Source organism: Exiguobacterium sp. s34, from assembly GCF_018617435.1.
Taxonomy (GTDB): Bacteria; Bacillota; Bacilli; order Exiguobacteriales; family Exiguobacteriaceae; genus Exiguobacterium; species Exiguobacterium aestuarii.
Genome location: NZ_JACSKE010000003.1, coordinates 342,812 through 395,994, shown reverse-complemented (window position 1 = coordinate 395,994; position 53,183 = coordinate 342,812). Strand labels below are relative to the sequence as shown.

At 49.9% G+C, this 53,183-nt stretch carries 80 protein-coding genes and 1 tRNA gene (2 of these 81 running past the window's edge); 71 read left to right on the top strand and 10 right to left on the bottom strand.

All coding sequences use genetic code 11. The features are described from left to right. Positions 1–202, bottom strand: the 5' portion of a protein-coding gene (locus KNO87_RS09110) for a hypothetical protein (protein WP_214795243.1). Its footprint begins 941 nt before the window's first position; only the first 202 of its 1,143 coding nucleotides appear in the window; the start codon lies at positions 200–202; its stop codon lies beyond the left edge, outside the window. A gap of 349 nt (positions 203–551) precedes the next feature. Between KNO87_RS09110 and KNO87_RS09105 the strand changes: the two genes are divergently transcribed. After that, positions 552–719 (top strand): hypothetical protein, encoded by a 168-nt coding sequence (locus KNO87_RS09105; protein WP_214795241.1) that lies wholly within the window; start codon positions 552–554, stop codon positions 717–719. A 9-nt stretch (positions 720–728) separates the two neighbouring features. Here the strand turns inward: KNO87_RS09105 and KNO87_RS09100 are convergent, their stop codons facing one another. Next, positions 729–1,133, bottom strand: coding sequence for a helix-turn-helix domain-containing protein (locus KNO87_RS09100; protein WP_214795239.1), 405 nt, complete (start codon positions 1,131–1,133; stop codon positions 729–731). Positions 1,134–1,282: 149 nt separating this feature from the next. On the opposite strand from KNO87_RS09100, the gene KNO87_RS09095 reads away from it, so the two are divergent. From KNO87_RS09095 to KNO87_RS08805, 59 genes are all read left to right on the top strand, one after another. Beyond that, a complete protein-coding gene (locus KNO87_RS09095) occupies positions 1,283–1,489 on the top strand; it encodes a helix-turn-helix domain-containing protein (RefSeq protein ID WP_214795237.1) in 207 nt (68 codons plus the stop codon). Positions 1,490–1,567: 78 nt separating this feature from the next. Beyond that, a complete protein-coding gene (locus KNO87_RS09090) occupies positions 1,568–2,335 on the top strand; it encodes a phage antirepressor (RefSeq protein WP_214795235.1) in 768 nt (255 codons plus the stop codon). 120 nt (positions 2,336–2,455) lie between these two features. After that, positions 2,456–2,698 (top strand): helix-turn-helix domain-containing protein, encoded by a 243-nt coding sequence (locus KNO87_RS09085; protein ID WP_214795233.1) that lies wholly within the window; start codon positions 2,456–2,458, stop codon positions 2,696–2,698. A 91-nt stretch (positions 2,699–2,789) separates the two neighbouring features. Continuing rightward, positions 2,790–2,975 carry a hypothetical protein gene (locus KNO87_RS09080; protein WP_214795231.1) on the top strand — a complete coding sequence of 62 codons (186 nt, stop codon included), beginning with the start codon at positions 2,790–2,792 and terminating at the stop codon, positions 2,973–2,975. After that, positions 2,972–3,181, top strand: a complete 210-nt coding sequence (locus KNO87_RS09075) for a hypothetical protein (protein ID WP_214795229.1) — start codon at positions 2,972–2,974, stop codon at positions 3,179–3,181. The genes KNO87_RS09080 and KNO87_RS09075 overlap by 4 nt, the downstream gene beginning before the upstream one ends. Before the next feature lies 1 nt (position 3,182). Further along, complete coding sequence (locus KNO87_RS09070; RefSeq protein WP_214795227.1) at positions 3,183–3,479, top strand: hypothetical protein; 297 nt, start codon at positions 3,183–3,185, stop codon at positions 3,477–3,479. Then, the gene (locus tag KNO87_RS09065) at positions 3,476–4,444 is read left to right on the top strand and encodes a YqaJ viral recombinase family nuclease (RefSeq protein WP_251126790.1); all 969 of its coding nucleotides are present in this window, start codon (positions 3,476–3,478) and stop codon (positions 4,442–4,444) included. The genes KNO87_RS09070 and KNO87_RS09065 overlap by 4 nt, the downstream gene beginning before the upstream one ends. A gap of 12 nt (positions 4,445–4,456) precedes the next feature. Beyond that, on the top strand, positions 4,457–5,362 hold the full coding sequence (locus KNO87_RS09060; RefSeq protein ID WP_214795225.1) for a recombinase RecT: 906 nt from the start codon (positions 4,457–4,459) through the stop codon (positions 5,360–5,362). Then, entirely contained in the window at positions 5,359–5,529 is a 171-nt protein-coding gene (locus tag KNO87_RS09055) for a hypothetical protein (RefSeq protein WP_214795223.1), read from the top strand. Before KNO87_RS09060 ends, KNO87_RS09055 begins: the two co-directional genes overlap by 4 nt. Further along, positions 5,522–5,944: a single-stranded DNA-binding protein gene (locus KNO87_RS09050; protein ID WP_214795221.1), complete on the top strand. Its 423-nt coding sequence runs from the start codon at positions 5,522–5,524 to the stop codon at positions 5,942–5,944. The genes KNO87_RS09055 and KNO87_RS09050 overlap by 8 nt, the downstream gene beginning before the upstream one ends. Continuing rightward, positions 5,941–6,576, top strand: a complete 636-nt coding sequence (locus KNO87_RS09045) for a hypothetical protein (RefSeq protein WP_214795219.1) — start codon at positions 5,941–5,943, stop codon at positions 6,574–6,576. The genes KNO87_RS09050 and KNO87_RS09045 overlap by 4 nt, the downstream gene beginning before the upstream one ends. A 1-nt stretch (position 6,577) precedes the next feature. After that, positions 6,578–7,555 (top strand): DnaD domain-containing protein, encoded by a 978-nt coding sequence (locus KNO87_RS09040; protein ID WP_214795216.1) that lies wholly within the window; start codon positions 6,578–6,580, stop codon positions 7,553–7,555. After that, on the top strand, positions 7,552–7,932 hold the full coding sequence (locus KNO87_RS09035; protein WP_214795214.1) for a hypothetical protein: 381 nt from the start codon (positions 7,552–7,554) through the stop codon (positions 7,930–7,932). The genes KNO87_RS09040 and KNO87_RS09035 overlap by 4 nt, the downstream gene beginning before the upstream one ends. A 1-nt stretch (position 7,933) precedes the next feature. Next, positions 7,934–8,338: a hypothetical protein gene (locus KNO87_RS09030; protein ID WP_214795212.1), complete on the top strand. Its 405-nt coding sequence runs from the start codon at positions 7,934–7,936 to the stop codon at positions 8,336–8,338. 39 nt (positions 8,339–8,377) lie between these two features. Next, entirely contained in the window at positions 8,378–8,536 is a 159-nt protein-coding gene (locus tag KNO87_RS09025) for a hypothetical protein (protein WP_214795210.1), read from the top strand. A gap of 160 nt (positions 8,537–8,696) precedes the next feature. Next, positions 8,697–9,191 carry a hypothetical protein gene (locus KNO87_RS09020; RefSeq protein WP_214795208.1) on the top strand — a complete coding sequence of 165 codons (495 nt, stop codon included), beginning with the start codon at positions 8,697–8,699 and terminating at the stop codon, positions 9,189–9,191. Continuing rightward, complete coding sequence (locus tag KNO87_RS09015) at positions 9,181–9,648, top strand: hypothetical protein (protein ID WP_214795206.1); 468 nt, start codon at positions 9,181–9,183, stop codon at positions 9,646–9,648. Before KNO87_RS09020 ends, KNO87_RS09015 begins: the two co-directional genes overlap by 11 nt. 46 nt (positions 9,649–9,694) lie before the next feature. Next, positions 9,695–10,141 carry a helix-turn-helix domain-containing protein gene (locus KNO87_RS15580; RefSeq protein ID WP_214795204.1) on the top strand — a complete coding sequence of 149 codons (447 nt, stop codon included), beginning with the start codon at positions 9,695–9,697 and terminating at the stop codon, positions 10,139–10,141. Positions 10,142–10,203: 62 nt separating this feature from the next. Next, positions 10,204–11,019: a helix-turn-helix domain-containing protein gene (locus KNO87_RS09005; protein ID WP_214795202.1), complete on the top strand. Its 816-nt coding sequence runs from the start codon at positions 10,204–10,206 to the stop codon at positions 11,017–11,019. Next, complete coding sequence (locus KNO87_RS09000; RefSeq protein WP_251126789.1) at positions 11,016–11,510, top strand: DUF3310 domain-containing protein; 495 nt, start codon at positions 11,016–11,018, stop codon at positions 11,508–11,510. The genes KNO87_RS09005 and KNO87_RS09000 overlap by 4 nt, the downstream gene beginning before the upstream one ends. Next, positions 11,507–11,653 carry a hypothetical protein gene (locus tag KNO87_RS08995; protein ID WP_214795200.1) on the top strand — a complete coding sequence of 49 codons (147 nt, stop codon included), beginning with the start codon at positions 11,507–11,509 and terminating at the stop codon, positions 11,651–11,653. Before KNO87_RS09000 ends, KNO87_RS08995 begins: the two co-directional genes overlap by 4 nt. After that, a complete protein-coding gene (locus tag KNO87_RS08990; RefSeq protein ID WP_214795198.1) occupies positions 11,650–12,021 on the top strand; it encodes a YopX family protein in 372 nt (123 codons plus the stop codon). Before KNO87_RS08995 ends, KNO87_RS08990 begins: the two co-directional genes overlap by 4 nt. Further along, positions 12,018–12,533 carry a Holliday junction resolvase RecU gene (locus KNO87_RS08985; protein WP_214795197.1) on the top strand — a complete coding sequence of 172 codons (516 nt, stop codon included), beginning with the start codon at positions 12,018–12,020 and terminating at the stop codon, positions 12,531–12,533. Before KNO87_RS08990 ends, KNO87_RS08985 begins: the two co-directional genes overlap by 4 nt. Before the next feature lie 84 nt (positions 12,534–12,617). Then, a complete protein-coding gene (locus tag KNO87_RS08980; protein WP_214795194.1) occupies positions 12,618–12,833 on the top strand; it encodes a hypothetical protein in 216 nt (71 codons plus the stop codon). Between the two features lie 22 nt (positions 12,834–12,855). Next, the gene (locus KNO87_RS08975; RefSeq protein WP_214795192.1) at positions 12,856–13,035 is read left to right on the top strand and encodes a hypothetical protein; all 180 of its coding nucleotides are present in this window, start codon (positions 12,856–12,858) and stop codon (positions 13,033–13,035) included. 74 nt (positions 13,036–13,109) lie between these two features. Continuing rightward, the gene (locus KNO87_RS08970) at positions 13,110–13,469 is read left to right on the top strand and encodes a hypothetical protein (RefSeq protein ID WP_214795190.1); all 360 of its coding nucleotides are present in this window, start codon (positions 13,110–13,112) and stop codon (positions 13,467–13,469) included. A gap of 13 nt (positions 13,470–13,482) precedes the next feature. Further along, positions 13,483–13,728, top strand: a complete 246-nt coding sequence (locus KNO87_RS08965; protein WP_214795188.1) for a hypothetical protein — start codon at positions 13,483–13,485, stop codon at positions 13,726–13,728. Then, complete coding sequence (locus KNO87_RS08960; protein WP_214795186.1) at positions 13,725–14,267, top strand: dUTP diphosphatase; 543 nt, start codon at positions 13,725–13,727, stop codon at positions 14,265–14,267. The genes KNO87_RS08965 and KNO87_RS08960 overlap by 4 nt, the downstream gene beginning before the upstream one ends. Before the next feature lie 175 nt (positions 14,268–14,442). Next, positions 14,443–14,628, top strand: a complete 186-nt coding sequence (locus KNO87_RS08955) for a hypothetical protein (protein ID WP_214795184.1) — start codon at positions 14,443–14,445, stop codon at positions 14,626–14,628. A 287-nt stretch (positions 14,629–14,915) separates the two neighbouring features. After that, a complete protein-coding gene (locus KNO87_RS08950) occupies positions 14,916–15,404 on the top strand; it encodes a terminase small subunit (protein ID WP_214795182.1) in 489 nt (162 codons plus the stop codon). Next, positions 15,397–16,659: a PBSX family phage terminase large subunit gene (locus KNO87_RS08945; protein WP_214795180.1), complete on the top strand. Its 1,263-nt coding sequence runs from the start codon at positions 15,397–15,399 to the stop codon at positions 16,657–16,659. The genes KNO87_RS08950 and KNO87_RS08945 overlap by 8 nt, the downstream gene beginning before the upstream one ends. Before the next feature lie 15 nt (positions 16,660–16,674). After that, a complete protein-coding gene (locus KNO87_RS08940) occupies positions 16,675–18,093 on the top strand; it encodes a phage portal protein (protein WP_214795178.1) in 1,419 nt (472 codons plus the stop codon). Continuing rightward, a complete protein-coding gene (locus tag KNO87_RS08935) occupies positions 18,093–18,986 on the top strand; it encodes a phage minor head protein (RefSeq protein WP_214795176.1) in 894 nt (297 codons plus the stop codon). Before KNO87_RS08940 ends, KNO87_RS08935 begins: the two co-directional genes overlap by 1 nt. Before the next feature lie 20 nt (positions 18,987–19,006). Beyond that, on the top strand, positions 19,007–20,032 hold the full coding sequence (locus KNO87_RS08930; RefSeq protein WP_214795174.1) for an XkdF-like putative serine protease domain-containing protein: 1,026 nt from the start codon (positions 19,007–19,009) through the stop codon (positions 20,030–20,032). A 16-nt stretch (positions 20,033–20,048) separates the two neighbouring features. Further along, positions 20,049–20,969: a phage major capsid family protein gene (locus KNO87_RS08925; protein WP_214795172.1), complete on the top strand. Its 921-nt coding sequence runs from the start codon at positions 20,049–20,051 to the stop codon at positions 20,967–20,969. A 67-nt stretch (positions 20,970–21,036) separates the two neighbouring features. Beyond that, on the top strand, positions 21,037–21,150 hold the full coding sequence (locus KNO87_RS08920) for a Rho termination factor N-terminal domain-containing protein (protein WP_214795169.1): 114 nt from the start codon (positions 21,037–21,039) through the stop codon (positions 21,148–21,150). Continuing rightward, positions 21,151–21,522: a protein YqbG gene (yqbG, locus tag KNO87_RS08915; RefSeq protein WP_214795167.1), complete on the top strand. Its 372-nt coding sequence runs from the start codon at positions 21,151–21,153 to the stop codon at positions 21,520–21,522. Next, a complete protein-coding gene (locus tag KNO87_RS08910; protein WP_214795165.1) occupies positions 21,519–21,857 on the top strand; it encodes a DUF3599 family protein in 339 nt (112 codons plus the stop codon). The genes yqbG and KNO87_RS08910 overlap by 4 nt, the downstream gene beginning before the upstream one ends. Continuing rightward, positions 21,854–22,249, top strand: coding sequence for a hypothetical protein (locus KNO87_RS08905; RefSeq protein WP_214795163.1), 396 nt, complete (start codon positions 21,854–21,856; stop codon positions 22,247–22,249). The genes KNO87_RS08910 and KNO87_RS08905 overlap by 4 nt, the downstream gene beginning before the upstream one ends. Continuing rightward, positions 22,249–22,719 (top strand): hypothetical protein, encoded by a 471-nt coding sequence (locus KNO87_RS08900; protein WP_214795161.1) that lies wholly within the window; start codon positions 22,249–22,251, stop codon positions 22,717–22,719. The genes KNO87_RS08905 and KNO87_RS08900 overlap by 1 nt, the downstream gene beginning before the upstream one ends. 13 nt (positions 22,720–22,732) lie before the next feature. Further along, a complete protein-coding gene (locus tag KNO87_RS08895; protein WP_214795159.1) occupies positions 22,733–23,797 on the top strand; it encodes a phage tail sheath subtilisin-like domain-containing protein in 1,065 nt (354 codons plus the stop codon). Then, positions 23,797–24,231 carry a phage tail tube protein gene (locus KNO87_RS08890; RefSeq protein ID WP_214795157.1) on the top strand — a complete coding sequence of 145 codons (435 nt, stop codon included), beginning with the start codon at positions 23,797–23,799 and terminating at the stop codon, positions 24,229–24,231. The genes KNO87_RS08895 and KNO87_RS08890 overlap by 1 nt, the downstream gene beginning before the upstream one ends. A 44-nt stretch (positions 24,232–24,275) precedes the next feature. Continuing rightward, positions 24,276–24,668, top strand: coding sequence for a hypothetical protein (locus tag KNO87_RS08885; protein ID WP_214795154.1), 393 nt, complete (start codon positions 24,276–24,278; stop codon positions 24,666–24,668). Continuing rightward, complete coding sequence (locus tag KNO87_RS08880) at positions 24,668–24,874, top strand: hypothetical protein (protein WP_214795152.1); 207 nt, start codon at positions 24,668–24,670, stop codon at positions 24,872–24,874. Before KNO87_RS08885 ends, KNO87_RS08880 begins: the two co-directional genes overlap by 1 nt. Further along, positions 24,875–26,548 (top strand): hypothetical protein, encoded by a 1,674-nt coding sequence (locus tag KNO87_RS08875; RefSeq protein ID WP_214795150.1) that lies wholly within the window; start codon positions 24,875–24,877, stop codon positions 26,546–26,548. It abuts the gene before it with no gap. Beyond that, positions 26,549–27,094: a hypothetical protein gene (locus KNO87_RS08870; protein ID WP_214795148.1), complete on the top strand. Its 546-nt coding sequence runs from the start codon at positions 26,549–26,551 to the stop codon at positions 27,092–27,094. A gap of 13 nt (positions 27,095–27,107) precedes the next feature. Further along, positions 27,108–27,350 carry a hypothetical protein gene (locus KNO87_RS08865; RefSeq protein ID WP_214783218.1) on the top strand — a complete coding sequence of 81 codons (243 nt, stop codon included), beginning with the start codon at positions 27,108–27,110 and terminating at the stop codon, positions 27,348–27,350. After that, a complete protein-coding gene (locus KNO87_RS08860) occupies positions 27,350–29,401 on the top strand; it encodes a M23 family metallopeptidase (RefSeq protein ID WP_214795146.1) in 2,052 nt (683 codons plus the stop codon). The genes KNO87_RS08865 and KNO87_RS08860 overlap by 1 nt, the downstream gene beginning before the upstream one ends. A gap of 11 nt (positions 29,402–29,412) precedes the next feature. Beyond that, positions 29,413–29,880 (top strand): hypothetical protein, encoded by a 468-nt coding sequence (locus tag KNO87_RS08855; RefSeq protein WP_214795144.1) that lies wholly within the window; start codon positions 29,413–29,415, stop codon positions 29,878–29,880. Then, positions 29,858–30,973 (top strand): baseplate J/gp47 family protein, encoded by a 1,116-nt coding sequence (locus KNO87_RS08850; protein WP_214795142.1) that lies wholly within the window; start codon positions 29,858–29,860, stop codon positions 30,971–30,973. Before KNO87_RS08855 ends, KNO87_RS08850 begins: the two co-directional genes overlap by 23 nt. Beyond that, complete coding sequence (locus tag KNO87_RS08845; protein ID WP_214795140.1) at positions 30,970–31,554, top strand: putative phage tail protein; 585 nt, start codon at positions 30,970–30,972, stop codon at positions 31,552–31,554. The genes KNO87_RS08850 and KNO87_RS08845 overlap by 4 nt, the downstream gene beginning before the upstream one ends. A 1-nt stretch (position 31,555) precedes the next feature. Continuing rightward, a complete protein-coding gene (locus KNO87_RS08840; RefSeq protein WP_214795138.1) occupies positions 31,556–31,861 on the top strand; it encodes a hypothetical protein in 306 nt (101 codons plus the stop codon). Next, positions 31,858–33,288: an SGNH/GDSL hydrolase family protein gene (locus tag KNO87_RS08835; protein ID WP_214795136.1), complete on the top strand. Its 1,431-nt coding sequence runs from the start codon at positions 31,858–31,860 to the stop codon at positions 33,286–33,288. Before KNO87_RS08840 ends, KNO87_RS08835 begins: the two co-directional genes overlap by 4 nt. A 138-nt stretch (positions 33,289–33,426) precedes the next feature. Continuing rightward, positions 33,427–33,957 carry a hypothetical protein gene (locus KNO87_RS08830; RefSeq protein ID WP_214795134.1) on the top strand — a complete coding sequence of 177 codons (531 nt, stop codon included), beginning with the start codon at positions 33,427–33,429 and terminating at the stop codon, positions 33,955–33,957. A 31-nt stretch (positions 33,958–33,988) separates the two neighbouring features. Further along, on the top strand, positions 33,989–34,132 hold the full coding sequence (locus KNO87_RS08825; RefSeq protein WP_214795132.1) for a ribbon-helix-helix domain-containing protein: 144 nt from the start codon (positions 33,989–33,991) through the stop codon (positions 34,130–34,132). Between the two features lie 133 nt (positions 34,133–34,265). After that, positions 34,266–34,796, top strand: a complete 531-nt coding sequence (locus KNO87_RS08820; RefSeq protein ID WP_214795130.1) for a phage holin family protein — start codon at positions 34,266–34,268, stop codon at positions 34,794–34,796. Further along, on the top strand, positions 34,793–35,425 hold the full coding sequence (locus KNO87_RS08815) for a M23 family metallopeptidase (protein WP_214795128.1): 633 nt from the start codon (positions 34,793–34,795) through the stop codon (positions 35,423–35,425). Before KNO87_RS08820 ends, KNO87_RS08815 begins: the two co-directional genes overlap by 4 nt. Positions 35,426–35,557: 132 nt before the next feature. Continuing rightward, entirely contained in the window at positions 35,558–36,058 is a 501-nt protein-coding gene (locus tag KNO87_RS08810) for a hypothetical protein (RefSeq protein ID WP_214795126.1), read from the top strand. A gap of 30 nt (positions 36,059–36,088) precedes the next feature. Beyond that, positions 36,089–36,496: a hypothetical protein gene (locus KNO87_RS08805; RefSeq protein ID WP_214795124.1), complete on the top strand. Its 408-nt coding sequence runs from the start codon at positions 36,089–36,091 to the stop codon at positions 36,494–36,496. Positions 36,497–36,503: 7 nt separating this feature from the next. Here the strand turns inward: KNO87_RS08805 and KNO87_RS08800 are convergent, their stop codons facing one another. The 3 genes from KNO87_RS08800 to KNO87_RS08790 all read right to left on the bottom strand — a co-directional run bounded on the left by KNO87_RS08800 (position 36,504) and on the right by KNO87_RS08790 (position 37,304). Continuing rightward, positions 36,504–36,761 (bottom strand): hypothetical protein, encoded by a 258-nt coding sequence (locus tag KNO87_RS08800; protein WP_214795122.1) that lies wholly within the window; start codon positions 36,759–36,761, stop codon positions 36,504–36,506. Between the two features lie 65 nt (positions 36,762–36,826). After that, the gene (locus KNO87_RS08795) at positions 36,827–37,105 is read right to left on the bottom strand and encodes a hypothetical protein (RefSeq protein WP_214795120.1); all 279 of its coding nucleotides are present in this window, start codon (positions 37,103–37,105) and stop codon (positions 36,827–36,829) included. 37 nt (positions 37,106–37,142) lie between these two features. Further along, on the bottom strand, positions 37,143–37,304 hold the full coding sequence (locus tag KNO87_RS08790; protein ID WP_214795118.1) for a hypothetical protein: 162 nt from the start codon (positions 37,302–37,304) through the stop codon (positions 37,143–37,145). Positions 37,305–37,496: 192 nt separating this feature from the next. Here KNO87_RS08790 and KNO87_RS08785 point away from each other — a divergent pair, with 192 nt between their 5' ends. Further along, positions 37,497–38,663 carry a tyrosine-type recombinase/integrase gene (locus tag KNO87_RS08785; RefSeq protein ID WP_214814652.1) on the top strand — a complete coding sequence of 389 codons (1,167 nt, stop codon included), beginning with the start codon at positions 37,497–37,499 and terminating at the stop codon, positions 38,661–38,663. A 154-nt stretch (positions 38,664–38,817) separates the two neighbouring features. Here KNO87_RS08785 and KNO87_RS08780 read toward each other — a convergent pair. The 4 genes from KNO87_RS08780 to KNO87_RS08765 all read right to left on the bottom strand — a co-directional run bounded on the left by KNO87_RS08780 (position 38,818) and on the right by KNO87_RS08765 (position 42,671). Continuing rightward, a tRNA-Thr gene (locus KNO87_RS08780) sits at positions 38,818–38,888 on the bottom strand. Between the two features lie 108 nt (positions 38,889–38,996). Further along, positions 38,997–41,390, bottom strand: coding sequence for an immune inhibitor A domain-containing protein (locus KNO87_RS08775; RefSeq protein ID WP_214795114.1), 2,394 nt, complete (start codon positions 41,388–41,390; stop codon positions 38,997–38,999). Positions 41,391–41,528: 138 nt separating this feature from the next. Beyond that, on the bottom strand, positions 41,529–42,320 hold the full coding sequence (locus KNO87_RS08770; protein ID WP_214795112.1) for a class I SAM-dependent methyltransferase: 792 nt from the start codon (positions 42,318–42,320) through the stop codon (positions 41,529–41,531). 39 nt (positions 42,321–42,359) lie between these two features. Beyond that, positions 42,360–42,671 carry a hypothetical protein gene (locus tag KNO87_RS08765; protein WP_026826028.1) on the bottom strand — a complete coding sequence of 104 codons (312 nt, stop codon included), beginning with the start codon at positions 42,669–42,671 and terminating at the stop codon, positions 42,360–42,362. Positions 42,672–42,852: 181 nt separating this feature from the next. Between KNO87_RS08765 and KNO87_RS08760 the strand changes: the two genes are divergently transcribed. From KNO87_RS08760 to KNO87_RS08730, 7 genes are all read left to right on the top strand, one after another. Continuing rightward, a complete protein-coding gene (locus KNO87_RS08760) occupies positions 42,853–43,716 on the top strand; it encodes a cation diffusion facilitator family transporter (protein ID WP_214795110.1) in 864 nt (287 codons plus the stop codon). Positions 43,717–43,803: 87 nt separating this feature from the next. Continuing rightward, positions 43,804–44,280, top strand: coding sequence for an N-acetyltransferase (locus KNO87_RS08755; protein ID WP_214788246.1), 477 nt, complete (start codon positions 43,804–43,806; stop codon positions 44,278–44,280). Positions 44,281–44,327: 47 nt separating this feature from the next. Next, complete coding sequence (locus KNO87_RS08750) at positions 44,328–45,317, top strand: LacI family DNA-binding transcriptional regulator (protein ID WP_214795108.1); 990 nt, start codon at positions 44,328–44,330, stop codon at positions 45,315–45,317. Between the two features lie 108 nt (positions 45,318–45,425). Then, positions 45,426–46,364, top strand: a complete 939-nt coding sequence (locus KNO87_RS08745) for a carbohydrate kinase family protein (protein WP_214795106.1) — start codon at positions 45,426–45,428, stop codon at positions 46,362–46,364. Between the two features lie 2 nt (positions 46,365–46,366). After that, positions 46,367–47,797, top strand: coding sequence for a sucrose-specific PTS transporter subunit IIBC (locus KNO87_RS08740; RefSeq protein ID WP_214788236.1), 1,431 nt, complete (start codon positions 46,367–46,369; stop codon positions 47,795–47,797). Between the two features lie 19 nt (positions 47,798–47,816). Beyond that, on the top strand, positions 47,817–49,235 hold the full coding sequence (locus KNO87_RS08735) for a glycoside hydrolase family 32 protein (protein ID WP_214795104.1): 1,419 nt from the start codon (positions 47,817–47,819) through the stop codon (positions 49,233–49,235). Between the two features lie 97 nt (positions 49,236–49,332). Beyond that, complete coding sequence (locus KNO87_RS08730; protein WP_214795102.1) at positions 49,333–49,746, top strand: YhfM domain-containing protein; 414 nt, start codon at positions 49,333–49,335, stop codon at positions 49,744–49,746. A 24-nt stretch (positions 49,747–49,770) separates the two neighbouring features. Here KNO87_RS08730 and KNO87_RS08725 read toward each other — a convergent pair whose 3' ends face one another. Continuing rightward, on the bottom strand, positions 49,771–50,616 hold the full coding sequence (locus tag KNO87_RS08725) for an alpha/beta fold hydrolase (RefSeq protein ID WP_214795100.1): 846 nt from the start codon (positions 50,614–50,616) through the stop codon (positions 49,771–49,773). Between the two features lie 116 nt (positions 50,617–50,732). On the opposite strand from KNO87_RS08725, the gene KNO87_RS08720 reads away from it, so the two are divergent. The 3 genes from KNO87_RS08720 to KNO87_RS08710 all read left to right on the top strand — a co-directional run. Then, the gene (locus KNO87_RS08720) at positions 50,733–51,740 is read left to right on the top strand and encodes a helix-turn-helix transcriptional regulator (RefSeq protein WP_214795098.1); all 1,008 of its coding nucleotides are present in this window, start codon (positions 50,733–50,735) and stop codon (positions 51,738–51,740) included. 200 nt (positions 51,741–51,940) lie between these two features. Further along, the gene (locus tag KNO87_RS08715; protein ID WP_214795096.1) at positions 51,941–52,801 is read left to right on the top strand and encodes a metal-dependent hydrolase; all 861 of its coding nucleotides are present in this window, start codon (positions 51,941–51,943) and stop codon (positions 52,799–52,801) included. A 9-nt stretch (positions 52,802–52,810) separates the two neighbouring features. Next, positions 52,811–53,183, top strand: partial view of a DUF817 domain-containing protein gene (locus KNO87_RS08710; protein ID WP_214795094.1) — the beginning only. 392 nt of this gene lie beyond the right edge of the window; 373 of the gene's 765 nt are visible here — the first part of the coding sequence; its start codon is at positions 52,811–52,813; its stop codon lies beyond the right edge, outside the window.

The following is a 53,183-nucleotide window of genomic DNA, read 5'->3' as shown; positions in this document are numbered from 1 at the left end:
TGAGCGCTTTTTTTAATGTATGCAAGTCCTGGGCTGTTCGTGCCATCTCCGAGTAGTCTACTTTTTCGCTTTCCTTTTCAACATTTTCAGTGGCAGTTGCGACAGGGTCTTCTTCCCTTGGCGGTAAAGCTGAAACGATAGCAAATAGAATCAATAAACCAGCGCCAGATATACCCATCAACTGTCTAGTCGTGCGTTGCATTTTTAGCATCTTCCTAGTGGGTTGTATGTTCATCCCATAATCCTTCTTCATTTCACCTTTAGCTGCCGAATGAAGCAAAAACGAAATTGCGAGGACGAGAAAACATACGATGAACAAAAAGTCTAACACTTTCTCCACTCCCTTCGAATTGTCGCATCCAGTATACCATCTATAGTACATATACCCATATTTGTTAAATAAAGTTTCAAATTGTAAGATTCGACATCGAAAACGTTTTTGTCGAATAAATATTCTTGTTGTTTATGGGAATATTATTGAAAATTGAAAAAGGATGACTCATACTTAAGTCATGAAATAAGAACGTGCGTTCGTAATCGGAGGGGTTTTTTTGAATCAATTCACTTTGCCAGAAAAAGTAGCAATTGTGTCAGAAGGTAAGGTTCAGAAAGCGGCGGGATGGTTCTGGGATAGTGAGAAAAATATTCTGTATGTCTATCTGAATAATGAAATCAAAAATTCTATCAATAAAGCAAAAGAACCCGCACTCCGAGTGTAGGTTCTTTTTTTAATCCTTATTTTCTTTAGAATCCATTTCATTTAAGCGATATTGATCTCGGGCGAATTTAAGCAATGCTTCAAAACGTTCTTGCGACAATTCTTCTAGCATTTCTTGCGAGAACATTTCACCGCCTAAATGATGTTTTGATTTAATGCCCTCAATATACTCTGCATGAGTCATTTTCGGATCATCAACTCTTCCCAATAAATAATCAACTGAACAATTAAAGTAATTTGCAATTTTAACTAACATGCTCGCATCAGGTTGACGAGCACCAGTTTCGAATCGAGAGAAAGTAGCGCCTGTAATTCCTAAAATGTCAGCGACATCTTGTTGGAGCAAACCACGACTCTCTCTCAAATCCCGAAGGCGATCCCCCCGAAATACACCATCCAACATCATCAACTCCATCATTCATTCTCCTTTCAAGAATAGCATGTTTACCATATCAGAAAATAAAACTTACCTAATCGGAAAATAAATGTTGACATTTACCGTAATGGAAAATAAGATAAAGGTACAAACTTACCTAATCGGTAAATTGAGAGGGGGTGTTTATAATGCCTGAATCTAAAATCAACTTAGCAAAATTAAAGAATGCTCGTGAAGAAGCTAATTTAACATTGAAAGAAGTAGCTGATATGACTGGATTTAAAGCGGCTGGTACGATTTCTAGGTTTGAAAGTGGGTCACGTAGTATTAGAGCGGAATATTTAATGAAAGTATCAAGAATATATCGTAAACCAGTAGAATATTTTTTTGATTAACAATTACCGAAGTGGTAAATGAAGGTTGCTAATTATTATTTACCCGATTGAATCAATTTTATACAAGGAGAGAACTTTATGAATCAACTTACAAAAACATTCGAAGGTCACGACATTCGCGTTGTCGGCGAAGGAGAAAAAGTTTTGTTCGTCGCCAGCGACGTTGCAAAGGCGTTGGGTTACAAAGAACCTCATAAAGCTGTGGCACGCCATTGCAAAGGTGACGGGATGTTCCGTCCCGTCATCGACAAGTTAGGAAGAACGCAAGACACACGTGTAATTCGTGAATCAGATGTTTATCGACTAGTAACAAACTCACAACTACCTGCAGCGGAAGAATTTGAAATGTGGGTCATGGAAGACGTACTCCCGTCGATCCGCAAACATGGCGGCTATCTCACACCCGAGAAAGTCGAGGAGGCGTTGCTCAATCCCGACACACTGATCCGTCTCGCTACCGACTTGAAAGAAGAACGGCAGAAACGAATCGACGCCGAACGGATGGTCGAAACGCAGAAGCCGAAAGTCCTGTTCGCTGACGCCGTCTCTACGAGCGATACCAGCATCCTTATCGGTCAACTCGCCAAGCTCATCACGCAGAACGGACACAACATCGGGCAGAACCGACTCTTCGAGTGGATGCGTCAGAACGGCTATCTCGGTAAGTCAGGTCAACACTACAACGAGCCAACGCAGTATGCGATGGAGCGGGGCTGGTTCGAAGTGAAGGAACGGACCGTCAACAACCCAGATGGAAGCGTCCGCATCACACGGACGACAAAGGTGACCGGCAAGGGTCAGGTCTACTTCATCAACAAGTTCTTGGATCAACAGGAAATCATTTAACCGAACCAAGTTTGGATGGGTTGATGTCATTCCCCAAATGTGGGGGCTGATATCAAAATCCAAGATTGGATTCTGACTATCAAAACGCAAAATTGCTTTTTGACTGAAAGGAGTCATCCCATGTTCGACACGCAAGCCATGTCCCAACTGATCGAGTCAGCCGTCGCCAAGGTCATGCAAGAGTACGCCAAGCCGCACCGTGAGTACATGACCATCAACGAGGTGTGCGAGGAGCTCAAACTAAGCCGCTGGACGGTTGATAAACACATCCGCGTCAACGGCATGCCTCACGTCAAGGTGGAGAAGCGGGTCCTAATCGAGCGCTCGGCACTCTACGAATGGCTCGACCAACTCAACAAATGAACGCAAAAAAAGCGAACGAGGAAATAACCCCGTCCACTCATGATTCGACACCTTGAGTATACCACGGGGCGCCTCAGAAATGGAGGATAACATGCTCACCGAACGCCAAATCGACATCCTGTTCCAGACGACAGGCTACGCCGCACTCGCATCACTCTTACTCACGATGGTACTCGGTCAATCCGACTACTACCTCGTCGGTGCCGCCGTCACACTCACCCTCGCGACAGTCTTCGCAGGGATCAGCTACCTCAGCACAAAGGGGGAAGACGCATGAACATCCAAGCACACGACCAACTCCAAGCGCTCGAGACGAAGATTCAGCGCTTTGACCAACAGCTCTCGCAGTTACGCCACGATTACAGCCAAGCCATCGAACGCCTCGTCGTCAGCGGTTACGACTACGAACTCGAACAGGGTTACTACAACGCCATCAAGCAAGTGCAGAACCTACTGGAAGCCACATTGAAGGAGGACGAATAACATGGACGCTTACGACAAAATCAACGGCTTAAACGAAGTCGTCGCTGATCTGAACGACGCCATCAAAGCCATCGAGAAACTAGGCAACCTCAACGCTAATATCACGGGGCCAATCCACCAAGCCTTGTATCAAATCGAAATCGCCTTGGAGTTCCAACAAGATATCGTTCGCCAGATGCCAAAAAGTGAGGTCGAGCTTCGTTACGAACGACTCGCCGCGAAATACGGTGCCAAGCGTGTCAAACGTGTCTGCTACGAAACGATGCTCAAAGAAATGAATGGAGGAACAGCGGTATGAACCCTCAATTGAAAATGAATGCCATTCCAATTGCCGACACGAAAAATATGAGCCGAGAAGAATGGCTCGAACTTCGTCGAAACGGCATTGGTGGTTCAGACATCGCGGGAATTCTTGGGTTAAACAAGTACAAATCTCCGATGGGTGTGTACCTCGATAAAGTAGGCGAGTCACCACATGAAGATGAGACAAGCGAGGCGGCTTATTGGGGCAACATGCTCGAAGAAGTGGTGGCACAAGAATTTGGTACTCGTACCGGTTTAGAAGTCGGTAACGACACACGGATGCTCAGTCATCCTGATTATCCGTTTCTAATCGCTAACCTCGACCGGGTTGTTGTAGGAAAACCCGAAATCATCGAGTGCAAAACCTCGTCGGCATATCGAGCCAAAGAATGGGAAGGCGAACAGGTGCCGATGGAATACCTCATCCAAGTGATGCACTACTTGGCTGTCACTGGATACGAGCGAGCGCACATCGCGGTCCTCATCGGGGGGCAACGTTTCGTTCACAAGACTGTCGAGCGAGACGACGAGCTCATCGAACTAATGATCGACGCCGCTAGTAACTTTTGGAACAATCACGTACTGCCGAAAGTGCCGCCGCCGTTCGATGGTTCTAACGCTTCGGTCACATTGATTGGTGCCATGTTCCCACAGGCAGAGAACGAATCAGAAACAGAGTTGCCGGACGAAGCAGAGGCGCTCATTGAGCAATACCGCGAAGCAACTGAACGTATGGACGCCGCCAAAACAGACAAGCTCGACGCAGAGAACAAGCTCAAAGCGCTCATCGGTAACGCCGAGATCGGACTCGGGCGTAACCACATCGTCGAATGGAAAAACGTCAAAGTACGAGAAACGGTCGATGCACGTCAACTGCTCATCGATCATCCCGATATCGTCGAGAAGTATCGCAAGGTAGGCAATCCGACACGTCGCTTTTCAATTAAAGAAGTCAAATAAGGAGGAACCATCATGGCCAACACAGCAGATGCAAAAACAGCACTCGCAAATCGGACCCAACAACAGGCGCAAACACCAGCCCTGACACCTGAAAAAGGACTCGAGCGGATGCTCGCCGCTAACTATAAGGCGATTCAATCACTCGTACCGAAACACGTCACACCCGAACGTCTCACACGACTCGGACTTAACGCCGCGAGTCGAAACCCAAAATTGTTCGAATGTGAACCAATGACTCTCGTTGGTGCCATCGTCAACTGTGCGGCACTAGGTGTCGAACCAAACCTCATCGGTCATGCCTACATCCTTCCTTTCTGGAATGGGAAGACGAAGCGGATGGAGGCACAGTTCCAACTCGGATTTAAGGGAGCGATTGACCTCGCTCGTCGCTCAGGTGAGCTCAAGCAGTTATATGCACATGAAGTGTACGAAGGAGACGATTTCCATTACTCGTACGGACTGAACAAAGATCTTCACCATATACCGAACGGCGAAGATGACCCCGATAAAGTGACTCACTTCTACGCAGTTTATCACTTGAAAGATGGCGGTTCAGATTTTGTCGTCATGAGTCGTAATCAGGTCGAGAAGCACCGTGACCGTTTCACGAAGTCAAAGGACAAGACGGGCAACGTATTCGGTCCTTGGAAGGATCACTTCATCGAGATGTCACGTAAAACAGTCATCCTCAAGTTACTCAAAACTGCTCCGTTGTCAATCGAACGAGAGGACGGTCACTTGCAACCAGTCGGGGAACTTATCGCAGCCGATAACAGCGTCTCGACTATCCGCCAATCATCAGTCACTCAAGAAGGTGTCATCGATAGTTCATATGTAGATACGAAACACGACGCGGAAGTGGGGCCGGAAGTCATCGAGGCACAGCAAGAAATGCCATTCGAGGTGAATGGACAATGACCCCATTTGAAGAGCAAGAAACTGTAGAAGAAGTCATCGAGTTTGATACGCAGGCATCGGAACACTGGGGCTTGGAGCAAGAACAAGCCCTGATGCGTGACATTGACCGACGCAAGAACGTATTTTATCCAACCAAAGGTGAGAGGGAGACGATTAAACATGATTAACCGAGTTCTATTAGTAGGCAGACTGACACGAGATCCAGAGATGCGATATACCCAGAGCGGCATCGCCGTCGCACGATTCACATTAGCGTGTGACCGTCCGTTCGGCGGACAGGACGGCAAGAAAGAGACGGACTTTATCGACTGTACGGTATGGCGCAAGCAAGCCGAGAACGTCGCCCAGTATTTGAAGAAGGGCAACATGGCAGGTGTTGACGGACGCTTGCAAATCAGCAGCTATGAAGGACAGGACGGACAGAAACGACAGCGTGCCGAGGTGGTCGCTGATAGTGTCCGCTTCCTCGAACCGAAAGGACAGGGGCAATCGTCAGCACCGAGTCAGTCAAAGACGGCAAATGATCATGATGCTTTCTCGAGTGACGGAGCGATTGATTTCGAAGGGGAGCTTCCGTTTTGACTAAGAGAAGACTTGGCTCGAAAAAGTATTGGACCGACGAACGGATAGAGAAAGCAATCACGGAAGTGATGTGTTCGTTGCAAATTGGCCATATGCCGAGCTCGGAGCAAGTGAAGCAAGTAACTCAAGATGATTCCTTGCACAACGCGATTTGCAAACACGGCTCGTACAGAGGTTGGGCTAAGAAATTAAACATCAAAACTAAGTCTTCGGATACGAATAAAGGTAACGACTTCGAGGATTTTATCGGAGATAAGTTAACTGATTTAGGATTTGAGGTTTCTAAGACAACCACGAAACATCCTTACGATTTGCTAGTCAACGGGACGACAAAAGTTGATGTGAAAGTAGGTTCTTCATATCTTCTTCGCGGCGAAAGTCGAGTCGTCACCTTTGCGACGAACAAGAAACAGCCAACTTGCGATTTCTACATCTGTGTCCGCCTCGATGAAGATGAACAGATTGAGAAAATCCATGTGATCCCATCTCACGAAGCAAGAGTTGTATCAATTTGTATGGGTGAGAAAAGTAAATACGACGCGTACTTGGACCGTTACGATCTGCTAGGTAAACACCATGAAATGGTTAGTACGCTAACGCTTAACAGTATTTATGAGCAAGGAGTGAAATGAAATGGGCGTATACCGACCCGTCCAAACGGAGTTTTGGACAGACCCGAAAGTGGTCGAGGAGTTCACACCGGAAGACAGACTGTTCTACCTGTACCTCCTCACGAACCCGAGCACGACACAGATTGGCATCTACCAGATCACGAAGAAGACGATGGCCTTCGAACTTGGATATTCCATCGAAAGCATCAACGCCTTGATGGACCGGTTCATCCGCCATCACAAACTCATCGACTACAATCCCGAGACTCGTGAGGTCGTCATCCTCAATTGGGGTAAGCACAACTTCAAACGAGCGGGGAAACCGATTGTCGACCTGGTGACCAAGGAACTGCGTAACGTCAAGCATCGCCCATACATTCAACTGGTCGCGCCACATGTTCCGGTCGACTCGATACGGGAAATTTACGAATCGTGGTACGAATCGTCGACGAATCGTGGTACGAATCGGGGGCAAACAAAAGAAGAAGAAGAAACAAAAGAAGAAACAAAAGAAGAAACAAAAGAAGAAGAAAAAGAAAAAGGTGCAAATGACGAATCGTCAACATCGCCTCGGAACGAATTGGCTGACTTGGTTTCTTTCTTTCAAACCGAAGGATTCGGCAATGCGACGACTTTCATCATCGACGAGATGCGATACGAACTCGAAGATTCTTCTTACGATGTCGTTCGCTACGCACTGGAACAGAGTGTGACCAATGGGGTCCGCAACTGGAACTATGCCAAGAAGATCATCAAGGACAAACGAGAGAAAAACTTGTTGACGCGTGAAGCCATCGAGGCATTTGAAGCGAAACGAATGCAGCCGAAACGGGGTTACGGACAACAGGAGACGGCAATGAAAGACGCTCCCGCTTGGCTCGAAGAAGAGGCTACCAAACAACGGGAGCACGACAAGCGCCGACAAGACGAATTAGCCGCCAGTGTGCCGGACGACGAGGAGATGCAAAAGATGTTCGCCGAGTTGCGAGGTGGCTCATGAACAAGCTGGAGATTGAGCCGCATATCGTGCAATCCTTCGGTCACGACTATCGGACGAGCCGAGAGCGTGTCAATGACATCGCCAAGCGTCACCACGTCGACCGAAAGACCATCTACAAATACGCCAAGCTGCATGGGTGGGTCCGCCCCACTCATGTGTACGCTGGCAACGGTGTACAGGCGAGAATCCTTCCGTTCCGTGACCTCTATCATGCGTATTACGAAGAGGTGCTCTCGATGAAGGAGATTGCCAAACGCTATGGCTGCCATGAACGGGTCGTGAAGCGTTCGATGGACCACCACGAGTTGAAGCAAATGCCCAAGAGCGAACGGATCCAGATGAAACGACACTTTGAACAGGCAAAGGGAGGACGTTGAGATGATGGAGTATTATTCCAAAACAGATAGTTGGACTGAAGCGATGCGACTCTTGAAAGAACATCTCGCTGACTGCGCACCGCACAATAACGTTTACTTCGTTTACAGCGAACATGAAGAACGCTACATGATCACACATCACGAAGACGAAATATCTGATTGGATTCATGAATCTTGGATGGACGGAGCTTGCGAGTTGTCACCTGAGGAAGAAGCTAGTTCATTTCATGTCTATTGTTACGTCCACGAAGATGCAACGAATAGACACCCGAGTCTTTATAAGGGATATAAAGCAACCTTGTTGAACACCGAAAATCCAATCTACCGAAGACGAATAACTGTCAACCCTGAACATTCCGTAAGTTTTGAGATAGATGTCCACAATTTAGGCGGGATTGGTATATAACCGCTGCCAAATGACTTTACTAGATAGGAGGACGCTGACATGCACTACGAACGGACAGAAGGCACGACACGCTATCTACTCTTTCCAGACAGGCTGACGCTCCACGTCATCGTCGACAACCGTATCAAGGACGTGAAGGACGTCTCCGAAGACGAACTGTACACCCTGCTCGACTCGAGCGTGTGGGTGCTCAAATGAACCGCCGCAAGAAGAAGCCGCAAACTTTTGTCCGGTATCGGGGAACGCGCGAAGTGTTCCTCATCCGGTACGAGGGAGACACGCGGATCACCCTATATCACGACATGAGCCAGCAAGAGTTGCAACGTCACCTGAAAGAGGGCTGGGAGGTACAACGTACATGGACAAACGCATGAAGCGGAAGATACTGACACTTTACTCGAACGGCATGAACGCACACGACATCACGATCCAACATAACTTAGACCCACGTGCCGAATACACGGTCACGACGATGGAAGTCGCTGACGTACTTAGGGAGATGGGCGCGGTCGACCCGACGAAGCGCATCCCACAGAAACCCGAGATTCAACCCGACATGCCGAAACGCTTCATCTCGATCAGTGAGAGCAAGAAACAGCGCTCGAAGCACAAGATGAAGAAGAAGCGGGAGCTAACGGAAGACGCCAAGCATTGGCACTCGCTCGCCTGCGGTTTCGTGAGAAGCGGCTATAAGGCGTTGCGGTGCCGTGACATCTACAAATTAGAACGACTCATCAAACAATACGAGGCGATGGGCTATACGCAGGTCGGGGAGATCACCTCGGACTTCGCTTTCGACGGCGACACATACCTCGCTGTCATGAAGAAAGGAGACACACCGGATGCAAGATGAACTATTGAGCACGAGACTCAGCAAGAAGGAGCGCAAGCGCATCGAGCGTCTCCTCTTCGACTACCACCGCATGCCATCGAAAATCGAGTCGGCCAAGATGCGCGCCGAGCAAGCGACGACCACGACGGCAAGTTACAGCCTACGGGAGGGGAGCGGCTCGTCCGCTCCGTCTGACCCGACGTTCAACGCCGTTCACAAGCGTTCAGAGGTCGAACAGATGGAACGCCTACGGCAATTGCTCGAAGACCAATACGACCTCATTACGGACGACGAGCGCTATATCTGGAACCATGTATACCATCCCCGTCACCGCTTCACACCAGAGCGGACGGCGGCGGCATTATCCATCTCACGGCAGCATTACTTCAATTTACGCAACCGCCTCATCTCGCAAGTGGCGAGCGTGCTCGAAGGGAAATACGATGTGACTTTTTGGGAGAGTGAACGACATGATTGACGAAGAACTCGGCGCATTGGTCGAGGACAAGGACATCCCGTACAGCGTGCAGCTACAACTCATCAAAAAACGCACGGAACGGGGCATGTCACCTCTCCAGATTGCCCGACTCATGGGATTGAAGAAGAAGGACATCCAAGCCGTTGTGAAGGAGCACGGATGGACGGCGAAACGGGAGATCGAGAAGGTCGGCAACGGCAGACCGCCCCGACCGTCCGAGAAGACCGAATGGCGCATGCAGGAGATGAAACAACTCGCTCGTGAGGGCTACAACCGCAAGCAGATCGGCGCCCTCCTCGGCATCGACCGAAGCTATGTCGACACGCTCTGCCGTCGCTACGGCATCAAGACAGTGAGTCAGCTCGAACAGATCGAGAAACTATATGCCAAAGGCTGGAGCCAAGTGAAGATTGCCGAAGAGCTCGGCGTCTCGAAACAACGCATCAGCGAGATGATTAAACGCCACGACTTGAAGAAGGGAGCCAAACCATGACGACGGAAATCGACCATAACCCTATCATCCCGAGTGTTGTCCGCAAGCAGTATCAGCGGGGCATGAGCCTGCCTGAACTGTGCCGACTCTACGACACGGTGGAGACAACGATCCGCCCACTTATCGAAGGTGTCAAGCAGGATTCGAGAGACGGCGAATCACTAGAGGAACAAGAAGACATGGAGTTTGTGGCGCAAGTCCGTGAACTCGTCGAAGAGGAAAAGATGTCAGCACGCGCCACGGCAGAAGTGCTCGGTGTCTCCGCTTCGAAAATCAAACGCATTATCCAAGAGAACGGGATTCAGTTAGACGCAAGAAGTCGAGTCAGCAAACAGGGAGAAAAGCTTAAACGGGAAGTGATCGGCAATCGTATGAAAGAACTCTTTGACAAGGGTTTGAACATTAATGACATCTGTAAGGAAATCGGTATCACCAACCCGACCTATTACGTCATCAACAAGGAACTGGGATTAGGACTCACACGAGGCAGGGGACGTCGTCGTGGTTCGACACGAGAGAATGTGCACCAGAAGAAACAGGCGAACAAGAAGCCGAAAGCCCCGAACCTCATCCACCCACTCGACCAAAAGGAGGAACCACCCGTGAAAGAGACGACAGCCAGCCTAGAAAGCGCCGTCACGGCGTTCAAGCCCGAAGAGGTGCCAGAGGTAATCGGCACCGTCCAAAAGCATATCGAGCACAAGAAGCCGTCCACACGCGTCATCAACCGCGACAAGGACGTCTGGGCGGAGTATCTGACGGCACGCTCGCAGGAGATTCACGACGTGACGCACGATGTCGAGGTGGTCGTGGAGGACGGCAAGCTGATCGAGCGCACGGTGATTCAATACACGTTGGAAAGGGAGTTGAAGAAATGAAGATGATTAAAGGTGGAACGTATCTCATAAAGCACAACACTTATTCACACCAAGGAAAGTTGATTTGCAAAGGAGATGCGGTAGTCCTCAGAGATTATAACTCCTCAGCGGAGAGAGTGATGATTGAATTTGATGGTTCGTTATGCTGGTTGGATCCAGAGTTTTTAGAACCGATTGATGGTGACGCGCCGGTTGAATCCGAAAACGGACCACAAGATGAAATACTAGTTAGCGGAGTGTTGATTGAACCGATTGAAAAAGCAACATTCGAGTTCGTCGCTTCTGCTTCCAAACCCGCGCACTACGACACGGGCATCGACACGATCGACTTCCTACGCGCCAACTGCCCACCCGAACAGGTGGAGGGCTTCCTGCGGGGGAACGCGCTGAAATACCTCCAGCGGTATGACAAGAAGAATGGCGTGGATGACCTACGCAAGGCGAAACATTACGTTGAGATGCTGATTGAAGAACTGGAGGGGCGAGAATGACGATGCTCTACGGACTGACTGCCATCGCGATCGGCATCTACGCCATCATGCTCCAGAATCGCATCGACGAGTTGAAGGGCGAGAACGAGCGGTTGATGGACTGCATCATCGAGATTGAGAAGGAAACGGGGGAGCGGGAATGAGGGAGATTAAATATCGCTACATCGTGACAGAACCAGCCAAAAACATCACGCATCGTTTGTATCACACGCTAGAAGGAATCGAAAGGCTAGACCCGAATCATCAAATTTTCAAACCGAGTTACGAGATTGTGTCTAGGGATTTGTATACAGGGTTTAAGGACAAGGACGGAACTGAAATTTATGAAGGTGATATTACTGAACGCATGGATTGGGACCAATTAGTTTTCGGTAAAGTCGAAAGAGATATTGATGGGACTTGGCTATTAATTGAAGAATATGGAGCTGTATTTTTGAGGCATTTACTAGAGTTAGTTGCGGTGGCTGGAAATGTCCACGAACATCCTTACCTGCTGGAGGTGGACGAATGACCACGAGTGTAAAAAACCGAGGCAAGGACCTCGAAGCCCTCGTCATCCAGAGTAACCACGTGTATCGGATGCGGCAGGAGGCGTTGATCCACCAGGCGCATGCCGAGGTCAAGACGATACGTGGACGCAAAGGGCAAATCGTCAACGCGTTCCACAAGGGCAAGGCAGGGCTCGACTTCTACGGTATCGCAGACGGCAATTACATCACGTTCGACACGAAGCAGACGGCGAACAAGACGAGCTTCCCGCTCGGCAACATCGAGCATCATCAGTACAACACGGTCGTGGAGACGGACAAGGCGGGCGGCATCGCCTTCCTGCTCGTCCGCTTCTCCTACTGGGGCGAGACGTACTACCTGTCAGCCGAACAGCTACGGCACTGGTGGACGCAGAAAGAGCGCAGGAGCATTCCGTATCAGTGGTTCGTGGAAAATTGCAAGGTGGTGCGGAGTCAGAGTGCGGCGGCGCTCGATTGGTTGAGTGTCGTCAGGGAGGAGCTAGGCAGTGATTGAGTGGAGCGAGACAGGTATTGCGCTGTTCCTGATTGGGATATTCGGGGTGATGGCGATCAAGTTGCTACAGGAGGGGAACGAGAGATGACGTTAGAGATTATCGAGCACGAGAAACGTGTCAATCATCTCCGCATCAAGTACCAGGGTGTCGTCGTCGCAGACGGCATCCGGTGCCCGAGCGGACGCATCGAGGTACGACCACGAGAGCAGCACTTCCCGCATCATCGGACGAATCGGGTGCTCGACGAGGGGCAACTGAGGGAGTTCGTGCTTTTATCGGAGATAGCGAAGGAAAGATAAATTTTATAGGAGAGTGATTGTGGTGAGTAGCAAATTTGAAAAGATGAACCAAGTTGAACGTGAAGTGAGAAATCGGCGTTTGTTAAATCGGTATCTCCAGATGTACTGGCGTGTGGTAGAAAAAGACACGAATGAAGAACTTCAATTACAAGAACTTGAACACGAAATCTTAAACCGGATGAACGGGAAAACTGACCAATAAAATTATGAATTGACCAGAAGGTGCCAATAAAAGAGCTTGGTGGTTCGTCCATCAAGCTCAAAGGAGGCGAGGGCATGGAGCATCATATCTATGCGGCGACACACGGCGATCAGTTCGGCAACATGGAAGTCGGGTCGTACCAAGGCGACCCGCTTCACCTGTTTGTCTACTGGCAGGCAGTCACGGACAAGAAGGGGAAGACGCTCATCCTCAAATGCTCGCATTGGGCGGGTACCGATGCCCCGAACGCAGGGTACGAGATTCTAGGCGAATGGGATGACGAGGCGAAGGCGCGATTCGAGGCAGAACGGCAGAAGTTGATGGTGAAGCATTACGTGACGGATGAAGCGCCAGTGAAGCGCGAGACGAAGCCGACACCTGTGACGAGGGTTGAACCCTTGGAACGGGAAGACGGGCAAATGAGACTATTTTAGGAGGATGAGGCAGATGGATGAATACAAGGCGTCACAACCATCAATATTTATCGTGACGACACTAGATTTTGCGTATGACCCACCATTAAAGAAAATCATTTACGCAGGATTGAGTATGGTGGATTCAAAATTAGCATTTCGAGCCTATCAGCAAGTCGCGGAAGATGACGAGAATCTTGAAGTGCATTGGGATATAGCGGAAGGTCATGAATTTTACGTGTTGGAGAGACAACGCAGACAGAAGGAGGAAATGAAATGATTTTATCAGAGCAGACGTTTATCGAGTTGGCAGGCAAGCAGGGAGTGTTGGATGCGAAGATTAAGGCGGATAAAGGTATTGCGGAACTACCGCTTGAACGGATCGAGTTGGCATACCGTGTGGAAGCAGCTGAGTGCGTGAACGAGATGAAGGGTGACATGAAGTATTGGAGCGACAAGCCGATGAACCGAGAGGCGTTTCTGGAAGAGTTTGTGGACGCATTGCACTTTTATTTAAGTTACACGAATCATATTATTGAGAACCGCCCGTATTTTTCTGGAATGAATCTACACTCGGCGTTTGATGATTTAGTAGGCGATGTCGAAGCTAATCGATACTTCATCGAAGGTATACCTAATGGAAAAGTGGAATATTGGGAGTTGGCGAGTGCAGTTCTATGTGCCGAAGAGATTGAAGAGTCTTTCGCTAATCTCTTAACGCTCGTATTTTGTTATAACTACACCGAACAGGACATCATCGACACGTACAATCGTAAGAACGCTGTGAACCATGACCGTAGCGACTCGGGGGTGTACTGATGCCACTCGAGACACAGGAGACCCTACGCGCATTGATCGAGCAGAATAGACGCATCGCAGGCTACGCACCGAACTGCGACTGCGGCAACGAGGCGACGTTGCAACAGCCTGATATTTTCGGAGGGACGACGGGGTATTGCCAAGCGTGTTATGACGCGTTGGGAGGTGAGGGGGAGTGAAAGAGTATGCGGTATACAAGGGAGACGAGTTGCTTGTCATCGGAACGGTTGACGAGTGTGCAGAGAAACTAGGAGTGCAGCGGAACACGATTCTGTTTTACACCTACCCGACCTATCAACGACGGCTTAAAAAGCGCAAGGCATCGAACAATGTGAGGAATGTGGTCGTGCTGACCGATTAACTTTACTAATCATGTACGAATCGTGTACGCGCGTCACGCATATAGAGGATAGACTAAGAGAGTAGAGGACTCGGAGACGTTCCCAACCGCCGACGAAAACGGACGCTCCGAGGACTCGCATTAAAAGTTCCGTCTCGTTCGAGGCGTACCCCATTAAACGATCAACCCGAGATTGCTTACGAGCACTCGGGTATTTTTGTGCCTAGAATACCGCTCACGTGTCGACTCTCCCTAGACAACCCCCAACGTGCGCGGCCTTGTAGACATAAACGAAAGGAGGCGATGAGATGAGCGAATTGAACGACAAACAGCGGCGGTTTGCTCATGAGTACATCGTCGACTTGAACGCAACAAAAGCGGCAATCAGAGCGGGATATAGCGAGAAGACGGCAAGGAGCCAAGGGCAAAGGTTGTTGACGAATGTTGACATTTTGAAATTGGTGGAAGATTTGATGCAACAGAAGGACGACGAACTCATCGCAAAGCAGGATGAAGTACTCCGCTATCTCACGAAGGTTATGAGACGAGAAGAACCTGAGCACACCGCTGTCGTCATCAAAAAGTCGGCGTCCAAATGGGTCGAAGGTCCGGACGGAAAACCGAAGAAGGTCACGGAGTCATGGGAAGAACCTCAGCTTGTAGCGTTCCCGACAAAAGTCACTGATGCCAACAGAGCAGCGGAACTCATCGGCAAACGCTATGCATTATTCACAGATCGGCAGGAAGTCGAAGTGACGACGCCAGTCTTCGTCGAGGATGTGCCTGTCGATGACTAAGGCACTCAGCATCAAGCAACTCATCGGTGGCGGGTACAACCGCTTCTGGCATGACCGCTCCTTCTATCGAGTAGTCAAAGGGTCACGGGGTTCGAAGAAGTCGAAGACGACCGCGCTCAACATTGTCGAACGGACGATGAAACATCCGTGGGCGAACACACTTGTCGTGCGCCGTTACTCGAACACACTCGGTCAGTCGGCTTACACCGACCTCAAATGGGCGATTCAGAAGCTGGGCGTCTCGCATCTATGGAAGACGAACGAATCACTCCCGGAGCTGACGTACAAACCGACAGGGCAGAAGATTCTGTTCCGTGGACTCGATGACCCACTCAAAATCACGTCCATCACCGTCGAACACGGCATCTTGTGCTGGGCATGGTTCGAGGAGGCGTTCGAGATTGAGACGGAAGACAAGTTCTCGACCGTCGTCGAATCGATTCGGGGTAGTTACGACGCGCCGGACTTCTTCAAACAGATCACGGTGACGTTCAACCCATGGAGCGAGCGGCACTGGCTCAAGCGCGTGTTCTTCGATGAGGCGACACGACGGGCGAACACGTTCTCGCTCACGACAACGTTCCGGGTCAACGAATGGCTCGACGAGGCGGATAGGAACCGCTTCGAGGACTTATATAAGACGAACCCGCGCCGTGCCAAGATTGTTTGTGACGGGGAGTGGGGGATTGCCGACGGGCTCGTGTTCGACCGCTTCAAGGTGGAAGAGTTCGAGCGGGACTTGTCACTTGATTCATACATCGGTCTGGACTTCGGGTTCAGCATCGACCCGACCGCGTTTATCGACGTGGCGGTGGACGAGGCGAACAAGCGTCTTTATATCTGTGACGAGCACTATCAACCAGGGATGCTCAACTCAGAGATTGCCGAGATGTTGAAATACAAGCAGGTGCACAAACGCCGTATCGTAGCGGACAGCGCCGAGCCGAAGACGATTGAGGAATTGCGTCGTCTCGGCATCAGCCGTGTCGTACCCGCTCGTAAAGGGAAGGACAGCATCCTCGCCGGTATCCAGAAGATACAGGAGTACGAGATTGTCATCCATCCCCGCTGCACGAACTTCATCATCGAGATCAACAACTATGTATGGGCCAAGGACCGTCTGTCGGGTGACATGCAGAATAAGCCGATTGATGACTACAACCACTTGATGGATGCGCTGAGATATGCGCTGGAATACAAGGACCGCAACACCAAACCGAACGAGCGTCGCGGCAAACGTGTCGCGGCATTCTAACAAGGAGGTGAGCCGATGGGCGCACAGATTTTCGAAGGGAAAGAACACGTCATCCCGATTCAAAAGAACGAGACGCAATTCATCGACAACTCGCAGACATTGCTCTCGCCACCGTATGACAAGAGTATGCTTCGTGCGTTGATGGAGTATTCGACCATCCTCAGCCAATGCAACGATGCGTACAAGCAGAACATCGTTGGGTTCGGGATCAGCCCGAAGTACATCGAGGACGAAACGACGACAGGCGAGACGGAAGCGAAGAAAGCCGAATGGCGACGCATGGAAGACCTACTAAAGTCGCTCAATGACGAGATGCCGTTGAAAGAAGTGTTCGAGACCGCCATCCTGCACCGTGAGGAAGCGGGGGAGGCGTATATCGAAGTGCTTCGTAATTTACGAGGCGAGGTCGTCGGGCTCGAGAACATCGACCCGGTACCGATGCTCGTCACGAAGAAAATGGTCGGAGCGGACGGCAAGAAGTATCGCCGCTATTGCTACCGAGACGGCACGAACGAGGTCTGGTATAAGGCGTTCGGAGATGCGACCCCGCTCAACCTTGATGGCTCGATTGGTGAAGGTGAGAAAGGAACGGCTACAGAAGTGCTGCACCTCAAAATCGGGGACGGCGCTTACGGGGTGCCTCGCTGGATTGGAACGCTCCTCGACATCTTGGGTGATCGGGAAGCAGGTGAGCTGAACTATGACTACTTCATGAACGGTCGTCATACGCCGCTCGCTTTCTTAACAGAGAACGCACAACTGACACCAGAGACCGAAGCGACGTTGAAACAGTACGTCAAGGGCGGCAAGGAAGCGCGACATAAAATCCTTTGGCTCGGTGTTGAGACGACGGTACCGGAAGATATGGACCCGCTCGAGGCATCCAAGAAGAAAGGGCGCGCCGAACTCGTCAAGATGGCGGACGTGCTCCAGGAAGACGCGTTGTTCCTCGAATACAGCGACAAGATGCGCGAGAAGGTGCTTTCGAAGTACCGACTCCCACCGATCTATGTCGGATTGTCGAGTGATTACAATCGGGCCACGGTCGAGACGGCGAAGGAGCTGACGGAAGAACAGGTCTTCCAACCGGAACGGGAAGCCCTCGCGTGGCGCATCAACCGCTTGCTCCGTGACCACGGGTTCCAACATGTCGAAGTGACGCTCGATGCACCGAAAATCGAGAACCCAGACGACACGGCGAAGATTCTTGATGTCCTCGTCAAGGCAGGAGCGGTCGCACCGAACGACGTTCGTGACTTACTCGGTCGCGTGCTCGGGAAAGACCTCGAGCCATTCATCGATGAGTTCTTCAATACACCGAACGGGCAAGGCTCCGAGAAAGCCGCTGAGAACTTGCTGAAAGCCTACGGGTCAAATGACTTGAGTGAACTTGCCGGACAGTTACGCCGTATCCTCCATCGGAGTGACGGCTGATGTGCCAACTCTGCGAGCTCGGTATATGGGCGGAACGGGTGCTGAAGGCGGAAGATGACGAGTTACAGTCGTTTCTCGATGACATGAAGGTCGTGAACGTTAGTTACCTGCTCGAACAGATCAAGACGCTCGAAGTGGCGATTGACGGCCTGCTCGTCGGGCAACAGTCATATCACCTGAGTGTCCTGCTCGATTTGATGGAACGGGGTGAGCTGAATGACGAGAGCATCCTTCGTACGTTCGGGGGCGATGCCTTCGGTGTCCAACTGGCGAACCTCGTCACGACGACGAATACGGCACTCTTGACGGAACTCGTCCCGCTCCTCATGCCGGACAAAGACCTCGGCGTCTCGCAGTATTCCAAGCGAGCGGTCGGGTTCCTCGATGACTGGGGGCCGAAACTCGGGAACCTCATGCAGACGACGGCTCACGAAGCGGTGAGTAACGCCATTCAAGACGTGTTAGCGAGCGGTCAAGGGGTGCCAGCACTCGAACGAAAGTTGCTCGACCTGCCGGAGTTCACACGAGCCCGCGCACGAACGACCGCCATCACGGAAATGCTTCGTGCCTACTCCGTATCGGAACATGAGGCGTATGTGCAGTCACCAAGCGTTGTCGGCATCGAATGGGTGCACACAGGACGACGCAAGAATAAACCCCGTGAGAATCACGTCGCGCTCTCAGGGACCGTCATCGATAAGGTGAACGGTCTTTTTGACGTGGGTGGCTATGCCGCTCGGTTCCCACGTGATCCGGCACTCCCTGCGAAAGAATCGGTCCACTGTCACTGCACGACACGACCGAAAGTGAGTGAGGACATCATCCAACTGTCCGACCTCGAGAAGGAAGTCATACGCCAGAACACGTTGAACGAAATCAACGAAACATTCTAGGGAAAGGGGGTGAGAAAAAGATGCCACGATTGCTCACGAATGCCACAGTCACACACGTCTCCTACGTGAACAAGGGCGCGAACCAGAAGAAGTTCTTCCTTATGAAGAGTTCGGACGAGGCGCCAACGTTCGAGACAGACGTCAAGGTCATCACGAAGCAGGATGACCCGCAGAAGCTCGTGTATGGCGTCGTGTATGAACCGGACGTACCGGACGCACATGACGACTACATGACCGCTGAGGAGATTGAGAAGGCGGCACACGGCTTCATGGAACACTATCGCAACATCGACATGCAGCACGACTTTTCGACGGAAGCGGGCACGGTGGTGCAAAGTTACATCGCTCCGGTGGACATGGTCGTCGAAGGCGAGACCATCGCAAAAGGTAGCTGGGTGCTCGTCACCAAAGCGACCGACACCATGTGGGAAGCCATTCAAAAAGGTGACTTCACCGGATACTCACTCGCTGGGACAGCCGAAGTCGAAGAGATTGCCAAATCCGAACCGAAAACCATCTGGAAACAGGCGAAGACAGTGTTTGCCAACCTTCTTAAAGGAGAGTTGTCGACCCGCTTCACCGAGACTCAGCAGAGCCGCGACATGCGCTCTGCTTTTTCTATGCTCGAAGACATCGTCTATGACGAGTTTTGGAACAACACGCCAGATACGAACCGCATCACGGAGGCGGCCAACGATTTTAACCAGACCATCCTCGCCATCACGGGAGGCACCACGATCACGAAAGGATTGGATGACGACATGAAACCAGAAGATTTAAAAAAAGCGCTCGACGAAGCGCTCGCACCGATTGCCAAGCGACTCGAAGACCTCGAAAAGGGAGACGAGCCGAAACAAGACCCGCCTGCTGACCCAGAGCCAAAAGACGACGCAGCGGTCATCGCAGATGCGATTGCCAAAGCGCTCGAGCCTGTCACAGCGCGCTTAGAAGCAATTGAGAAAGCGAAGCCTGCCGGAAACACGCCAGAGCCAACACACGTCCAGAAAGACGGGGAGCCAGACTACCTCCGTCACTGGAACTCATAAGAAGAGGTGACCAAACATGCCAACAAACACTGACCTTATCAAACAATTAGCCACTATCAAGAAATCGAACGATGTTCGCTTGCCAGCGGATGACGCCCGTGCATTCATGACGGACGCTGTCGGTTCATCTTCGTTCCTCTCGAAACTCGTGCCACACTTTGCGATGTCTGCGACAGGACAACTCGACGAGCTCGGCGTGAAATCACGTCAGATCCGTGAGCATCTCGGAACAGCAACGACACCAGGAAGCCGTGATTCGAAAAACGAGCGCGGAATCCCGTTCGCGTTGACTGCTGTCTACTGGGATGAGTGGATTTCGAACTCGAACGTTGTCTACACGGCGCAAATGCGCGGCCAGAACGTGCGTCAAGCCCTCCTCGCGCTCATTCAGCAACAGTTCGGAGCGGACATCCAAGACCTCGCCCTCAACGGTGACGTGGATTCTGTTGACGAGTTCCTCGGTATCAAAGACGGCTTCTTGAAGAAAGCGGAAGCGACAGCGGTCAACAAGAAAGTTGACTTCGCGGCTATCCCAACCGTCACGGATTTGACGCAGTTCACGAAGAACTACGAAGACAAGTACGTGTCAATGGACTTCAAGTTCATCATGAACCGTGCGACATACCTTGACCTCGTCTCGGCTGTACAGGCTCGTGAGACACAAGTCGGTGATGTGGCGTTCGTCAATGGTCGTTTGGATGCGATTGCTGGGTACGGCATCGAAGTCGTCGAGCATATGCCGTCAAACGTCATCTTGCACACGCCACTTGCGAACTTGAAGCCGGTCTTTGGTTACGACGTTCAATTGAAGTCGGTCGGTGACGACTCAGCCGCTATCGCGAAGGATGCGACGTATCACTTCATGCTCTCGAGCGTGGACTTCGTCATCTTGCAGCCAAAAGCGCTCGGTTACATCGAGTACACTGTCACACCCTGAGCCGCTCATGATGATGGCGTCAGCGCCTAGTGAGCCACGAACGTACACACGTGAGGAGCTTGAGGGCATGACGCGCGACGAGGTCTATGCGATTGCGGTCGAACGAGACATCTCGGGCCGTTCGAGCATGACTAAACCGGAGCTGATTGACGCCATCTTGCTCGATCAAGGAGGGATGTAAATGCCTATCCTCACACCAACGGAGGTCCGTAACAGGACCTCTTTTCTTGTGGTGAAAAACCGCACCGATGAGCAACTGACAGACGACATCCTCGAGGCGGAAGCCTACATCGAGGAATACACGAACACGACGTTCGAGGTAGTGCCTGAGAAGGTACGAGTCGCCTGCATGAAGCTCGCCCAGTATTATGCGCTCTACAACTCGTCCGAGGCGATGCTGAAAGGCTATGAATCGGAACAACTTGACGACTATCAATACAAAATCGGGAAAGATGCACCGTTTCCCGATGTCACGCATCTGCTGAAGGCGTACGTCGAAGAAGCAAGACCATCTGAGAAGGTTGTAACGACGTTCGGGGTGGGCTACCTATGAGCCTCCTATCGATGCTTTCCGACCGTTGCACCATCAAGCGGCAGATTCCGCTCGAACCGAGTTACGACGATTACGGCAACCCCGTGACCGAGACGACACTCGGGACGATTGCAACTAACGTGCCGTGTTACATGGTCCGCAAAACGCACGACCTCATCCAGTCAACGAGTTATCAAACCCTTCGTGAGAACTGGAAAGTGACGTTCTCGATTGATGCGGACATACAGGTGAACGACATCCTCGTCATCGATGACATGGAGTTGGTCGCTGGGACGCCTCGTAACGTGAAGGACCATCACTTGAGCGTATTCGCGACGCAGGACATCGCCCTATGAACGGCTTTGACGAGTTTGCCAAGGATATGGACCAAGTGCTCCGTCACTTCGGCACCGACCTGAACGAGTACGTCGATGCGATGGGCTTTACCTTTTTAGCCGAGGTGCGCCGTGAGATATTGCGGCAACAACTCGTCGACACGCGCTTGATGCTGAATTCGTTTCAGAAAGGCGGTTTCAACAACGTCTGGGAGCGGACGCAGACGGCAATCGAAACGGGCACTGTGACGACCTACGCGAAATTCGTCAATGAGGGGCACTGGACGGTCAATAACAAGTCGTTCGTCCCACCGACGCACTTCTTCGACAACGCGTACCGTATCACCGAACGCATCCTCGAAGCGGATCTACCAAAGAAATTCGACGACTCCATCCGAAAGGGGTTTAGCTGATGAATCCACGACAAAGCTCCCTCATCCGTTACATTCAGACGACGCTCAACGCCCGCTCGGGTGAGCCACAGTACAAAGTGGTGTACGAAGACGAGGTGCCACTTGCCTTTGTAACACCTAGCATCTACGTGACACCCATCCAGTACGACCGCATCACAGGCTCCTCGGGTCAGTCGAAGCGGGAGGCGGTGTGTGCCCTCGTCTTGTACCGTGAGACGCGCAAGAAGGCACACTGGGACGCCTCTTGCGTCATCGATGCGCTTGCCGTCAACGGCTACAAGGTGCCGCATTACGAAGGCTCGACCAAGACGGACAGCTTCCTCAAGATTCGGGACGCGTCCGTCCGCATGGTCGAAGGTGGACCCACGAACGTCAAGGCGGCGGTACTCACGCTCGTCTGGCACGAATGGGCGGACATCGACAAAGAACGCGGTCCGCTCATGCAACAGATCAACAACGAATTAGCATAAAGGAGGCAACGATATGCCGACATGGGACAAGACCACTGACCCGATTTTGCCGGGTCTGTATTTACTCTTAGAACGTGCCGCCGAGCGGGTCATCCGTCCGGGCGAACGGGGCATCATCGCCATGGTCGCCGACTCATCCATCGCTGAGAAACGCGGTGCGGTGCATGAGGTAACGACAGCGAAACAGATCGCCGACACGCTAGGCACGAACAAGGCGCACGCCGAGCTCGCCCTACAAGGCGGTGCATCAAAGCTCATCCTCTACGTCCGAAACGACGCGGAGGCACTCGAGGACGCGCTCGAACAACTCTCACCGTATTATTTCGACGGCTTCGCACTCGGCTATGATGCCGTGAAAGCGGACGTCGACGCACTCAAGGTGTGGCGCGCCCAGATGAAAGCCGATGGGCGTCACTTTGTGGCGTTTGCGGGCAACGCGTGGGGACTCGCAGACGATGCGGCGGTTGAGCTCGTCTACTCGACAGCGAAGCATGAGGACATCATGCACGTGGGTCTGGGCGTCTCGGACGCTTCAGGCGACCAATATTCAGGCGGTCAGCTCGCCGCGTATCTCGCAGGCGTACAGGGCGCGAAAGGGCTTGGCGAAGGGTCACTCACCCGTCAGGTCATCCCGTTCGCCGTGGACGTGGAACGCCGTCTCACGAAAGCGCAGCGCGAGAACTTCTACACGGAGGGTATCGCGGTACCGATTCACAACGGCATCGATGTGGTGCTCGAAGGGGCTATCACATCTGACGCGACAGGCTTCAACAAAGGGAAATTGCGTATCGCCTACAATGCGGCCGTGTACCAGGAGACGCTCACGTATGCAGTCGAGTCGGGCTTTATCGGCAAAATCAACAACGATGCGGACGGACGAGCGGTGCTTCTCGCTGCTATCGAAGAGTTCAACAACCGCCTGAAACGGGCGGGCGTCCTGTCGCAAGACACAGAGACCATCATTCACCCCGACTTCCCGCCGGTCGGTGAGTCGATCTACCTGCTCACGTCAGGTGAGTTCATCGATGCGGCTGAGAAGTTCTTCTTCGAATTCGTCGCAAGTGGAGGTGCTAACTAATGCGGAACGGTCATGAAACGTATGTAGGGGATGAGATGGCGATTTATGTCGACGGCGTGTTCGCTGGCTATATCGACCGCTTCACCCTTCGTGTGGACTACGACATCAAGAAGGTGCGGATTCCACGCGTCAAACTGACACAACATAAGGTCGCGGGCGGTGAGGCGTCTGGTGAGATGGGCGGTTTTCTTTATAACGCGGCTCTCCAACAGGCGGCACTCTCGTACCTCGGCAATGGCAAGAAGCGCTTGATCTCGGTGACGGGTTCGATGCGTAACTTGGACACGATGGAAGCCGGTACGGTCACGGCGAGCGGCATCGTCTTCCAGTCGGCGGACCTCGCAAACTGGGAAGTCGGGACCGAGGTTAAAATCTCGCAACCGTTCTTCGCGGCAGATGTATCGATCAAAGGATTCCAAACACCACGCGCATGAGGCGGGCACTAGCCCGTCTCTTTTACTTATGAGGAGGCAACCACATGGCAAAGTTATCGGTTCGTGAACGTCTATTGAAACGAAAGGAAGATGTGTTGAAAGTGGAGGTTCGGCTCGATGAGGACACGGTCGTTGTCGTGCACGAGATTCCAAAAGAACGGCTCGAAGAGTTACAAAAACTATGTAAAAAAGATGGGGTCATCGACCAAGAATTGTTGGACGCCTTGATGCTTATCGAGAGTGTGCACGAACAGGATGGTTCACGCGCCTTGTCGCCTGAGTTGAAACAAGAGCTCGGTATCTTGAACGACGTAGAGTTCGTGAACCTCGCCTATCGTTATGGCGAACAGAAACGACTCGACCGCGCATTGGCGCAAGCGCTAGGATTCGTCGAGCCAGAAGAGGCGAAGGAAGAAGCGGCTGAAGTAAAAAACTAATGGCGGGCCTCACCGCGGACGGGAAACCGCTCCGAAAAGGTGAAGCGCCCGATGATTGGTTCTTTTTGCATCATATCTTCCGATTGACCGGCATCCCCCCGCATGTCGTCGAGCATTGGGAGTCGGGTCAAAAGAAAGCCGCATTTATCAGCGTCGCATTACAACTCGAAGAAGAGAGCAAACGGATGGCTGGGAGGATGATGTAGATGAGTCAGAAAAATTATACAGCACGCTTTATCATCGACGACAAGGTCACTCCTGGCGTCCGTTCGATGAAAGCGTCCATGCAACAGACAGGGAATGAATCGGATCGGCTGTCGAAACGTTTGGTCGAAATGGATAAGAACCAAGATAAACTTGGTCGCTCGACCCGACAGACGACAGATGCGGTGGAACGAATGAAGCGGACGTTGTCTGGTATTGGCACTGGGTTTAACAACCTCGGTAGCCAAGGGGTAAGCGCGATGCGCGTCCTCGGAGGAGGGTTAAAAGGGATTGTCTCCACCTTAACAAGCCTTCCAGCAATGATTGCAGGGGCGGGCGCGGCGTTCGGGGCGTGGAAACTCGGTGAAGCCGTTCTTGGTGGTGCGATGAACAAAGAGCTTTCCCAAATGCAGATGGGCGCCCTGTTGGCGGACAAAGGCAAAGGGAAAGAACTGTTCGGTCTTGTCCAAGATAAGGCGATGACGTCAATGTTCGCAGAAAAAGATTTTGCGGCCGCTGCCACGACGTTCCTTCCGGTTACGAAAGACTTCAGTGAAATCTCTCGGATGATGGACATTAACGAACGCCTCGCTTCTTCAAACCCTTTAGAAGGGATGGAAGGTGCCTCGTTTTCAATGCGTGAAGCGCTGAGTGGGGATATCGCATCCATTGCCGATCGATTCAACATTAGTAAAAAGACACTTCGTGAGAGCGGGTTCAGTTCGGACGCGAGTTGGCAGCAGAACTTGAACGCAGTCGACAAAACACTCGACAAGATGGGATATACAGCAGAATACGTTGCTGAGGTCAATGACTCTGCGTATGCGCAATGGGAGTTGTTCAAATCAAACGCACTCAAAATTTTTGCAGATAGCGGCGAAGGAATCCTTTCGAAATTAAAAGACCCGCTCAAGCAATTGAACGCGACATTAGGAAGCCAGCAAGTTGCTCGTTTCGTGGAAGGGATGGGCGATGGGTTGGCCAACATGTTCCAGAGAAGTTTATCTTACGTCGAAGACCTCGACCTATCATGGTCAGATGTTGAAACATGGGCGAAAGAAACGTGGGACGGAGCATCCGAAATGATGAAATCTGCGTGGGGAGCGGGCAAAGAACTCGTCGACTTGATCGCAGGTGAAGATGATGCCTCACTCACGAGTGCCTTCATCAATCTCGGGAAGTCTATGGAAGGCGTCGCGAAGACGTTAGACGCTATCGCGAATGGATTCAACGCCATGGAGAAAACAGGATCATGGTTATCTGACAACATGAGCGGAAAACCATTGATTCGCGCTCTGACTGGAAAAGACACATACAAATTTGAGGGTGGTGGCGATTACGGCCCGTTCTTCAAACAAGTCGCGCCATTTCTTGACATGCCAGACTTGTGGAATGGAACGAAGAAATGGGCGAATGATTTCTTTGGATTCGACCCAAACGCTAAGACAAACGGCAGACTTCGTGGCTCACACCGTGCCGGTCTCTCGTACGTCCCGTATGACGGCTATATCGCCGAGTTGCATAAAGGGGAGCAAGTCGTCCCTGCACAAGCGGCGGGTCGTGGTGGCGGGCAAGTGCTCGTCACAGGCAACACGTTCCATGTACGTCAAGAATCGGACATCGACGCCATCGGCAAAGCCATCGCCAATGAATTGCGCTTGAAGGGGGCGATGTAAATGCCACGCAGCACAATGGAGGTTGAAGTCACCTATTTCCGTCCTGAGACGCGTATCGTGCGCGAGAATGTCAAGGTGACGAAGAAAGTCAACGGGCGCTGGGTGACGACCTACGAATACAAGACGGTCAAGAAGACGGTACAGGCGGGTTATTCACGCATCTTGCCTGTCACACCTGAACAGATCAAGGTGAGTTATACCCGCTCATTCGATGACCGCCCGACTATCGCCCAACGTACCTATACGGCACCAGGCGCGATGAACCCGCGTGAGATTCGGCTGGAGAGCTTCTTCACGTCCGACTCGGACTATGACTTCACCCAACGGACGGTCTTACATGATCCCGTCGAACTTGCCAAATGGTTTGAGCAACGGGTGCTCAACACGACGTTCCCCGTCCGTGTACGAATTCGGGCGTTAGGTGTCTCGGGCTTCTTTCATCTACGTGAGCTCAACTACGAGACGGAGGGCGCTACATCTGATTTACCGTATGCGATGGTGTTCCGTGAGCGCGGACTGCCGTCAGTACGCGTCACCCCACTATAAAAGGAGGAGTCCCATGAGTTGGCAAGATGATTTGATTCAAGCGATGAAAAAACAAGGATTCAACCAAGACGTGCGACTCCTTGAGGGGAGCGTCACCAGAACGTCACCGCTCGAGTTCAGTCCTGACCTAGCGGGCGAACCCGCACTTGCTCGATTTACGGAGAGCGTGGCGAACGGCGTGAGCATCGGACAACGTTGTCTCGCGTTACAAGACATGACGACAGGACGCATCTACGTCATCGCGAGGCTCGTCTGATGAGCTACACGGTCCATTATTATCACCGCAAGAACAAGAAGCGGTACACGGTCACACAGCTCGTCACCGTCATCAAGATTGACGGTACGCTCGACCGCCTGTATCGCTCGTGTCAGTTGTCCATCGTCGCCAAGCAGGGCGTTCCGTACGAAAACGGGGAGCGCATCCGTGTCAGCGCTGACGGCAAGTTGTTGTTTGATGGGCGTGTCTTTCACGTCGAGCACTCGGCGACAAGCGGGGTCACGCTCACCTGCTACGACAACGCCTATTATTTCGAACGCAACACCGCGAACCTGCTCGTCCGTCCGATTGGCACGACGCCGAGCGACAAAGGGCTCACCCTTTCACAGATCGTGCAGAACTTTGCGAAACGAGCGGGCGTCCCGACGGGCTACATCAAACCGACTGCCAAACGTCACGGCAACATCGGCTATATGGCGGTCGATATGCAGACGATGCTACAAGGGTTGCTCGGGCTCGAACGACGCAAGACGGGGAAGCGCTATTACTTACGCATGAACGGCGACAAGCTCGACTTACGCGAACGTGGCGGGCTTCCTGGACTCATCGTTGACCCAGGCATCGCACTCGACATCACCAAGACGGACGACGCCCAGAACGTGTACACCGTCCTCTACGCGAAAGGTCCGGCAGAGGTGGCATCCTCAGGTGTCGCACAGTCGCCTGGTGGTTTCGGCGGCATCGCCTCGAGCAAGTACAAAGGTCCTGACTCAAATGGGTACCAGAGCGGATTCAAGTCGCGTCTGAAAGCGACGGACCGTTGGGATGCCCTTATCTATCAGGTTGCCAACAAGAACGGCGTAGACCCGCTCCTCTTGAAACTCATCGTCATGATGGAGTCTTCAGGAAACCCTGATGCCATCTCGAGTGACGGGGCGGGCAGTATCGGACTCACGCAGATCACACCTGGCAATGTCGGGCTAGCGGTCGACGCGAACCGACTCCGTGACCCCGAATACAACTTGCAGAAGGCGTGCGAAATCATGAAGGGTCCGAAATATGCGGTGATGAAAAATCAAAGTTATGCGCCGACGAGCAAGAACATGGCACACCTTTGGAACGGGTGGCATCCTTCACAGGGTGAAAACGACAGCGGGTACGCCAATACGATTGAACAACTCTATCGGGGGTTCGGGATGGACGCCGACCGTGCGTTCACGAGTACGTTACCAGCGACTGATAACACGGACAGTTCCACACCACCAAAAGAGGAAGAGGTTCCACAGGCCGAGCAATCGAACAAGGCGCTCCGTGACAAGCTCGGGACGATGCGAAACGTCATCACCCTCGATGCGGAGAACGCCAAAGATTTAGCGGAACAGACGCAACGCCTCGTCAACTCATACGGCGAGGACAGAAGCCTCTCGGTCGAGATGATCGGTCACGTCAACGGGCAGTCCGGTCGCAAGGTCGAGCTTCGCGGCAATCAGGTGTCGGGCGGAACGTGGTACATCCAAGCGGATAGTCATACCATCACGGCGAACGGGCACACGATGCGCCTCAAACTCGCCTTGAATGACAATCTACCAGAACCCGAGGTGCCTGAGACGCCGAAAAGCAGTCTCCCCGAAAGCGAGATTGACCCGAACGCTCCTGAACGAGCGGAAGGAAAGATATTCATTCGACCGACAGACGGACGGGTCTCGCAGAGCTGGGGTCCGGCGAGCGGGGCATACGGCTACACATTCCATAACGGGATTGACATCGCCAATGACATCGGTACACCGATTCGTGCGGCGGCAGCGGGGCGTGTCGCCAAGTCCGCCTTTTCGGGTGGCTACGGCAAACATATTATGATTACACATTTCCCAGATGGTAAGGACGGCCAGAAATGGGTCACTGTCTACGCCCACTTGTCGGAGATCAACGTCAAAGTCGGTGACGAGGTCGGCATCGGGCAACTCATCGGCAAGATGGGGAGCACGGGCAACTCGACCGGCTCACATCTTCATTTCGAGATTCATAAGGGCAATTATATCTATTCGCCGAGTTTGGCGCTCAACACGGTCAACCCGGCGCTATTTTACTAAGGAGGGACGCCATGTTTCCGACAGACGAATTAAACGAGGTCTTGGACGGCGTGGTCGACACCGAGACGGAGGATGCCCTGCTCGTCAGTGGCTACGGCACCCGCACATGGGGCATCGACTGGCGCAACGGACGTCTGTTCAAAGCCGACCCCGTCCGTACGAAAGCCGAGCGGGTCATCAAGTATCTCTTGACCCCGCGCGGTCAGGTCGAGGTGTACCCGTCCTTCGGCTCGGACAATCTCGACGAGGGCTACGGCTCCCTCATCTGGACCATGTTCGGCGAGGTGTACCCTGATGCAGAGACGGCACGGGCGGACCTGCAAGCCTTATGCAACGAGGCGGCGCTTGCCGTCGTCGGGGTCGAGGGGGTCACCGCCGAGGAGGTCACTTTGAAGGACGATACGTTGTCCGCACGCATCCGCATCACGATTGACACAGGAGAGGAGGTCACGGTCGATGACATCACCATTGCCAACTAGTTTTATCTCGATTGAAGCCGAGAGCGCCGAGGTCATCCACGCGCGCATGCTCGACCAAGCCAAACAATATGACGGGGACACGGACACACAGGAAGGCTCGCCTGTCTGGGATGCGACGAAGCCGGGAGCGGACGAGATTGCCGACGTCCAGCGCATGATCGTCGACTCGGTGTATGCTGCCATCCCGTCCACCTCATGGGGTGAATTTTTGGATGAGCTCGTCAAAGAGGTCGGCATCGCCCGAAAGCCCGGTCAACTTGCGACAGGCACTATCAAGTTACAGAGCAACGTCGACATCACGGTTCCTGCGGGCACGGTCATTTCGACGGAGGCAGACGTGCGCTTCACGCTCAACACGGACGCGGTCATCACGCCGCCCGCCGAACAGCCTGACCCCGACAACCCGATTCCAGGGGAGACGACGGTTAGCGTCACGGCGGAAGAAGTCGGGCTCGTCTACAACGTCTCGGCGTTCACCTTGACCCGACTGCCCCGCGAGTTTCAGAACCTTGTGACGATCCGTCAGGAAGTCGCCATGACAGGTGGGCTCGATGCGGAAAGCGATACCGAGTTAAAGAGTCGCTACTTCCAGCGTTTGCAAAACGTCTCAGGTGGCGGCAATCGTCAGGACTACGTCAACTGGGCGCTTGAGATTGAACAGGTCAGCGCCGCTAAGGTGTTCCCGACCGACCCGTCACCTGGAAGCGTGACCGTCCTCATCTGGACGAAGACAGGCGAACCGGACGTATCGGTATTAGATGCGACACAGGCGCATATCGACGAGAAGGCGTCCCTCATTGCGACGAACCTCATCCAAGCGCCGACGCCTCGCCTCATCGACATCACGGGCACACTGAGCGTCATCGAAGGGTATGAGGCGGCAGAGGTCATCGCCGCTTATGAGACACAGGTCAATGCTTATCTGAATAGTGTTGTCTTTACGGCCAATCCAGTCCGTTACACCGAACTCCTCAAAATCCTGCTTGATACGGATGGGGTGCTCGATGTGACGGACTTTCTCGTGAACAGCGGATTGAATAACATCGTGCCAGCGGCGAAAGAGGCGCCGGTCTTAGGGAGTGTGACACTATGAGCGAACTGACACAGACGGCGCTTGACAAGTTCGAGCGCTTCTTGGATATGTCGGCACCGTATTGGCGTGAGAACAAGGACATGCAGAGCATCTTTGTCTCTTACGCGTCCCTCATCGCAAGCATCGAGGAGACGATCGACGAGACGCTCACGAACGAGCGCTTCGTGGCATCAGCGACCGAGGCGGGCATCGCCCTCATGGAGTTGCAGTACGGGCTTCCTGAGGACGAGACGCTTAGTTTGGATGACCGACGGGCACGACTCCTCGCGGCAAAACGCAAGTCACAGAACGTCAACGAGGCGTACTTGAAGAACGTGGCGGGCGGGCTGGGGCTGACGGTCGAGATTGTTCGCAACATGGACGGGTTCGTGATTGAGGTGGACGTACTAGGCGAGGATAAGCCGATCGATGAGGGGCTCTTGTACAAGACGTTCCGCGAAATCATCCCCGCCTATCTCGACTTGCTCTATCGCGTCAAGATCAAGACGAACCTGTCACTCGAACACGTCCTCATCTTAAACGAGGTGCGGGCACCGATGCTGAATCAATATCGCATGATGACGACACCAGGAGGGTTATGAGATGCCGAACATGTTTGAACCGACACTACTGCAAGACATCGCCCTCTACATGAGTGGTCGCATCACCCGTGCGGCTTATCTACAAGACGGCAATGAATATAACGCTGACATCGTCAAAAATGACGTGTCTGGCACAAAACTAAATCTGTGGGTCAATATCCCCGCGAACACGACGGGCATCAGTCAGTTGCGCTTCTATGACGAGAACGATGTGCGGTTACTCAACCGACCGACAGTCATCGTCCAGCGACCAGGAAGACCGACCTATGCACGGATTGAGATTGATACGAAGGAGATGAGCCTATGACCCAAGAATTCAAAGACCATATCGTGCAACACCCGAACCGATTCAAACGTGTCCCTGTGGCGGGCACGACCGATCAGTTTGACATGATCCCGACGTGGATGGAGAATCCGAGCGAGGTCGTACAGCTCGGGACACCGATTGACCGACAATTATTCGAGGGCATTACATCGCAGTTGGCGGATAAGGCGACAAAAAAAACACTTGCTACTTATTTTTCGCCATACAAGAAAAAATTTAGCGTCGAGAATTTCAGCGACCTTTTAAATTTTCACCCTACTGACGACACAGGTGCAAAAAATAATGAATGGCTTTTAAATGACAATAAACTAAAAGTGAACCCAGCCAACACAAAAAACTTGTTATGGTATAACAAAAAAATTCAGGACGGAAAAATTTCTTTGATTTGGGAAAATCCGAATGTTTCTACAGCAGACGCTTGCGCGGTAGGGATTATGTTCAGAGGATCGAGTTTCAAAGACTATTTCATGGTCGGGGTTTACTCTGGAAATCTTGGTGGATTCTCCAATAAAGTGGTATTGTGGCAATTTATTAACGGGGTAGGGACGATGATCGAGACGATTACACTGACGGGTGGCGACGTCATTCTAAAAAACAATACACCTGTTAGCATCAATGTTGACTTCGTCGGTAGCTCCGTGAAGGTAAGGATTAACGGTAAGGTAGTTATGTCTAACACAGACGCAAAACACAAAACCTTCAATTTGGGTCTTTGCGGCATTTTTGTTACACCTAACAACTATGCAAGTAGCTTAAACTTGTTGATTTCTGGTTTCAGTGTTGAAGAAAAAGTATACAATGCGTTACGCAGTAATTTCACAGAAATGCTGGTTGTTGGCGACAGCATCGCGTTCGGGACCGGTTCAACTCCCGGAAATGATTGGGCTAATAAGTTTAAGACGCAAGCGCAGGAAATCATGCCTGAACTAAATGTAACCAACATCGCAGTTGGCGGAAGGAACACACCGGGCGCATTAGGTGATTTGATTGTGGAGTTGTCCGCGCGTCCGAATAAATACCATCTTGTCCTCATATCCTGCGGAATCAATAACGCTCGGATAGATCAAAACAAAAGAACAACAATCAAGGAAGCGGCTAACGACATTGCCAATATGATAAAACTTATTAAAAATGTCAATGCCATCCCCGTTTTGGCAGTACCTACGAATGTTCGACACGACGTGGATATTTTATTCCCCGGTGTTTACGGGGCTGACTCTTATTCTTATTTCACACAGTTGGTGAATGAGATTCGGAAAGTCGGTATTTCTGAAAATGTAAGGATGGTCGATAACTACAACATCCTTAATAACGATTTCAGCTTATTGACAGATGGTGTTCATCCGAACGATGTAGGCTACGCGAAAATGGCAGATAACTTGTACAACACTATTTTCAACTTCGATTGACATGTCCTAAACAATGTCTCAATCGGAACAAACTGTGCCATACCAATTTACAATACGACCTTTGAAGTAAATAGTTTCAGAAGGGAATCTCTCCATTTTTGCAGAATAAAAAATCTGGAAGAAGATGGAGGGATGACAATGAATAATCTACTTGAAGAAAAAATGTTGAATTTCACTAATGGGGTAAGGGAATCAATAACGGACCGAAATTGGTATGCTTCCCTTACGTTAGCATTAACGTTACCTGATATTTGCGGCAGACTTGAGTTTCCAGATAAAAGTTCATCCAAACGATATGTCCACTGGTTTGAACGATATTTAATGGGTAAATACACTTCGAATAATCCTTGGGGAACGCATATTTTCTTGAACGGCGAGGATGCGTATGCTTTAAGATGTGCTTATTTGCACCAAGGAGAAGCGAACATTGAAGAACAAAGGATGAGAAAGGTATTGGCAGATTATCTATTTGTCGAACCGCCGAGTAGCGGGAAGATCCATTGTAATCAGATAAACAATACACTTCAATTGCAAGTGGATGTCTTTTGTACCGACGTTTGTGATGGTGTAGATGAGTGGGTGAAACACGTCAGTGGTAACCAGACCATCCAACAACGATCAGAAAAACTTATCACAATTCATCGAGTAGAAAATGGTTTTTCTTTCTAACGATAGTGTGGTTTGTTAGGAGGTTTCTTAAATGAAAATTTGGTATTTAGAGTTAAGAATCGATGAAGAGCTCGACGACAAATTAAAAAAACTAGCCGAAGCAACTGGGGAAGACGATGAAGAAGTCGTTTTGAAAGCACTAAAGGAGTACCTAAAAACAAAATCAATCTCCTGATATCGATGAAAGTAAAATTTCCTATTACAGCGCCTCCTCTGGGGCGCTTTTGTTTTGCCCACACGCTGTCAAAGGAGGGTCACACTCATGCACACGACACAGCCCGTGACCCCACAATACAAGGAGGTCCATCATGCGTACACAACAATTCGGAGAGGCGGCTATCGCCGTCATCGCTACCTCAGCCACAGCCATGCTAGGGGGCTGGGACGTGGCGATTAAACTACTCGTCACGCTCATCGTCATCGATTACGTCACAGGCTTCCTCGCCGCAGCTAAACACAAGAAACTTAACTCGGACGTCATGTGGTGGGGCGGCATCCGCAAGGGTGTCGTCTTTATGGTCATCATCGTCGCCGTCCTGCTCGATGAGATGCTCAACAACAGCCATCCTGTTATGCGCACACTCGTCATCTATTACTACATCGCCCGTGAGGGGCTATCCGTCACGGAGAACTGTGCGCTGTTAGGCGTGCCACTCCCTGACAAGCTCGTCGAGGTGCTCGCACAACTACAAGGCGACAAGGAAGACCCGACCATCGACCGCATCGCCCAAGACGTCGCACCCGAGGATGAACAGGTCAAGCCGGTCAGCCGTGAGGTGCCGATTGATGCAGAGTTAGCGGAGAAGGAAGTCATCGCCACGAAGGAGGAAGACAAATGACCGAGAAAGCGATTTTACCACTCAACAACGCACGGATCACGGCGGGGTACAAGAACGCGCTCTATCGTCAGAAGATGGGCTTCGAACACTTTGGCACTGACATGGCGGACTTGAACCGAAAGGACTTTGCCGTGTACGCCCCGTTCAAGATGAAAGTGGTCGCCGTGGGATATGACAACCTCATGGGCGGCTCCCTCATCGCCGTAAGCGTCAATCCCATCGACGTGCACTATGGACCGAAGAAAGGCGCCCGTCGCCTCGTCGTCCGCATGGCGCATCTAGCGAAGACGTATGTCAAAGCAGGGGATATCGTCGCACCAGAAGACACGAAGATTGCTGACTATGGTTCGACCGGGAAGTATGGTGGCTCTGCCCACCTGCATATCGAGATTGATACGGACATCAATTATCCGCAGTACAGCCCGACCCTTTCACGCTCCTCGAACATTTGGAAGGCGGGGCGCGATTCCACCGTGAACCCGATGGACGTGTTCAAAGTCGATGCTTCTGGTCAACGTGGTTACAAGCAGTCGTTCAGCCACGCCAAGTCTTCTGGCGCATGGGTACAACCTGATGACAAGACGACGGTCGACCTCGATGGAAAGATTGTCAGAGCGAAAGGCGTGTGACACATAAAAAGGATATTATTAGATGTAAAAATCAGAAAATTAATTTACCAATAAATCAAAAACTCCCTTTCTTGAACATTATTAATGGTAATATATATAAAGAGTTTCTTTTGTTTGAAGGTGGTGATGTCTTTGATTAGTGCAAGTTACCTTATTAATATAGCGCGTCTTATGTTTTTAGGATCAAGTTTGATTTGGTTATGGATAACGGTAAGTAGTGAGATAACTCCAGAGGCATATGTTACAACTGTATGGATATTTGGAGGTATGTTAATGGCTGATTACCTTAGCCGAACTCAATTACTGATCTATTCTGATAAAAATTTCATTGTTCCAGCGATCTCGAAAACATTGTTGGTGGCAAACCTTTTAGTTCTATTCGTTTTAGTTTCACCTATCATGACTGGCGGGTATATACCTTTAATGAACGATAGTAATGGTCTTCATTTCTTTGTCGATAAATCAATTGCCCCATTCGGCTTGGATGAAATGAAATTTTATGTACAGCCCGGTATTGGTATTGTAGTAATTCTTGTAGCTTTGACCGAATATTTCTTTATGGTATGTCCCACCTTGGATAGAGAGTCAGTTGAAAAGTATATTGAACAAATGGAAGCCCAAAAAAATGAATGAAACTCTTATTAAAAAGGAGGTTTCAAAACAATGCTTAACATTATACTTTGGACACTAATTCTAATGTTTATAATGTCTATTGTTATTGTCTATTCTTCAATAGGTTATATGGGTGTTGATAGTGGGCGCAGGAAAGCAATTTACACTTTATTAGGAACAATTTATGCATTTAAACTCACATTTAATTTTCGTAAGCGTTACGAAATGATTGCCAATCATTTTAAAAAGCATGATAAAGAGCTCCCTTCAAAAGTTAAATTAGCTTTGATGGTTTTCTTTGACACATTCGATGTTAAAAATAATATTGAGGCAATAGCAATATCTTCTGCTGCGTTCGAGCGGCGACATCCTTCTAGAAATAGCGAAACTACTAAAGAGGAATTTAAAGAAATCAAAGAAACGATTGATAAAAACTTTAAAAATACAATTTCAAGATAAACCCCACTCAAACGAGAGTGGGGTCTTTTTTGCGTTTCACTTTCGGCTTCTTGTGCATCTTACGGCTATACCCTCTATGGAGATACACCCATTGCCACCAAGTCGCATCTCGACTCATCACCTCGCACAGATAGCGCATGTTCATCGGATTCACCTCGAGGACGCGGAATGTGATGTGCGGGTCAAGGTTCGCCATCACCAGTCGGGAATAGATCAATTCATATGTATCGTCATACAGCATAAACGGTCGCTTTGTCGCAGCCATGTCATCACCTCGTATCGAGCATAAACCCGTCATACAGGTTCGTCACGTGGACGTTCCGTGAATCCTCAGCGTAGCAAATCGCACGATTCGAGGAACCGTCTCAACTCTGGCAACTCGTTCCGTCTATCGTTTCCCCATAAATCTCTGAACGACTCAGGGTCATGCGATAACGTCGTCTGCTGATAGGTGTGCTCGTCCACTGGTGTCATGATGACAATCGGGTCCGTCGACAAGCCCAGGAATACATCCGTCTCGCCGTATGTCTCAGCCAGTTTCCAAGTGGCCCTGTACCGCCCGTGCACGTCAGCAGGAACGAGTCGCTGATTGATAATGCTCCATTTCATGATATCCCTCCAAACAAAAAAGCCCTCATTCGAGAGCCTATTTCGCCACATGTAATCGATTGTCCTGCCGCGTCACATACTTCGTGACCGAGCCCGTTTGCTCCACAGTCACCGCCTGCAATCGACGCAACAAGTCCTCAATCTCTTTCGCCGTTCCTTTGATCGCCACTTGGGTCCCACCGATGACCACAATGTTCATGACGCCCTCCTATCTAGTTGACTAGATGACTTTACTACTTGATTATTCCCGCATTATATAGAAGGAAAACCTTTCTACCTATCATTCAAATATAGGAACAAATGTTCTTTTATTTGGTGTAAGATTGTCTATACAGGGAGAGTGAGGTAGGATGGTTCTGCTTACTCTCATGCACAGGGTAGGGGGATGAAGATGAATATTCATTATGATGAGAAAAAGAAACGCTATTACTCACGTATAACGCTAGGGTATAACAATGTCGGAAACAGAATACAGAAGAGGGTCTTTGCTCAAACAAAACGTGAGATGCATTCGCAAATTGCATCTTTGATCAAACGATTTGAGTCGGGCGAGTTTGATGTAGTGAAGACGAAAAGCGAGAATCTTAACTTTGAAAACGTGGCAGAAGAATGGCTAAGTGAGCACGTAGCCGAACTATCCATTAATACCAGGGACAGCTACACGGCACGAATGAACCGGATCCTTGATAATTTCTCGGGTCAACTAGTCGCGGAAATATCAACCCGAGACATTCGTATTTTCCTAAAGGGATTGCAAGAGGAAGGACTGGCACCCGAGACGACGAACACGTATCGGAGCATCCTGTCCTCGCTATTCGCATATGCCGTCCGAAACAAGTATGTGAGCGAGAACCCGGTCAGCGTCATCAAACAGTTCCGTATGCCGAAGAAGGAGATTCAGACGTTCGACTCGTTGCAACTCACATCGTATTTAAACGGATGCAAAGAGTTGGCCGAGGAAGAGGCGAACCACGGGAACTATGTCGCCTTGAAGACTGCAGCATACACCGGTATGCGCATCGGTGAGGTATTGGCACTCCGCTGGTCGGACATCGACTTCGAGAATGCGACGATCCGTGTCGCTCACTCACTATCGTACAGCACAAAAGACAAACGTTACTCATTGGACGGGACGAAGAACAAACGGGTCCGTCACGTCACCATCTCGAACGACTTGGTCCAAACGTTGAAGTGGTACAAGATGCAATGGATGTTCCTCGTGAAGAAGATGCGGAACGAGCCAGAGCCGACATTCGCAAACCTTGTATTCCTCACGATTGAAGGGAAGCCGAAGCACCGCTCCTATCTCCGCCATTGGCACAAACGCGTCCTGAGGGAGAAAGGACTGCCTGAGGACTTCCGAATCCACGACCTGCGCCACACCCACGCCACACTATTGCTCGAACTCGGAGAGCACCCGAAGGTCGTACAGGAGCGGTTAGGGCACAAGGATATCAGTGTCACGATGGATATGTACACCCACGTCACGATGACGCTCCAGAAACAGACGGCCGAGACGTTCGGGGCGTTGATGGATCAAAAGCTATCCAACGAATAAAAATCGTTCGACAAATTGATAACCGATTCGACAAAGTAGTGCTCACGACACGAAAAATCGAAAACTGTGCCATTTCTGTGCCACACCAAAAAGAAAGCACCTCCTGTCATAAACAGGAAGTGCTCTGAACCGCTTCGTTGAGCGGTATTCTTGATGCCTCCGACGAGAATCGAACTCGTGCTGCAGCATTACCATTGCTGAGGTCTGCCACTAACCTACAGAGGCGTTACACCAACTATGTTACACAGGTTACTCGCGTTTTTCAAGCTTTTTCAGAATAATAAGACCTCCAATCTTCTTTACTTAGAAGACTGGAGGTCAAAGGGTAAATACTTATTTTGTGCGGATCCAAACAGCACCTGCAGAGTTGTCTTTCGCTTCACCGACAACGTCAACGACGAGTCCGTATTGCGGAAGTTTACGTCCTGCATCTGGGATGAGTGAGTTGATGTACGAATTCGCATCATTGAACTGCTTCACGCCAGCTTGTGCTTTGTAGTCATACACACCACGACTTGGTGAATCGATGTACCAAGCGAGTGTCTTATCGAGACTGAACGCAGCGTCAGCGATTTGGTAACGTGTGCTACCAGCTACCGTTTCTTGACCGTTCAAGTTTCCGATGAGAGCTTCAGGGTGAGAGTCGACGACACCGAGGAAACCTTCACCAGGGTGGACACCGACCCAGTTGTCAGTGTAAGAGTCATCACCATACCACACAACAAGACCTGTGTTGTATTTCACGCCACGACCGTTGAGAAGACCCATATCCGATCCGGCATGGTTACGCCATTCGAGGTAGTAGTAGTGCGGTTTCGAATCGTATCCGTCTGAGTTGACGAATCCATCGAGTGTCACGGCTTCAGCACCTTCCGCATCATCAGCGAAGAGTGTTGCTGACTCTGACTTGATTGACAAGTTGTCGACTGCGAAGCCTTTCATTGCGACGCCGCCGTCTGTCACGTACTCAAATACGATTTGAACATCTTGTCCAGCGAATTGTGAGAGGTCATATGATTTGTTGACCCATGCACCGTTCGTTGTCTCAGCAGGGTATCCAGCTTCGTTCTCGCCGTTGATGTCGTCACCGAATACATCAAGTACGACTTCTTGACCACCACTTACAGCTTTAATGTACAAGTAATCATAATCTGATTCGACTTCGTAGAATGAATCGAATGTGAGGACGCCATCCGCACCAAGTTTCACGCTAGGTGTTGCCATCTCTGTATGGATGTCGTCACCTTTAGTCGAGTAATAGTAGCGCTCGCCATAAGCCGGTTCGATCCCTTTAATCTTCTTATCAGGAAGGTTGACTTTGACGATTCCTGGGTTGTTCGACTTCGTTATCGATTGGTCGAGTTGTGAGACAAACCCTTGAGAGTTGATATCTTCAAGATCGACTTCTGTAATATTAGCCCAGTTTCCACCCATGATTTTTTGGAAGTACTCTTTGTTTTGTGGAGAGAAGCTTGTTGGTTCCGTACCAGCGACTTTACCAGCCCAGCTACCGCCACTCATGATTGACCATGATTGTACTGGCTCACCTTGACCTGTGTATTGTGTATCGTACTCATCTGGAAGACCGAGGTCATGACCAAATTCGTGTGCGAAGACGCCGACTGCGCCATCTTCAGGTTGAATCGTGTAATCATACGCAGCCATTTTTCCGCCCCAGTATGGAACTGCAGCTTCTGTGTTGGCTACCGGATAAACGCCATTGAGAACCCAACGGTGTGACCATACTGCGTCGTCACCAAGTGCACCGCCACCAGCTTCTTGACCAGTACCAGCGTGGATGATCATCAAGTGGTCGACGAGGCCGTCCGGCTCATTGAAGTCACCGTCGCCATCTAAGTCGTAAAGATCGTATTGGTCATGCTCTGCAAGGTTGATGCCAGATGCGACCGCAGCGTTCAATGCATCTTTGACGAGTTGACGTGGACCAGGGCCAGCATTGTCATGACCGCCTGTTGAGCGGTCAGCGCCGTAGTCTTTCGCAGTTCCAGGAACGCTTAGCCATTCTGAAACTTCACCGTCGACCGTATAACTGCCACCCGACTGTTCTTCATAATATTGTTTAAACGTTTGAACCTTCTCACCGTTAAACAGTTCGAACGACTCATCACCGAACATATATTTTTCATAATGTTCCTTGCTGAAGTTGTCACTATACATATAACCTGGATCTTGCTCGACGTTATTATGTTTGAAGTCACTATACTCGACGAGGAGGACGAGGACTTTATCTTCACGGACCGCGCCGTTGTAAGACGATTGCTGCGCTGGAGAAACCTTCACTTGACCGTTCGGTTTTCCTTTACGGTAGTTCGCTTGTCCTTTTTTCGCTTTGTCGAGAATGCGTTCTGTTTCTTTTTCGAATTGAGTATGTATCTTCTCTTTTGCTTTTGAAGCTTTCTCATTCAATTCGTCGTCATGTTTATGTGGATCTTTGGCTTCACCTTGTTTTTTCGCGATGTATGCGTCGACCGCTTTCATGCGTTCAGATGCTGACAATCCTTTTTTGATGACACCGCGTTTCTCAAGTGCTTTTGCGAGACGCTCTTCATCGATGATGTTGTGGTCGAACGGAGCGAGCGAGCTCGTTGTCGGGACAGATGGTGCAACCGATAGCGGTGCAGCACCAGCAGCCGGAACGATGCTGACTGTCATGGCAGATGTCATGAGAGCCGCGAGCGTCGTTCGACGGATGGAACGTTTTTTCATTTGTATGAACCTCCTGTAAAAAAATAATGGGAAAATGTGTGAGCTTGTTGTAAATGTACCGTTTGTGTCTGATTAATGTCAATATTCAGAAAATAATAACCAGAAAAAGAGTCTAAAGACCTATTTAGTCAATATGAACTAAATAGTCTTAGACTCCAGGTCGATATATCCGTAATGGAACTTCGATGTTTTTCGCTTAATGTGAGTAAAACCATAGCGTTCGAAGGCATCGCTCTCAAAATGCGCCTTTAGGACAATTCGTTTTTTTGCTACTCGTTTTGCTTCGTCCATCAGCTCTTGCGAGAGCGGGGAAGTGTCGGCGATTGAGCGAAGTGGGTTCAGATGAACCGATTCTGAAATCGTCTTTTCGAACATCGGATCGAAGTAAATACAGTCGAATGCATTTTCCGCACACGATTTCAAATATTCGAGAGAATTGGTATGGACGACCTCAATGCGGCGCATCGCCTCATTGATTTGTTCATCTTTCTCGACCCAAACGTTTAGTCCCTCCCGAACGAGCTGTGCCGTAATGAATTGGCTTTCGAGTCCAACGATTTTTCCAGTGGAACCCACAGTGTGGCTCATGACGATGCTGTCCGAACCTAATCCGAGCGTACAATCTAAAATTTGATCACCTGGTTCGGTTTGTAAAGCGTCAATGAGCGGATCGGTTCCACCACGACTGAGTTGTTTCACCCGAAAGACAGAGCTAGAAGGGTGAAAAAAGAATGGTTCTGTACTGTGAAGTGGTGTGTACTCGACGCGTCTCTTGTCAAATACAAGTACGTCCTGGTGATGGCGCTTTTTCAGTTCGTCGATGGAATGTTTGCGTCGATCCACAAACTTCATATTGTATTCTGCGGCATGAGCATGCGCCCGAGATAACACTTCATCTGTCGGACGTAAGCAAGTGGTTACGATATACATAGTAGGGCTCCTTCACAAAAAATGAGACGCAGAGGCGTCTCATTTTTTCTTACTGAGTAAGTCTGATAGTTCATCGATCAGTGCTTTATGAGAAGCGAGTTCTTTCTTCTTCTCATCGTTCACGTTCACTGGACGTTTTGAACGGCTTTGAAGCGCTTCAAGCGTCTCGTCGATTGACGATTTCAACGTATCACGTTCTTCAGGTTTCAAGGATACTTCGTGCGGATTTTCTCCAGAGGCATCTAACTCGCGAAGGCGTGCCATCAATTGCTTGGCCTCACGATTCAAATCAACAAGCAATCTGTCAATTTGTTCCAATCTCAATTTGATTCCATCTCGTTCTGTAAACATCTGTTTCACCTCTTTTTGCGGTTTAACCCTAAGGTCTCTTCCTGTTTACTTTACCATAAAATTTGTTAAACGAAACTACCGGGAATATATTCCAATTATTTTGAGTATAAGAAACATTGTTTCTCTATCCCCACACGAAGTTCACCTGCTATACTAACTGAGCTAATAAGGAGGTGGCCGGATGGAAACGACAAATCATCCACCAAAAGCGCTCAAGGGAGCGATTGTGTCAATCACGGCTTATTTGATTTTATCTGTATTAAAGGTCTTCTTTGGATATTTATATGAATCAGAGGCGGTATTAGCCGATGGATTCAATAATACGACCGATATCATCGCGTCCGTAGCCGTTTATATCGGAATTCGTGTTGCGGCGTTGCCACGGGATGCCGAGCATAAATATGGGCACGCGAAGATGGAAACCATTTCAGCACTCATTGCCTCATTAATCATGATTGCAGTCGGTATTTTCGTTTTCTTCAATAGTCTGTCGAATTTAATCGGGGGAGAATATGCAGAACCGAATCCGCTAGCAGCGGTCGTCGCGTTCGTCAGTGCGCTCGTCATGTTCGGGGTGTATCGATTCAACTTGAATCTTGCGAAGAAAACAAAGTCATTGGCACTCAAAGCTGCGTCGAAAGACAATTTGGCGGATGCGATGATTTCTATTGGTGCGACACTGGGAGTCTTGTTCGCATATTTCCAACTTCCGTGGATGGACACGGTGTTAGCAATTGTCATTGCCGGTATGATCATCCGGACGGCGATTCAAATCTTTTTAGATGCCACCCATCAGCTTTCTGACGGGTTCCCTCCACATCTCGTCGAGTCTTATGAGGAAACGATTGATCAATTCGAACGTGTGAAAGAAGTTCGGGAAATCAAAGGGCGTCATTTAGGAAATCACGTGATGCTCGATGTGACGATTGCAGTTGATGGCGATTTAACAGTGGACGCGGCTCATGAACTATGTGATGAGATCGAACGAAAACTAGATGAGCAGCATGCGGTCGATTCGGTTCATATTCATATAGAACCGATATGACGTTCGGTTATCTTTTGCGCTTCATGATTGGATTCGTTTATAATAAGCGCAGACAGATATTGAACTACTAGTTAAGGAGGGCACGGGATGAACATCGTGCGTCAACCTATTCGCCAGATTGATGAGATCGAATATGAACACTTTCAAAAATATGGAGAAAACTCATATGGTGTTTCTGCCGAAGAGTTAAAAGGAATCCTCGAGGAAATGGGGACGGAACAACTTTATCACGCAGAAGAGCACAGCTATGGGGAAGACTTCTACTATGACTTGATGGTCGATGACAAACTTGTCGGTAAAGTGTTGTTACTCAAACTTGCCCGGGTATATCAACTTGACCTGATGGTGTTTGATGCATACAAAAATAACGGGTATGCGACAGAAGGTTTACGTCTTGCCTTACTAGACTCTAAATTGATGGATGGACAGACTGTCCGAGCCGGGATTCCGCCGACGAGCCCACATCAACAAGAAATGCATCAAGTGCTCGTTCAAAACGGATTTGAAAAGCGGAACGGTTTATATTATTTAAATTTTAAGAAACGATATGTAGTTAACCATTAAGCTGACGGCGTCTCGCACGTCAGCTTTTTTCATATGGAGGGGTAATGATGAAGCAAGTCACCATAAAAGATATCGCCGAGATTGCAGGGGTCGCAAAGAGTACGGTCTCACGTTATTTGAACGGCGGATCGGTAGGAAAGGCGACTAGAGAAAAACTTGATCGGGTCATCCGGGAAACGAATTATGAACCGAATCAATTTGCCCAGAGTCTGAAGTCAAAACAGACGAAGATGATTGGTGTCATCGTTCCACGACTCGATTCTTACGCCGCTTCACGGACGATGATGGGAATCGATGAACGGTTGACAGAACGAGGATATCAGATGCTCGTCGTCAATACGGCACAACAGACAGAACGGGAGATTGAACAACTGTACAATTTGGCCAAACAAAAAGTCGCCGGCATCATTTGGCTCGGGACGACGGTCACGGAACGTCATATTGAAGCGATTGAGGCAATTCAAATTCCGGTTTTGCTAATCGGTCAACAGCATGACAACGTCCACAGTCTTGTCTATCCAGACTATGAAGCCGCATATGCCCTTGGGACTCGATTCACCGAATGGGGACATCGGAACGTCGTGTATGTCGGTGTTTCGGAGGCGGATATCGCAGTCGGACAAAATCGGCGTGATGGTTTTTTGAAGGCGCTTCATGAGGCGGGTGCACACGTCAATCTTGTTCAGACGACATTTAAGATCGAGGACGCCATCCCGGTCGGAGAACAATTGGCGAAAGAAATTGATTCGACCTCACTCATTATTTGTGCAACGGATAATATTGCACTCGGCGTGTTGAAAGGCCTAGCGAATCAAGGTATTTCAGTTCCAAATGATGTCTCAGTTAGTGGTTTTGGCGGTTATGATTTCACGGAAGTTCTACACCCATCCATTACTACCGTCCATCTCCCGTATCGACGAACCGGGGCAAAGTCGGCTGACATGATGCTACAACTTTTACATGGTGACGACGTCCCGATGAAAACGTTCACAATTTTTGAATTAAAAGTGCGCGAAAGCGTTGACAAGATAAAATAAATCGTTTACATTTGTGTTGCGGAACCGGTTCCGCAACATTTTTTTATTCTAAATTGGAACCGGTACCATTTTTGTAAAGAACTTATATGATTTATGGAGGTGGACGATATGAACACCGTACATTGTATCGGCGAACTACTGATTGACTGGGTGTGCGAGGATGCTTCGAGCGACCTCGTCAACGGAACGACGTTCGTCAAAAAAGCAGGTGGCGCACCTGCGAATGTTGCGGCAGTCGTCAGTAAGCATGGAGGACAATCCAGTTTCCTCGGTCAAGTCGGGAATGACCCGTTCGGTCTCTTTTTAAAACAGACATTGACGGACAATGGCGTCGACACGGACAATCTCGTGGAAGCGGGGGATACGACATTCGCATTTGTGTCGATTCAAGAAGACGGGGAACGAGATTTCACGTTCCGACGCGGAAGTGACGGAGATTATGCGTTTGAATCCATCGATTTGTCATTGATTCAAAAAGGAGATCTCATTCATTTCGGTTCAGCGACAGCATTACTAGACGGAAAACTGAAAGACGCGTACTTTAAATTATTGCAATTTGCAAAACGGGATGGCTTGTTCATCTCATTCGACCCGAACTATCGGGAAGCATTGATTACGGACCTAGAGCAATTTAAACAAGATGCGAGACACTTCATCGCCGAAGCGGACTTCATTAAATTGAGCGAAGAAGAAGCACACTTGTTAACCGACGAAGAGCAACTTGATGAAGCGGTTCAAGCACTTCTAGAGTTAGGCGCAAAACAGATTGCCATCACACTCGGATCTCGTGGCACGTTGATTGCGACAAGCGCGCATCATGAAATCGTTCCTTCAATCTCGATTGATAGTGTCGATTCGACGGGAGCGGGAGATGCGTTCGTCGGTGCTTATTTGTATCGATTAGCGACACTCGGATTTGACCCGGAGCGCTTACGTTCCGACATTGAATATGCAAACGTCACAGGTGCATTGACTTGTACGGCATATGGAGCTATTCCAGCAATTCCATCACGACAACTTGTGAATGAAACGTTAGGAGGGAAATGAAGATGGATTACAAAAAAGAAGCAGCATCGATATTAGAAGCGATTGGTGGGAAAGAAAACGTTGCGGCAGCTGCCCACTGTGCGACTCGCCTTCGTCTCGTTTTGAACGATGAGTCAAAAGTCGATGAGAAAAAACTCGAGGAACTTGATGTTGTCAAAGGAACGTTCTCGACAGGTGGTCAGTATCAAATCATCATCGGACAAGGAACGGTAAACAAGGTATACACCGAGTTCTCGCTATTGACTGGGCTTGGTGACATGTCCACGTCAGATGTGAAGTCGGCTGGGGCGAAAAAGATGAATCCGCTCCAACAATTCGTCAAAATGTTATCCGATATCTTCGTACCAATCATCCCGGCGATCGTTGCCGGCGGTCTCTTGATGGGGATCAACAACTTATTGACAGCACCTGATTTGTTCTTTGAAGGACAATCATTGATTGATCAGTATCCAGGTATGGCTGACCTTGCAGCGATGATCAATACGTTCGCAAACGCCGCCTTCGTCTTCTTACCTGTCCTCATAGGATTCTCTGCAGCTAAGAGATTCGGTGGCAACCCATATCTTGGTGCGGCCCTCGGGATGATCATGGTTCACCCGGACTTGATCAACGCGTATGCACAGGCAACGGTTGAAGACATTCCGGTTTGGAACATTTTCGGTCTTGAGATTGAGAAGTTAGGATACCAAGGACAAGTATTACCAGTCCTCGTCTCGACATATATTTTATCGAAATTGGAAATCAACATCCGTAAGTTCATGCCGGCATCACTTGATATTTTGCTCACACCGTTACTCTCGCTCCTCTTCACAGCGTTCATCACGTTCGCGTTCGTGGGTCCAATCACACGTGAAGCAGGGAACTTGATCATCGATGGATTAGTATGGACGTATGACTCACTCGGATTCGTCGGTGGTTTGATTATGGGTCTCCTCTACGCGCCGATCGTTATCACTGGGATGCATCACAGCTTTATTGCAATCGAGACTCAACTCCTCGCTGATATCGCAGAAACAGGCGGGTCGTTCATCTTCCCAATCGCAGCGATGTCGAACGTCGCTCAAGGGGCGGCTACGCTTGCAGTCTTCTTCTTAACACGCGATAAGAAGATGAAAGGTGTCGCTTCAGCATCAGGAATCTCGGCACTACTTGGTATCACAGAGCCTGCCATGTTCGGGGTTAACTTAAAACTCCGTTATCCGTTCATCGCAGCGATCGTCGGTTCGGCCATCGCATCTGCCTTCATCGTCGGAAACGACGTATTGGCAGTAGCGCTCGGCGCAGCTGGATTACCTGGAATCATCTCGATCGCACCAGGGTCAATCATCTCGTATATCATCGGAATGGCGATTGCATTCGCTGTGACGTTCGGATTGACATTCATCCTTGCGAAGCGACAAGCAAAAAAAGAAGCGGTCAAACAAGCCGCATAATGAAAAAGGAAGTGACACTATGAATTGGACGAAGGCCGAACGTTATCGTTCACTCCGTGACGTGAGCGCCCTCGAGATGGAGGTGCTCCGAACAAAGACGGCCGCATCCCCGTGGCGGTTTGGATACCATATCCAGCCGCCGACGGGCCTCCTAAACGACCCGAACGGCTTCACATATTATGATGGAGAGTACCATCTATTCTATCAATGGTTCCCGCTCGGGCCAGTTCACGGTCTCAAACATTGGTACCATGTCAGTTCTACCGATCTTGTCCATTGGACCGACCGCGGGGTGGCGTTAGTCCCTGAAACGAAGGAAGATTCCCACGGTGCCTATTCTGGAAGTGGATTCGTCGTAGACGACACCCTTCACGTGATGTATACCGGGAATCATCGGACAGACGATTGGACGCGTCACGCCTCGCAAATTATCGGTGTCCTACGTGACGGGATGATTGAACGCCGGAATGTGGCCATCCCAGATATCCCGGCTGGCTATACAGAACATTTCCGCGATCCGAAAGTGTGGGAAGTAGCTGGCACATTTTATGCGATTGTCGGAGCACAGCGCACAGATGAGACGGGCTGTGTCGTCTTATATCGTTCGACCGACTTGAACGAATGGACGTTTTTAGGTGAAGTGAAAACCGAGCTCGAGCAGTTCGGTTATATGTGGGAATGTCCGGACGTTTTCGAGATCAATGGACAGCATGTCTTGATCTTTTCTCCTCAAGGGATTGAGGCGTCAGGGCATCGCTACCATAACATCTATCAGTCTGGCTACTTGACGGGTCATCTCGACTTAAATACGAACGTATTCAGCCACGGTACGTTCGAGGAACTGGATTTCGGGTTCGATTTTTACGCCCCGCAAACGACGGAACATAACGGTCGTCGCATTCTAGTCGGCTGGATGGGATTACCGGAGATTGAATATCCGACAGACCGCTACGGCTGGGCGCATGCGTTGACGTTGCCACGTGAATTATCACTAGAAGATGGCATGTTGAAACAACGACCTGTTCCTGAGATGAAGAAGCTTCGACAAGGTGAATTTGTCAATGAGACAGATACGTATTTGGAAATCGATACACCTGAGCGCTATGAGCTTGAATTATCGTCGACTGGTGAAGACTTCGAGCTAGAACTATTGAAGACAGATGATGAATCTCTTGTGATTCGGTATGAGAAAGAAACTCGTGAACTGACGATCGATCGGACAAATGCGGGTGAACCGTTCGCAACGGAGTTCGGGACGACAAGGACAAAAGTGAACGACGTCACGTCCCTTCATCTGTTCGTCGATTCGTCGAGCGTCGAATGTTTCGTGAACGATGGTGACGCTGTGGCAACGCTTCGTGTCTTCCCAAGTGATAACGAGAAGCGGATTCGCTATGTCGGAGCGGAGGCAAGTCTAGTTGGCTGGAAGTATGAATGAGTGTAAAAGCTGAGCGATTGCTCGGCTTTTTTTTATTTTCCAAATGTTGAAACCGATTTAATCGATGCGACGTATATAAGACGAGAGGGGTGAAGTAATGGATAAGTGGGTTCGTTGGGCAGCAGAAATTCGTAAAGTGACGATGCCTTATAAAATCGATACAGAAGAGCTCGAAAGAGAAGAAATGGAACGCGTGATGGTAGCAGAGTCAAAAACACGGGAACGATTCAACTCTGAACCAGTATTGGACTTTTATGATTTAGCGCAAGTCAGAGTGTTCGCGGAAATGTTGCGAAGTTCGGAAGAAATCGAAGGCATTGAGATTGAAGTGGCTCCTGATTTCGATCTTACATTGCATTATAAAGGTGGAGAACAGGAACGCTATCAGCTTTGGCTCGGTCAATCGAACCGCCCAAGTGTCATCACGAAATTTGAACGAGGGGACATTGTCTGGAGGATACCGGAACATAGTACGAATCGATTAATCGAAGTCCTCGGGTTAGATACGTAAAAAAGCACCTCTTTTTGAGATGCTTTACGAGTTGAAACGGATAAATCGTTCGATTTGTCGCTCTGATTTTCTCGCTTGCCGTCCGACCCAAATCAAATGACCAGGGCTGTTCAGAATCGTAAGTTGAGCATGTGGAATCAAGCGCTTCGCGTAATGTGCATGCCGAACAGGAACGGCTTTGTCGTTTTTCGAGTGAATGATATAGGTTGGGCATGACACACCGAGTAAGACCTCACTCGAGACGCGTTGTTTCAAATCGAACTGTGCGCCAAGTCCAAAAGCCATCTGATTCGCGACGCGTTTCAGGAGGAAGATGTCATAAGGTGACACCTCTTCTCGAATCGTCTCGAGTGCCAATACGCTCGTCGATTGAATCATACGGGCCGTCGCTTCGAATGGATGTTTTTGAATCGCCCGAGCGATAAACTGTTTCATGATGTACTGCAGTGCGATAAAGGCGGGTTGGACGACATTTCGGCTGACCGTGTCCCGATATGGAAAATCGACGACACTCGTCACGGCGGCCGCGAGTGTCAAACTGAGGACACGCTGATTTTGGGAAGCAAGTTCAATCGCGGTCGGTCCTCCGGCAGAGATGCCATAAACATGATATCGATCAATTTCAAGCATTTGCATCAAATGAGCGAGTCGGGATGCAAAGAGTTGAGGAGATGCTGAAAAAGAGTACGGTGTTTCTCCATATCCGGGTCTAGATGGGACTATGACCCGAAAACCGGACAAAACGAGCTGGTCCACATGGTATGGTTCTAAACTCGATGACTGGGTCCCATGAATCAGTACGATCACAGGACCGTGACCACGGTCTATATATTCAATTTTTGAGCCGTCGACGTGTGCGTAATATTTCACTTCAGATGGCGCCTCCTTAAACAGTTTGTAATGGAAAATACCTTTATTTCGTGGAAATAAAATGATAATGTCTGTTTATACATATTATAGATATAGAAATGAAAGGGGATAGAACCGTGAATAACCGAGAGCGGTTACTTGAAGTTCGACGTTTCTTCGAACGTTACACGGACGAAGCAAATCCTAAAACACTAGAAGATTTGCTCGAATACTTGTCAACGATTGGAGATACTTCTAAGTTAGCAAAAAAATCGGTGAAAGACGATATCCAGGCACTGAATAATTCGGGGTTTGAAGTGCAGGATGAATTGGAGAAGAATGGTCTCGCCAAAAAATATTGGCACTCTGCTCGTTTATTCGAGATTCATGAACTTCGGATGATGGTCGATGCGATTGTCGCAGCCAAATTCATCTCAGAAGACGTAACCGAAGAAATCGTTGAAAAGCTTCAAATGTTGACGAGCAATCCTGAGGCGAAAACGCTACAATCGATCATTAAGACACCGAAGAAAAAACACGGACAGATTCCGTATCACATCGACCGCATTCAGCGCGCGATCCATGAACGAAAAGCCATCTCATTCCAATATACGGATGTCATCGGATTCGACGTGACAAAGCGGACGTTCCCGCTCCGCCGTGACGGAGAACGATACGTCATCAATCCGATCGACTTGCATTGGAATCACGAACAATATTACTTGATTGGCATCGATGAATCGATCGGAGAGGTTCGGAACTATCGGGTCGACCGAATCGTCAACTCCGAGATTGTGGAAGACGGCACAATTCGTCCGAAACATCATCTTCCAGATGATTATTACCAAAAATCATTCAATATGTACAACGGCTTAGATGAGCAAATCGTTTTATCGGTCGACGAACGCGTTCTCCCGGTCATCTTCGATAAGTTGGGGGAAGACGTCTCCGTGTCCGAGCATGGCGAACGATTCCTCATCCGTTTTGATGCGGCCGTATCGGACGGATTCATTTACTGGTTGCTCTCTTTAGGGGCACAAGTAGAAGTGGTCGAACCGCTCACGCTTCGCGATCATATGAAGGCGACGATCGAGAAGATGGCAACTACTTATGAGAATACAAGCATTCATTCATCCATCGAGTAATCAGATGTGCTATACTGCTTGCGACACTTAATGAAGGGGGACAGGCGGATGTTGAATTGGATGCCATTGATCATTCCGATTGTCGCTGTCATTTTCGTAACGATCGTCGCAAGACGCGCCATGAAAATGGATAAAGAGAACTAAGATGAAGAGACATCGTCCATTATTGGGAGATGTCTCTTTCGCTATGGAGGTAGAAAGTGGATACGATTACACATACGTTATTCGGTTTGACGCTATATGGTGCAGCCGATAAACGCGATTTACAACAACATGAAAAAAGGGCCTTGTTCGTCACGACGCTCGTCGGGAGCCAAATCCCGGACAGTGATGTGATTTCAAGACTATGGGACACGGAAGGGATGTATCAGATGTGGCATCGGGGCATCACACACTCAATCTTTCTCGTCCCGCTCTTTGCACTACTCATCTACATACTCGTTCGTCTCCTCTTTGGAGTGACGGACATCCGCTATTTTTGGTGGGCTTTATTGTCTGTGTTCATCCACAATACATCCGACTTGTTCAATGCGTGGGGGACAGGGTATTTTGAACCGATTTCGGACGTGAGAGTTACATTCGGTGTAATCCCGATTGTCGATTTTGTCTATTGGGGAATCTTCTTAGTCGCCTGGTTCGTCGCCCGCAAACAAGAAGTGCGGTATACGACGTATCGGTATGCATGGGCTGCCCTCGTTCTTTATGTCGCGATTCAAAGTGCGCAAGGCGCCTATTTATATCAGTCTTATTCAAAGGAATATGACGAAGTGACGCTCTCGGCTTCATTTGTCCCGACTCAGTTCACGGTGATCACGAAGACTGACGAAAACGTATCGCTCTTTCAAGATTCGATATATCAAGAAGCGAACTTGCGATACGAATTGACGAGTGCCGAAAAGACGAGTCTTGAACCATTGTTTGAAGCGAATCAAGAGGCACTCACTTTGACGAAATGGTCGCCGTTCGTCGTCATCGTGGCGAATGAAGAACGGCTCGGTGTATTTGACCCACGTTTTTATGATGGGGAATCTTCCTTCTTGTACGAATATATAGAAAGGTAGGACGAATCGATGGGACGTATCCGCTATCTCTTTATTTTCGCCTATGAACAAGCACTCAGTTGTATATTCCCGGTCGCCATCTTCGGAGCGCTCGCCGTCACAAAAATTGTGGAGTTGCCGATTCCCCGTTATGACGTCTTACTCATCTGGTGTTTGTTCGTCCAGGTGATCCTCGTGAAAACAGGACTCGAAACAATCGAAGAAGTGAAAGTCATCAGCTGGTTCCATGTCATCGGTCTTGGTCTTGAACTATTCAAAGTGCAGATGGGGTCTTGGAGCTATCCGGATGAGGCGTTCACAAAAGTGTGGGGCGTCCCACTCTATGCCGGATTTATGTATGCGAGCGTCGGAAGTTATGTCGTTCAGGCGTGGCGTCGTCTCG

Excerpts from the sequence above, each read along its gene's own strand:
- KNO87_RS09100 (WP_214795239.1), bottom strand. The coding sequence starts at position 1,133 with ATGGAGTTGATGATGTTGGATGGTGTATTTCGGGGGGATCGCCTTCGG.
- KNO87_RS09095 (WP_214795237.1), top strand. The coding sequence starts at position 1,283 with ATGCCTGAATCTAAAATCAACTTAGCAAAATTAAAGAATGCTCGTGAA.
- KNO87_RS09090 (WP_214795235.1), top strand. The coding sequence starts at position 1,568 with ATGAATCAACTTACAAAAACATTCGAAGGTCACGACATTCGCGTTGTC.
- KNO87_RS09085 (WP_214795233.1), top strand. The coding sequence starts at position 2,456 with ATGTTCGACACGCAAGCCATGTCCCAACTGATCGAGTCAGCCGTCGCC.
- KNO87_RS09080 (WP_214795231.1), top strand. The coding sequence starts at position 2,790 with ATGCTCACCGAACGCCAAATCGACATCCTGTTCCAGACGACAGGCTAC.
- KNO87_RS09075 (WP_214795229.1), top strand. The coding sequence starts at position 2,972 with ATGAACATCCAAGCACACGACCAACTCCAAGCGCTCGAGACGAAGATT.
- KNO87_RS09070 (WP_214795227.1), top strand. The coding sequence starts at position 3,183 with ATGGACGCTTACGACAAAATCAACGGCTTAAACGAAGTCGTCGCTGAT.
- KNO87_RS09065 (WP_251126790.1), top strand. The coding sequence starts at position 3,476 with ATGAACCCTCAATTGAAAATGAATGCCATTCCAATTGCCGACACGAAA.
- KNO87_RS09060 (WP_214795225.1), top strand. The coding sequence starts at position 4,457 with ATGGCCAACACAGCAGATGCAAAAACAGCACTCGCAAATCGGACCCAA.
- KNO87_RS09055 (WP_214795223.1), top strand. The coding sequence starts at position 5,359 with ATGACCCCATTTGAAGAGCAAGAAACTGTAGAAGAAGTCATCGAGTTT.
- KNO87_RS09050 (WP_214795221.1), top strand. The coding sequence starts at position 5,522 with ATGATTAACCGAGTTCTATTAGTAGGCAGACTGACACGAGATCCAGAG.
- KNO87_RS09040 (WP_214795216.1), top strand. The coding sequence starts at position 6,578 with ATGGGCGTATACCGACCCGTCCAAACGGAGTTTTGGACAGACCCGAAA.
- KNO87_RS09035 (WP_214795214.1), top strand. The coding sequence starts at position 7,552 with ATGAACAAGCTGGAGATTGAGCCGCATATCGTGCAATCCTTCGGTCAC.
- KNO87_RS09030 (WP_214795212.1), top strand. The coding sequence starts at position 7,934 with ATGATGGAGTATTATTCCAAAACAGATAGTTGGACTGAAGCGATGCGA.
- KNO87_RS09025 (WP_214795210.1), top strand. The coding sequence starts at position 8,378 with ATGCACTACGAACGGACAGAAGGCACGACACGCTATCTACTCTTTCCA.
- KNO87_RS09020 (WP_214795208.1), top strand. The coding sequence starts at position 8,697 with ATGGACAAACGCATGAAGCGGAAGATACTGACACTTTACTCGAACGGC.
- KNO87_RS09015 (WP_214795206.1), top strand. The coding sequence starts at position 9,181 with ATGCAAGATGAACTATTGAGCACGAGACTCAGCAAGAAGGAGCGCAAG.
- KNO87_RS09005 (WP_214795202.1), top strand. The coding sequence starts at position 10,204 with ATGAGCCTGCCTGAACTGTGCCGACTCTACGACACGGTGGAGACAACG.
- KNO87_RS09000 (WP_251126789.1), top strand. The coding sequence starts at position 11,016 with ATGAAGATGATTAAAGGTGGAACGTATCTCATAAAGCACAACACTTAT.
- KNO87_RS08995 (WP_214795200.1), top strand. The coding sequence starts at position 11,507 with ATGACGATGCTCTACGGACTGACTGCCATCGCGATCGGCATCTACGCC.
- KNO87_RS08990 (WP_214795198.1), top strand. The coding sequence starts at position 11,650 with ATGAGGGAGATTAAATATCGCTACATCGTGACAGAACCAGCCAAAAAC.
- KNO87_RS08985 (WP_214795197.1), top strand. The coding sequence starts at position 12,018 with ATGACCACGAGTGTAAAAAACCGAGGCAAGGACCTCGAAGCCCTCGTC.
- KNO87_RS08980 (WP_214795194.1), top strand. The coding sequence starts at position 12,618 with ATGACGTTAGAGATTATCGAGCACGAGAAACGTGTCAATCATCTCCGC.
- KNO87_RS08970 (WP_214795190.1), top strand. The coding sequence starts at position 13,110 with ATGGAGCATCATATCTATGCGGCGACACACGGCGATCAGTTCGGCAAC.
- KNO87_RS08965 (WP_214795188.1), top strand. The coding sequence starts at position 13,483 with ATGGATGAATACAAGGCGTCACAACCATCAATATTTATCGTGACGACA.
- KNO87_RS08960 (WP_214795186.1), top strand. The coding sequence starts at position 13,725 with ATGATTTTATCAGAGCAGACGTTTATCGAGTTGGCAGGCAAGCAGGGA.
- KNO87_RS08950 (WP_214795182.1), top strand. The coding sequence starts at position 14,916 with ATGAGCGAATTGAACGACAAACAGCGGCGGTTTGCTCATGAGTACATC.
- KNO87_RS08945 (WP_214795180.1), top strand. The coding sequence starts at position 15,397 with ATGACTAAGGCACTCAGCATCAAGCAACTCATCGGTGGCGGGTACAAC.
- KNO87_RS08940 (WP_214795178.1), top strand. The coding sequence starts at position 16,675 with ATGGGCGCACAGATTTTCGAAGGGAAAGAACACGTCATCCCGATTCAA.
- KNO87_RS08935 (WP_214795176.1), top strand. The coding sequence starts at position 18,093 with ATGTGCCAACTCTGCGAGCTCGGTATATGGGCGGAACGGGTGCTGAAG.
- KNO87_RS08930 (WP_214795174.1), top strand. The coding sequence starts at position 19,007 with ATGCCACGATTGCTCACGAATGCCACAGTCACACACGTCTCCTACGTG.
- KNO87_RS08925 (WP_214795172.1), top strand. The coding sequence starts at position 20,049 with ATGCCAACAAACACTGACCTTATCAAACAATTAGCCACTATCAAGAAA.
- KNO87_RS08920 (WP_214795169.1), top strand. The coding sequence starts at position 21,037 with ATGACGCGCGACGAGGTCTATGCGATTGCGGTCGAACGAGACATCTCG.
- yqbG (WP_214795167.1), top strand. The coding sequence starts at position 21,151 with ATGCCTATCCTCACACCAACGGAGGTCCGTAACAGGACCTCTTTTCTT.
- KNO87_RS08910 (WP_214795165.1), top strand. The coding sequence starts at position 21,519 with ATGAGCCTCCTATCGATGCTTTCCGACCGTTGCACCATCAAGCGGCAG.
- KNO87_RS08905 (WP_214795163.1), top strand. The coding sequence starts at position 21,854 with ATGAACGGCTTTGACGAGTTTGCCAAGGATATGGACCAAGTGCTCCGT.
- KNO87_RS08900 (WP_214795161.1), top strand. The coding sequence starts at position 22,249 with ATGAATCCACGACAAAGCTCCCTCATCCGTTACATTCAGACGACGCTC.
- KNO87_RS08895 (WP_214795159.1), top strand. The coding sequence starts at position 22,733 with ATGCCGACATGGGACAAGACCACTGACCCGATTTTGCCGGGTCTGTAT.
- KNO87_RS08890 (WP_214795157.1), top strand. The coding sequence starts at position 23,797 with ATGCGGAACGGTCATGAAACGTATGTAGGGGATGAGATGGCGATTTAT.
- KNO87_RS08885 (WP_214795154.1), top strand. The coding sequence starts at position 24,276 with ATGGCAAAGTTATCGGTTCGTGAACGTCTATTGAAACGAAAGGAAGAT.
- KNO87_RS08880 (WP_214795152.1), top strand. The coding sequence starts at position 24,668 with ATGGCGGGCCTCACCGCGGACGGGAAACCGCTCCGAAAAGGTGAAGCG.
- KNO87_RS08875 (WP_214795150.1), top strand. The coding sequence starts at position 24,875 with ATGAGTCAGAAAAATTATACAGCACGCTTTATCATCGACGACAAGGTC.
- KNO87_RS08870 (WP_214795148.1), top strand. The coding sequence starts at position 26,549 with ATGCCACGCAGCACAATGGAGGTTGAAGTCACCTATTTCCGTCCTGAG.
- KNO87_RS08865 (WP_214783218.1), top strand. The coding sequence starts at position 27,108 with ATGAGTTGGCAAGATGATTTGATTCAAGCGATGAAAAAACAAGGATTC.
- KNO87_RS08860 (WP_214795146.1), top strand. The coding sequence starts at position 27,350 with ATGAGCTACACGGTCCATTATTATCACCGCAAGAACAAGAAGCGGTAC.
- KNO87_RS08855 (WP_214795144.1), top strand. The coding sequence starts at position 29,413 with ATGTTTCCGACAGACGAATTAAACGAGGTCTTGGACGGCGTGGTCGAC.
- KNO87_RS08850 (WP_214795142.1), top strand. The coding sequence starts at position 29,858 with ATGACATCACCATTGCCAACTAGTTTTATCTCGATTGAAGCCGAGAGC.
- KNO87_RS08845 (WP_214795140.1), top strand. The coding sequence starts at position 30,970 with ATGAGCGAACTGACACAGACGGCGCTTGACAAGTTCGAGCGCTTCTTG.
- KNO87_RS08840 (WP_214795138.1), top strand. The coding sequence starts at position 31,556 with ATGCCGAACATGTTTGAACCGACACTACTGCAAGACATCGCCCTCTAC.
- KNO87_RS08835 (WP_214795136.1), top strand. The coding sequence starts at position 31,858 with ATGACCCAAGAATTCAAAGACCATATCGTGCAACACCCGAACCGATTC.
- KNO87_RS08830 (WP_214795134.1), top strand. The coding sequence starts at position 33,427 with ATGAATAATCTACTTGAAGAAAAAATGTTGAATTTCACTAATGGGGTA.
- KNO87_RS08825 (WP_214795132.1), top strand. The coding sequence starts at position 33,989 with ATGAAAATTTGGTATTTAGAGTTAAGAATCGATGAAGAGCTCGACGAC.
- KNO87_RS08820 (WP_214795130.1), top strand. The coding sequence starts at position 34,266 with ATGCGTACACAACAATTCGGAGAGGCGGCTATCGCCGTCATCGCTACC.
- KNO87_RS08815 (WP_214795128.1), top strand. The coding sequence starts at position 34,793 with ATGACCGAGAAAGCGATTTTACCACTCAACAACGCACGGATCACGGCG.
- KNO87_RS08805 (WP_214795124.1), top strand. The coding sequence starts at position 36,089 with ATGCTTAACATTATACTTTGGACACTAATTCTAATGTTTATAATGTCT.
- KNO87_RS08800 (WP_214795122.1), bottom strand. The coding sequence starts at position 36,761 with ATGGCTGCGACAAAGCGACCGTTTATGCTGTATGACGATACATATGAA.
- KNO87_RS08795 (WP_214795120.1), bottom strand. The coding sequence starts at position 37,105 with ATGAAATGGAGCATTATCAATCAGCGACTCGTTCCTGCTGACGTGCAC.
- KNO87_RS08790 (WP_214795118.1), bottom strand. The coding sequence starts at position 37,304 with ATGAACATTGTGGTCATCGGTGGGACCCAAGTGGCGATCAAAGGAACG.
- KNO87_RS08785 (WP_214814652.1), top strand. The coding sequence starts at position 37,497 with ATGAATATTCATTATGATGAGAAAAAGAAACGCTATTACTCACGTATA.
- KNO87_RS08775 (WP_214795114.1), bottom strand. The coding sequence starts at position 41,390 with ATGAAAAAACGTTCCATCCGTCGAACGACGCTCGCGGCTCTCATGACA.
- KNO87_RS08770 (WP_214795112.1), bottom strand. The coding sequence starts at position 42,320 with ATGTATATCGTAACCACTTGCTTACGTCCGACAGATGAAGTGTTATCT.
- KNO87_RS08765 (WP_026826028.1), bottom strand. The coding sequence starts at position 42,671 with ATGTTTACAGAACGAGATGGAATCAAATTGAGATTGGAACAAATTGAC.
- KNO87_RS08760 (WP_214795110.1), top strand. The coding sequence starts at position 42,853 with ATGGAAACGACAAATCATCCACCAAAAGCGCTCAAGGGAGCGATTGTG.
- KNO87_RS08755 (WP_214788246.1), top strand. The coding sequence starts at position 43,804 with ATGAACATCGTGCGTCAACCTATTCGCCAGATTGATGAGATCGAATAT.
- KNO87_RS08750 (WP_214795108.1), top strand. The coding sequence starts at position 44,328 with ATGAAGCAAGTCACCATAAAAGATATCGCCGAGATTGCAGGGGTCGCA.
- KNO87_RS08745 (WP_214795106.1), top strand. The coding sequence starts at position 45,426 with ATGAACACCGTACATTGTATCGGCGAACTACTGATTGACTGGGTGTGC.
- KNO87_RS08740 (WP_214788236.1), top strand. The coding sequence starts at position 46,367 with ATGGATTACAAAAAAGAAGCAGCATCGATATTAGAAGCGATTGGTGGG.
- KNO87_RS08735 (WP_214795104.1), top strand. The coding sequence starts at position 47,817 with ATGAATTGGACGAAGGCCGAACGTTATCGTTCACTCCGTGACGTGAGC.
- KNO87_RS08730 (WP_214795102.1), top strand. The coding sequence starts at position 49,333 with ATGGATAAGTGGGTTCGTTGGGCAGCAGAAATTCGTAAAGTGACGATG.